The 55,026-nt window shown below is 37.8% G+C and carries 73 protein-coding genes, 1 rRNA gene and 2 other annotated features (1 of these 76 only partly in view); of the genes, 69 read left to right on the top strand and 5 right to left on the bottom strand.

Annotation, left to right across the window (positions count from 1 at the left end; genetic code table 11):
* The 63 genes from radA to rpsI all read left to right on the top strand — a co-directional run.
* Positions 1-39, top strand: the final stretch of a protein-coding gene (gene radA / locus LC095_RS22730; protein ID WP_226530317.1) for a DNA repair protein RadA. The gene continues 1,338 nt to the left of window position 1, outside the view; only the last 39 of its 1,377 coding nucleotides appear in the window; the start codon falls outside the window, past its left edge; its stop codon occupies positions 37-39.
* A complete protein-coding gene (gene disA / locus LC095_RS22725; protein ID WP_078433084.1) occupies positions 40-1,119 on the top strand; it encodes a DNA integrity scanning diadenylate cyclase DisA in 1,080 nt (359 codons plus the stop codon).
* Between the two features lie 190 nt (positions 1,120-1,309).
* Entirely contained in the window at positions 1,310-2,407 is a 1,098-nt protein-coding gene (locus tag LC095_RS22720) for a PIN/TRAM domain-containing protein (protein ID WP_226530316.1), read from the top strand.
* A gap of 172 nt (positions 2,408-2,579) precedes the next feature.
* Positions 2,580-3,269 carry a 2-C-methyl-D-erythritol 4-phosphate cytidylyltransferase gene (gene ispD, locus LC095_RS22715; RefSeq protein ID WP_226530315.1) on the top strand — a complete coding sequence of 230 codons (690 nt, stop codon included), beginning with the start codon at positions 2,580-2,582 and terminating at the stop codon, positions 3,267-3,269.
* Positions 3,266-3,745, top strand: a complete 480-nt coding sequence (gene ispF / locus LC095_RS22710) for a 2-C-methyl-D-erythritol 2,4-cyclodiphosphate synthase (RefSeq protein WP_226530314.1) — start codon at positions 3,266-3,268, stop codon at positions 3,743-3,745. The genes ispD and ispF overlap by 4 nt, the downstream gene beginning before the upstream one ends.
* A gap of 124 nt (positions 3,746-3,869) precedes the next feature.
* Complete coding sequence (gltX, locus tag LC095_RS22705) at positions 3,870-5,327, top strand: glutamate--tRNA ligase (RefSeq protein WP_226530313.1); 1,458 nt, start codon at positions 3,870-3,872, stop codon at positions 5,325-5,327.
* Positions 5,328-5,365: 38 nt separating this feature from the next.
* Positions 5,366-5,605, top strand: a binding site (T-box leader).
* A gap of 83 nt (positions 5,606-5,688) precedes the next feature.
* The gene (cysE, locus tag LC095_RS22700; RefSeq protein ID WP_169908268.1) at positions 5,689-6,375 is read left to right on the top strand and encodes a serine O-acetyltransferase; all 687 of its coding nucleotides are present in this window, start codon (positions 5,689-5,691) and stop codon (positions 6,373-6,375) included.
* Positions 6,326-7,723 (top strand): cysteine--tRNA ligase, encoded by a 1,398-nt coding sequence (gene cysS / locus LC095_RS22695; protein WP_226530312.1) that lies wholly within the window; start codon positions 6,326-6,328, stop codon positions 7,721-7,723. The genes cysE and cysS overlap by 50 nt, the downstream gene beginning before the upstream one ends.
* A 278-nt stretch (positions 7,724-8,001) precedes the next feature.
* Positions 8,002-8,427: a Mini-ribonuclease 3 gene (locus LC095_RS22690; RefSeq protein ID WP_078433090.1), complete on the top strand. Its 426-nt coding sequence runs from the start codon at positions 8,002-8,004 to the stop codon at positions 8,425-8,427.
* Complete coding sequence (rlmB, locus tag LC095_RS22685) at positions 8,424-9,167, top strand: 23S rRNA (guanosine(2251)-2'-O)-methyltransferase RlmB (protein ID WP_226530311.1); 744 nt, start codon at positions 8,424-8,426, stop codon at positions 9,165-9,167. Before LC095_RS22690 ends, rlmB begins: the two co-directional genes overlap by 4 nt.
* Before the next feature lie 6 nt (positions 9,168-9,173).
* The gene (locus LC095_RS22680) at positions 9,174-9,683 is read left to right on the top strand and encodes an NYN domain-containing protein (RefSeq protein WP_226530310.1); all 510 of its coding nucleotides are present in this window, start codon (positions 9,174-9,176) and stop codon (positions 9,681-9,683) included.
* 193 nt (positions 9,684-9,876) lie between these two features.
* Entirely contained in the window at positions 9,877-10,533 is a 657-nt protein-coding gene (sigH, locus tag LC095_RS22675; RefSeq protein WP_026561204.1) for an RNA polymerase sporulation sigma factor SigH, read from the top strand.
* Between the two features lie 90 nt (positions 10,534-10,623).
* Positions 10,624-10,773, top strand: coding sequence for a 50S ribosomal protein L33 (rpmG, locus tag LC095_RS22670; RefSeq protein ID WP_078433093.1), 150 nt, complete (start codon positions 10,624-10,626; stop codon positions 10,771-10,773).
* 53 nt (positions 10,774-10,826) lie between these two features.
* On the top strand, positions 10,827-11,009 hold the full coding sequence (gene secE / locus LC095_RS22665; RefSeq protein WP_026561205.1) for a preprotein translocase subunit SecE: 183 nt from the start codon (positions 10,827-10,829) through the stop codon (positions 11,007-11,009).
* 196 nt (positions 11,010-11,205) lie between these two features.
* A complete protein-coding gene (gene nusG, locus LC095_RS22660) occupies positions 11,206-11,739 on the top strand; it encodes a transcription termination/antitermination protein NusG (protein WP_226530309.1) in 534 nt (177 codons plus the stop codon).
* Between the two features lie 230 nt (positions 11,740-11,969).
* Positions 11,970-12,395 carry a 50S ribosomal protein L11 gene (gene rplK, locus LC095_RS22655; RefSeq protein ID WP_026561207.1) on the top strand — a complete coding sequence of 142 codons (426 nt, stop codon included), beginning with the start codon at positions 11,970-11,972 and terminating at the stop codon, positions 12,393-12,395.
* 111 nt (positions 12,396-12,506) lie between these two features.
* Complete coding sequence (rplA, locus tag LC095_RS22650; RefSeq protein WP_026561208.1) at positions 12,507-13,205, top strand: 50S ribosomal protein L1; 699 nt, start codon at positions 12,507-12,509, stop codon at positions 13,203-13,205.
* A 48-nt stretch (positions 13,206-13,253) separates the two neighbouring features.
* Positions 13,254-13,393: a sequence feature (ribosomal protein L10 leader region), on the top strand.
* A 45-nt stretch (positions 13,394-13,438) separates the two neighbouring features.
* Positions 13,439-13,939 (top strand): 50S ribosomal protein L10, encoded by a 501-nt coding sequence (gene rplJ / locus LC095_RS22645; protein ID WP_226530308.1) that lies wholly within the window; start codon positions 13,439-13,441, stop codon positions 13,937-13,939.
* Between the two features lie 66 nt (positions 13,940-14,005).
* On the top strand, positions 14,006-14,365 hold the full coding sequence (gene rplL / locus LC095_RS22640; protein WP_078433096.1) for a 50S ribosomal protein L7/L12: 360 nt from the start codon (positions 14,006-14,008) through the stop codon (positions 14,363-14,365).
* 118 nt (positions 14,366-14,483) lie between these two features.
* On the top strand, positions 14,484-15,086 hold the full coding sequence (locus tag LC095_RS22635; RefSeq protein WP_226530307.1) for a class I SAM-dependent methyltransferase: 603 nt from the start codon (positions 14,484-14,486) through the stop codon (positions 15,084-15,086).
* Between the two features lie 355 nt (positions 15,087-15,441).
* Positions 15,442-19,020 carry a DNA-directed RNA polymerase subunit beta gene (rpoB, locus tag LC095_RS22630; RefSeq protein ID WP_026561212.1) on the top strand — a complete coding sequence of 1,193 codons (3,579 nt, stop codon included), beginning with the start codon at positions 15,442-15,444 and terminating at the stop codon, positions 19,018-19,020.
* Between the two features lie 175 nt (positions 19,021-19,195).
* Entirely contained in the window at positions 19,196-22,795 is a 3,600-nt protein-coding gene (rpoC, locus tag LC095_RS22625; protein WP_226530306.1) for a DNA-directed RNA polymerase subunit beta', read from the top strand.
* A gap of 183 nt (positions 22,796-22,978) precedes the next feature.
* Positions 22,979-23,227, top strand: a complete 249-nt coding sequence (locus tag LC095_RS22620; protein ID WP_226530305.1) for a 50S ribosomal protein L7ae-like protein — start codon at positions 22,979-22,981, stop codon at positions 23,225-23,227.
* Between the two features lie 100 nt (positions 23,228-23,327).
* A complete protein-coding gene (gene rpsL, locus LC095_RS22615; protein WP_026561215.1) occupies positions 23,328-23,750 on the top strand; it encodes a 30S ribosomal protein S12 in 423 nt (140 codons plus the stop codon).
* A gap of 50 nt (positions 23,751-23,800) precedes the next feature.
* Positions 23,801-24,271: a 30S ribosomal protein S7 gene (rpsG, locus tag LC095_RS22610; RefSeq protein WP_026561216.1), complete on the top strand. Its 471-nt coding sequence runs from the start codon at positions 23,801-23,803 to the stop codon at positions 24,269-24,271.
* Positions 24,272-24,324: 53 nt separating this feature from the next.
* Positions 24,325-26,403 carry an elongation factor G gene (gene fusA / locus LC095_RS22605; protein WP_226530304.1) on the top strand — a complete coding sequence of 693 codons (2,079 nt, stop codon included), beginning with the start codon at positions 24,325-24,327 and terminating at the stop codon, positions 26,401-26,403.
* Between the two features lie 117 nt (positions 26,404-26,520).
* Positions 26,521-27,711 carry an elongation factor Tu gene (gene tuf, locus LC095_RS22600; protein WP_226530303.1) on the top strand — a complete coding sequence of 397 codons (1,191 nt, stop codon included), beginning with the start codon at positions 26,521-26,523 and terminating at the stop codon, positions 27,709-27,711.
* Between the two features lie 519 nt (positions 27,712-28,230).
* Positions 28,231-28,539, top strand: coding sequence for a 30S ribosomal protein S10 (gene rpsJ, locus LC095_RS22595; protein ID WP_026561219.1), 309 nt, complete (start codon positions 28,231-28,233; stop codon positions 28,537-28,539).
* 42 nt (positions 28,540-28,581) lie between these two features.
* Positions 28,582-29,211, top strand: coding sequence for a 50S ribosomal protein L3 (gene rplC, locus LC095_RS22590; protein WP_026561220.1), 630 nt, complete (start codon positions 28,582-28,584; stop codon positions 29,209-29,211).
* A 27-nt stretch (positions 29,212-29,238) separates the two neighbouring features.
* Positions 29,239-29,862 carry a 50S ribosomal protein L4 gene (gene rplD, locus LC095_RS22585; RefSeq protein WP_216774878.1) on the top strand — a complete coding sequence of 208 codons (624 nt, stop codon included), beginning with the start codon at positions 29,239-29,241 and terminating at the stop codon, positions 29,860-29,862.
* On the top strand, positions 29,862-30,149 hold the full coding sequence (gene rplW / locus LC095_RS22580) for a 50S ribosomal protein L23 (protein WP_026561222.1): 288 nt from the start codon (positions 29,862-29,864) through the stop codon (positions 30,147-30,149). Before rplD ends, rplW begins: the two co-directional genes overlap by 1 nt.
* Before the next feature lie 27 nt (positions 30,150-30,176).
* Entirely contained in the window at positions 30,177-31,007 is an 831-nt protein-coding gene (gene rplB, locus LC095_RS22575) for a 50S ribosomal protein L2 (protein WP_026561223.1), read from the top strand.
* A gap of 57 nt (positions 31,008-31,064) precedes the next feature.
* Positions 31,065-31,343, top strand: coding sequence for a 30S ribosomal protein S19 (gene rpsS / locus LC095_RS22570; protein WP_026561224.1), 279 nt, complete (start codon positions 31,065-31,067; stop codon positions 31,341-31,343).
* A 17-nt stretch (positions 31,344-31,360) separates the two neighbouring features.
* On the top strand, positions 31,361-31,705 hold the full coding sequence (gene rplV / locus LC095_RS22565) for a 50S ribosomal protein L22 (RefSeq protein ID WP_072581456.1): 345 nt from the start codon (positions 31,361-31,363) through the stop codon (positions 31,703-31,705).
* A 3-nt stretch (positions 31,706-31,708) separates the two neighbouring features.
* On the top strand, positions 31,709-32,365 hold the full coding sequence (gene rpsC / locus LC095_RS22560; protein WP_078433104.1) for a 30S ribosomal protein S3: 657 nt from the start codon (positions 31,709-31,711) through the stop codon (positions 32,363-32,365).
* 2 nt (positions 32,366-32,367) lie between these two features.
* Entirely contained in the window at positions 32,368-32,802 is a 435-nt protein-coding gene (rplP, locus tag LC095_RS22555; protein ID WP_026561227.1) for a 50S ribosomal protein L16, read from the top strand.
* On the top strand, positions 32,792-32,995 hold the full coding sequence (rpmC, locus tag LC095_RS22550; RefSeq protein ID WP_078433105.1) for a 50S ribosomal protein L29: 204 nt from the start codon (positions 32,792-32,794) through the stop codon (positions 32,993-32,995). Before rplP ends, rpmC begins: the two co-directional genes overlap by 11 nt.
* A 20-nt stretch (positions 32,996-33,015) precedes the next feature.
* A complete protein-coding gene (gene rpsQ, locus LC095_RS22545; RefSeq protein ID WP_226530302.1) occupies positions 33,016-33,279 on the top strand; it encodes a 30S ribosomal protein S17 in 264 nt (87 codons plus the stop codon).
* A 39-nt stretch (positions 33,280-33,318) separates the two neighbouring features.
* The gene (gene rplN / locus LC095_RS22540; RefSeq protein ID WP_026561230.1) at positions 33,319-33,687 is read left to right on the top strand and encodes a 50S ribosomal protein L14; all 369 of its coding nucleotides are present in this window, start codon (positions 33,319-33,321) and stop codon (positions 33,685-33,687) included.
* Positions 33,688-33,724: 37 nt separating this feature from the next.
* A complete protein-coding gene (gene rplX / locus LC095_RS22535) occupies positions 33,725-34,036 on the top strand; it encodes a 50S ribosomal protein L24 (RefSeq protein ID WP_226530301.1) in 312 nt (103 codons plus the stop codon).
* Positions 34,037-34,060: 24 nt separating this feature from the next.
* Complete coding sequence (rplE, locus tag LC095_RS22530) at positions 34,061-34,600, top strand: 50S ribosomal protein L5 (RefSeq protein WP_226530300.1); 540 nt, start codon at positions 34,061-34,063, stop codon at positions 34,598-34,600.
* 24 nt (positions 34,601-34,624) lie between these two features.
* A complete protein-coding gene (gene rpsN, locus LC095_RS22525) occupies positions 34,625-34,810 on the top strand; it encodes a 30S ribosomal protein S14 (protein WP_010285078.1) in 186 nt (61 codons plus the stop codon).
* Positions 34,811-34,841: 31 nt separating this feature from the next.
* Positions 34,842-35,240: a 30S ribosomal protein S8 gene (rpsH, locus tag LC095_RS22520; RefSeq protein ID WP_026561233.1), complete on the top strand. Its 399-nt coding sequence runs from the start codon at positions 34,842-34,844 to the stop codon at positions 35,238-35,240.
* 30 nt (positions 35,241-35,270) lie between these two features.
* Positions 35,271-35,810, top strand: coding sequence for a 50S ribosomal protein L6 (rplF, locus tag LC095_RS22515; protein WP_078433108.1), 540 nt, complete (start codon positions 35,271-35,273; stop codon positions 35,808-35,810).
* 33 nt (positions 35,811-35,843) lie between these two features.
* Positions 35,844-36,206, top strand: a complete 363-nt coding sequence (gene rplR / locus LC095_RS22510) for a 50S ribosomal protein L18 (protein ID WP_026561235.1) — start codon at positions 35,844-35,846, stop codon at positions 36,204-36,206.
* 23 nt (positions 36,207-36,229) lie between these two features.
* Positions 36,230-36,730, top strand: coding sequence for a 30S ribosomal protein S5 (gene rpsE / locus LC095_RS22505; protein WP_078433109.1), 501 nt, complete (start codon positions 36,230-36,232; stop codon positions 36,728-36,730).
* Positions 36,731-36,742: 12 nt separating this feature from the next.
* Complete coding sequence (gene rpmD, locus LC095_RS22500; RefSeq protein WP_026561237.1) at positions 36,743-36,925, top strand: 50S ribosomal protein L30; 183 nt, start codon at positions 36,743-36,745, stop codon at positions 36,923-36,925.
* A gap of 31 nt (positions 36,926-36,956) precedes the next feature.
* Positions 36,957-37,397: a 50S ribosomal protein L15 gene (rplO, locus tag LC095_RS22495; protein WP_078433110.1), complete on the top strand. Its 441-nt coding sequence runs from the start codon at positions 36,957-36,959 to the stop codon at positions 37,395-37,397.
* Positions 37,397-38,689 carry a preprotein translocase subunit SecY gene (gene secY / locus LC095_RS22490; protein ID WP_216774873.1) on the top strand — a complete coding sequence of 431 codons (1,293 nt, stop codon included), beginning with the start codon at positions 37,397-37,399 and terminating at the stop codon, positions 38,687-38,689. The genes rplO and secY overlap by 1 nt, the downstream gene beginning before the upstream one ends.
* A gap of 58 nt (positions 38,690-38,747) precedes the next feature.
* A complete protein-coding gene (locus LC095_RS22485; protein WP_226530299.1) occupies positions 38,748-39,401 on the top strand; it encodes an adenylate kinase in 654 nt (217 codons plus the stop codon).
* Positions 39,398-40,144 (top strand): type I methionyl aminopeptidase, encoded by a 747-nt coding sequence (gene map / locus LC095_RS22480; protein ID WP_216774872.1) that lies wholly within the window; start codon positions 39,398-39,400, stop codon positions 40,142-40,144. Before LC095_RS22485 ends, map begins: the two co-directional genes overlap by 4 nt.
* A gap of 286 nt (positions 40,145-40,430) precedes the next feature.
* Positions 40,431-40,649 (top strand): translation initiation factor IF-1, encoded by a 219-nt coding sequence (gene infA / locus LC095_RS22475; protein WP_003348578.1) that lies wholly within the window; start codon positions 40,431-40,433, stop codon positions 40,647-40,649.
* A 36-nt stretch (positions 40,650-40,685) separates the two neighbouring features.
* On the top strand, positions 40,686-40,799 hold the full coding sequence (gene rpmJ, locus LC095_RS22470) for a 50S ribosomal protein L36 (protein WP_003156543.1): 114 nt from the start codon (positions 40,686-40,688) through the stop codon (positions 40,797-40,799).
* Between the two features lie 22 nt (positions 40,800-40,821).
* Positions 40,822-41,187, top strand: a complete 366-nt coding sequence (gene rpsM / locus LC095_RS22465; RefSeq protein WP_026561242.1) for a 30S ribosomal protein S13 — start codon at positions 40,822-40,824, stop codon at positions 41,185-41,187.
* 22 nt (positions 41,188-41,209) lie between these two features.
* Positions 41,210-41,599 (top strand): 30S ribosomal protein S11, encoded by a 390-nt coding sequence (gene rpsK, locus LC095_RS22460; RefSeq protein ID WP_098798305.1) that lies wholly within the window; start codon positions 41,210-41,212, stop codon positions 41,597-41,599.
* A 180-nt stretch (positions 41,600-41,779) separates the two neighbouring features.
* Positions 41,780-42,724 carry a DNA-directed RNA polymerase subunit alpha gene (locus LC095_RS22455; RefSeq protein ID WP_026561244.1) on the top strand — a complete coding sequence of 315 codons (945 nt, stop codon included), beginning with the start codon at positions 41,780-41,782 and terminating at the stop codon, positions 42,722-42,724.
* A 110-nt stretch (positions 42,725-42,834) separates the two neighbouring features.
* A complete protein-coding gene (rplQ, locus tag LC095_RS22450; RefSeq protein ID WP_026561245.1) occupies positions 42,835-43,230 on the top strand; it encodes a 50S ribosomal protein L17 in 396 nt (131 codons plus the stop codon).
* Between the two features lie 373 nt (positions 43,231-43,603).
* Positions 43,604-44,443, top strand: a complete 840-nt coding sequence (locus tag LC095_RS22445; protein WP_226530298.1) for an energy-coupling factor ABC transporter ATP-binding protein — start codon at positions 43,604-43,606, stop codon at positions 44,441-44,443.
* Positions 44,419-45,285 carry an energy-coupling factor ABC transporter ATP-binding protein gene (locus tag LC095_RS22440; RefSeq protein ID WP_226530297.1) on the top strand — a complete coding sequence of 289 codons (867 nt, stop codon included), beginning with the start codon at positions 44,419-44,421 and terminating at the stop codon, positions 45,283-45,285. The genes LC095_RS22445 and LC095_RS22440 overlap by 25 nt, the downstream gene beginning before the upstream one ends.
* Positions 45,282-46,079, top strand: a complete 798-nt coding sequence (locus LC095_RS22435) for an energy-coupling factor transporter transmembrane component T family protein (RefSeq protein WP_226530296.1) — start codon at positions 45,282-45,284, stop codon at positions 46,077-46,079. Before LC095_RS22440 ends, LC095_RS22435 begins: the two co-directional genes overlap by 4 nt.
* A gap of 10 nt (positions 46,080-46,089) precedes the next feature.
* Positions 46,090-46,830 (top strand): tRNA pseudouridine(38-40) synthase TruA, encoded by a 741-nt coding sequence (gene truA, locus LC095_RS22430; protein ID WP_226530295.1) that lies wholly within the window; start codon positions 46,090-46,092, stop codon positions 46,828-46,830.
* Between the two features lie 153 nt (positions 46,831-46,983).
* Positions 46,984-47,421, top strand: coding sequence for a 50S ribosomal protein L13 (gene rplM / locus LC095_RS22425; RefSeq protein WP_078433119.1), 438 nt, complete (start codon positions 46,984-46,986; stop codon positions 47,419-47,421).
* Positions 47,422-47,442: 21 nt separating this feature from the next.
* Positions 47,443-47,835 (top strand): 30S ribosomal protein S9, encoded by a 393-nt coding sequence (gene rpsI, locus LC095_RS22420; protein ID WP_078433120.1) that lies wholly within the window; start codon positions 47,443-47,445, stop codon positions 47,833-47,835.
* Between the two features lie 169 nt (positions 47,836-48,004).
* Here the strand turns inward: rpsI and LC095_RS22415 are convergent, their stop codons facing one another.
* The 3 genes from LC095_RS22415 to LC095_RS22405 form a co-directional block, all read right to left on the bottom strand.
* Positions 48,005-48,307 carry a hypothetical protein gene (locus LC095_RS22415; RefSeq protein ID WP_226530294.1) on the bottom strand — a complete coding sequence of 101 codons (303 nt, stop codon included), beginning with the start codon at positions 48,305-48,307 and terminating at the stop codon, positions 48,005-48,007.
* A gap of 51 nt (positions 48,308-48,358) precedes the next feature.
* The gene (locus LC095_RS22410) at positions 48,359-48,661 is read right to left on the bottom strand and encodes a DUF5634 family protein (RefSeq protein ID WP_226530293.1); all 303 of its coding nucleotides are present in this window, start codon (positions 48,659-48,661) and stop codon (positions 48,359-48,361) included.
* Between the two features lie 87 nt (positions 48,662-48,748).
* Positions 48,749-49,501, bottom strand: a complete 753-nt coding sequence (locus LC095_RS22405) for a hypothetical protein (RefSeq protein WP_226530292.1) — start codon at positions 49,499-49,501, stop codon at positions 48,749-48,751.
* Positions 49,502-49,729: 228 nt separating this feature from the next.
* Here LC095_RS22405 and LC095_RS22400 point away from each other — a divergent pair, with 228 nt between their 5' ends.
* From LC095_RS22400 to LC095_RS22390, 3 genes are all read left to right on the top strand, one after another.
* Complete coding sequence (locus LC095_RS22400) at positions 49,730-50,167, top strand: DUF2521 family protein (protein ID WP_226530291.1); 438 nt, start codon at positions 49,730-49,732, stop codon at positions 50,165-50,167.
* Positions 50,168-50,250: 83 nt separating this feature from the next.
* Positions 50,251-50,964, top strand: a complete 714-nt coding sequence (gene cwlD / locus LC095_RS22395; protein ID WP_226530290.1) for an N-acetylmuramoyl-L-alanine amidase CwlD — start codon at positions 50,251-50,253, stop codon at positions 50,962-50,964.
* Positions 50,965-51,037: 73 nt separating this feature from the next.
* A complete protein-coding gene (locus LC095_RS22390) occupies positions 51,038-52,099 on the top strand; it encodes an Mrp/NBP35 family ATP-binding protein (protein WP_226530289.1) in 1,062 nt (353 codons plus the stop codon).
* A 43-nt stretch (positions 52,100-52,142) separates the two neighbouring features.
* Here LC095_RS22390 and gerD read toward each other — a convergent pair whose 3' ends face one another.
* Positions 52,143-52,775 (bottom strand): spore germination lipoprotein GerD, encoded by a 633-nt coding sequence (gene gerD / locus LC095_RS22385; RefSeq protein ID WP_226530288.1) that lies wholly within the window; start codon positions 52,773-52,775, stop codon positions 52,143-52,145.
* A gap of 147 nt (positions 52,776-52,922) precedes the next feature.
* Here gerD and LC095_RS22380 point away from each other — a divergent pair, with 147 nt between their 5' ends.
* Positions 52,923-53,528: a KinB-signaling pathway activation protein gene (locus tag LC095_RS22380; protein ID WP_226530287.1), complete on the top strand. Its 606-nt coding sequence runs from the start codon at positions 52,923-52,925 to the stop codon at positions 53,526-53,528.
* A 95-nt stretch (positions 53,529-53,623) separates the two neighbouring features.
* Here LC095_RS22380 and pdaB read toward each other — a convergent pair whose 3' ends face one another.
* Positions 53,624-54,388 (bottom strand): polysaccharide deacetylase family sporulation protein PdaB, encoded by a 765-nt coding sequence (pdaB, locus tag LC095_RS22375; protein ID WP_226530286.1) that lies wholly within the window; start codon positions 54,386-54,388, stop codon positions 53,624-53,626.
* Between the two features lie 110 nt (positions 54,389-54,498).
* Here pdaB and LC095_RS22370 point away from each other — a divergent pair, with 110 nt between their 5' ends.
* Both LC095_RS22370 and LC095_RS22365 read left to right on the top strand, forming a co-directional pair.
* Positions 54,499-54,678: a hypothetical protein gene (locus LC095_RS22370; protein WP_078433130.1), complete on the top strand. Its 180-nt coding sequence runs from the start codon at positions 54,499-54,501 to the stop codon at positions 54,676-54,678.
* 252 nt (positions 54,679-54,930) lie between these two features.
* Positions 54,931-55,026 (top strand): 16S ribosomal RNA (locus tag LC095_RS22365); the annotation flags it as partial.

The raw sequence follows: 55,026 nt of genomic DNA, 5'->3' as shown, positions 1-55,026 counted from the left end.
GTAGCAGAGGCTCTCCAAAAAACCTTAGGAGGATCGTAAATGACAGACATAGAGAGTAAGTCGGGTGAAAAGACATTAAACGAAATTCTACAGTTTGTTGCACCAGGGACACCTATAAGAGAAGGAATTGAAAATGTCCTTCGTGCAAAAACAGGTGGTTTAATTGTCGTTGGTCATAATGAAAAGGTAAAAAAGGTTATTGATGGCGGCTTTGCAATAGGATGTGCTTTTTCATCGGCTCATTTATATGAACTAGCAAAAATGGACGGAGCAATTATTTTAAGTGATTCGGGTAACAAAATTATGTATGCAAATGCACAACTGGTCCCCGACTCTTCAATTTATTCTTCGGAAACAGGAATGAGGCACAGAACCGCAGAACGTGTTGCGAAGCAGACTGGTAATTTAGTAATTGCGATCTCTCAAAGAAGGAATGTCATTACGTTGTACCATGGGGAGCTTAGATATGCACTGCGTGAAATAGGTGTCATTTTAACAAAGGCTAATCAGGCTATTCAAACATTGGAAAAATATAAAATAGTCCTTGACCAATCTATTTTAACATTAGGTGCTTTAGAGCTCGAAGAACTCGTTACCTTTAAAGAAGTCCTGCAAGTGCTTCACCGTTTTGAAATGGTCTTGAGAATTAAAGATGAAATTATTGACTATGTGAATGAGTTGGGAGCAGAGGGGCATTTGATTAGGTTGCAGTTAGCAGAACTTCTTACAGGTGTAGAAGAGGAAGCAGCACTGTTAATTAAAGATTATGCCCAAGACAAATCAGTTGATCCTTACCCTATTATCCAACAGCTTCAAGATCTATCCAGCTTTGAGCTTTTAGAAGATGCAGTTCTTTTCAAATTACTTGGTTATTCTTCTTTTACGAATGTAGATAGTCCTGTTATTTCAAGAGGTTATCGTATTTTAAATAAAATTCCGCGACTTCCCACAATAATTATTGAAAATTTAGTGACAACATATAAAAATTTGAAACTTATTATGGGCGCATCCGTAGAACAGTTAGATGAAGTGGAAGGGATAGGTGAGGTAAGGGCAAAGAAAATCAAAGAAGGTTTAAAAAGATTACAAGATCAGCTTCTCATTGATCGTCATATATAAGAAGATTTCATGAAACTTTTCATATTTTTGTTTTAATTACTGAAAAATAGGGTATATTAAAATTGTTTTTATTGTGTATATTTGGTTCAACATTACAAGCTTGTATCAATCTATTTACAAATTAAGATAATTTATATCACAAGCTCCAGAATTAGGATAAAGTAGTAATAACTCAGAGGGAGGTGAAGGTATGTTAATTAAACGCATAATCCAATTGCTTTTTCTAAGTATCGGTGGAATGCTGGGAATTCTTTTTATACCGGAACTACTTGAATTAATGAATATGCAGGACATACCTTTTATTAACACGCCTTATACATTAGCAGTAATAGGTGCAATTATATTTTTTATCGGAACGTTTTGGTTAGTTGATTATGTTGTAAACTGGATTAAAGTATTAGAAGAGGCTGTTGTTAAGGCACCTGTAACAGATGTATTGTTTGGTAGTTTAGGATTAATCTTTGGTCTTATAGTTGCTTTTCTTATTGTTATTCCTTTAAAAGATATCCAATACCAGGTATTTAACACCATCATTCCAATCTTTTTAACGCTATTATTAGGATATTTAGGGTTCCAGGTCGGTTTTAAGAAAAGAGACGAACTTATTAATTTATTCTCTGCTCCAAATCGTATTGGAAAGAAAAAAGGTGGGCCTGACGAAGAAGTAGAAAATGAGGATAAAAAGTTAAAAATTTTGGACACAAGTGTCATCATTGATGGAAGAATTGCTGATATTTGTCAAACAGGTTTTTTGGAAGGAACGATTGTTATTCCTCAATTTGTATTAGAGGAGCTTCAGCATATTGCCGATTCATCTGATGTATTAAAGAGAAATCGCGGTAGAAGAGGACTGGATATTCTGAATAGAATTCAAAAAGAACTTTCAATAAATGTAGAGATTTATGAAGGAGATTTTGAAGAAATTCAAGAGGTAGACAGTAAATTGGTTAAATTAGCTAAACTTACATCGGGTGTTGTCGTAACCAATGATTTTAATTTGAATAAAGTATGTGAACTTCAAAAAGTTGCAGTATTAAATATTAATGATTTAGCAAATGCTGTTAAGCCGGTTGTATTGCCTGGAGAGGAAATGAATGTTCAGGTTATCAAAGATGGTAAGGAACACAATCAGGGGATTGCTTATCTAGATGATGGCACGATGATCGTTGTTGAAGAAGGGCGTAATTATATCGGTAAACATATTGATGTATTAGTAACAAGTGTTCTTCAGACTTCAGCTGGAAGAATGATCTTTGCCAAGCCCAAGCTTTTAGAAAAAGCACTGTAATTGTATAAAAATGGGGTCAGGTTCCGGGCAAAAGGAACCTGGCCCTTTGTTATATATTTTATTATTCTATTAGAAAGTATAAAATGGAATGGGGACAGATAAAGATATTAGAGTTCCGAAAACCACAAATGTTCCAATAACGTAAAATTGAATTCGTTTAAGGAGTAACTTTATGAACTATCAAGTAATCATACCTGCTGCAGGACAAGGGAAGCGTATGAAAGCAGGAAAAAACAAACAATTTATCGAGTTGAATGAAACACCTATCATTATTCATACATTAAAAGTATTTGAAGAACATACCCAATGTTCAGGCATTATCTTGGTTATTAATGAAGCGGAAAAAGCTGATTTTCAATATCTTATTGAAAAGTATCGAATACAAAAGGTTCATCAATTTATCCAAGGTGGTACTGAGAGGCAGTATAGTGTTTATAATGGGTTAAAGGCAGTGAAAGATGATGAACTTGTACTTGTTCATGATGGTGCAAGACCATTTGTTACTCAAAAAAGAATTGAGAATTTAGTAGAAAAGGCAGTAGATACAGGAGCAGCCATTCTTGCTGTCCCTGTAAAGGACACCATTAAAAAAGTCGAAGAAGGAATTGTTTCTGAAACTGTTGAAAGATCAACTCTATGGTCTGTACAAACACCACAGGCCTTTCAAATAAAATTGCTTTTAGAGGCACATGATAAAGCTAGAAATGAAGGATATCTAGGTACAGATGATGCAAGTTTGTTAGAAAGAGTGGGACAACCTGTATCAATTGTTACAGGGGATTATACAAATATAAAAATCACAACACCAGAAGACCTCTATATTGCTGAGGCTATCTTAAAGAGAAATGAGGAGAAAAAATGATAAGAGTAGGACAAGGATTTGATGTACACCAATTAGTGGAAGGGCGTCCTTTAATTATCGGCGGCATTGAAATCCCTTATGAACAAGGACTATTAGGTCATTCAGATGCTGATGTTTTATTACATACAGTTGCAGATGCCTGTTTAGGTGCGATTGCAGAAGGAGATATAGGAAAACATTTTCCTGATACAGATCCGGCTTTTAAAGATGCTGATTCAGCTAAATTGTTGGCTCATGTTTGGGACCTGGTGAAAAGTCGAGGGTTTGAATTAGGAAATATTGATTGTACGATTATCGCACAAAAACCAAAGATGGCTCCATATATTGATCAAATGAGAACACGTATTGCGGAACTCTTGGAAGCAGATATTTCACAGGTAAATGTTAAAGCAACAACGACAGAGAAGTTGGGTTTCACTGGCAGACAAGAGGGAATTGCCTCACAAGCAACAGTGTTAATACAGAAGAGCCTGTAAACAGTCTAATTATTTTTGTGTCTTCTCATCTTTGGTGATAAAATGAATTCTGACCAAACTATGATGTGAACATAAAAGGTATTTTACATATAGGATTTATTGAGAAATAACGGAGGTAGAAAAAATGACAAATGAAGTTAGAGTACGTTATGCCCCAAGTCCAACGGGACATTTGCATATTGGTAATGCAAGAACAGCATTATTTAATTATTTATTTGCAAAAAATCAAGGCGGTAAGTTCATCATCCGAATTGAAGATACAGATAAGAAACGAAATATCGCTGGTGGAGAGGAAAGCCAGCTAAAGTATTTGAGATGGCTTGGAATTGATTGGGATGAAAGTGTTGATGTTGGTGGAGAGTACGGTCCATATCGCCAATCAGAAAGAAATGACCTTTATAAAAAATATTATGAAGAACTGCTAGAAAAAGGATTGGCTTATAAATGCTATTGCACGGAAGAAGAATTAGAAAAAGAGCGTGAAGAACAAATTTCACGTGGTGAAACGCCTATGTATTCCGGTAAGCATGCAAACTTAACAGTTGAAGAGCAAAAGGAATTGGAAGCAAAAGGCTTAAAGGCAAGTATACGTTTTAGAGTCCCGGCTAATAAGGAATACCGATTTTATGATATGGTCAAAGGGGACATTTCTTTTGAATCTGAAGGCATGGGTGATTTTGTTATTGTCAAGAAAGATGGAACACCAACTTATAACTTTGCTGTTGCTGTTGATGACCATCTTATGAAAATCTCCCATGTTCTTAGAGGAGAAGATCATATTTCAAATACTCCAAAGCAAATGATGATTTATGAAGCTTTTGGATGGGAAATCCCTGTTTTTGGCCATATGACATTAATTGTGAATGAAAGCCGTAAGAAGTTAAGTAAGCGTGATGAATCGATTATTCAGTTCATTGAGCAGTATGAAGAACTGGGCTACTTGCCAGATGCGTTATTTAATTTTATTTCTTTACTTGGATGGTCACCAGTAGGAGAAGAAGAAGTTTTTACAAAGGATCAGCTCATTGAAATATTTGATGCAAATCGTTTGTCAAAATCACCGGCTGTATTTGATACACAAAAACTAGCATGGATGAATAATCAATATATTAAACAACTTGAGGTAGAAAAACTTATTCCACTTGCATTACCGCATTTAGTGAAGGCAGGTAAAGTTCCTGAAGATATGAGCAGTGAAGAAAAAGAAAGAACAAACCAGTTAATTGCTTTGTATCAAGATCAACTAAACTACGGAGCAGAAATAGTTCAATTAACTGAACTATTCTTCAAAGAAGAGATTAGCTATGATGAAGAAGCTAAACAAGTTCTTGAAGGGGAACAAGTTCCTGAAGTGCTAAAAGCTTTTCAGCATGAAATTAAGCATGCAGATGATTTTACAGCTGAGACAATTAAAGGTTTAATTAAGGCAGTACAAAAAACATCAGGTCAGAAAGGCAAAAATTTGTTTATGCCAATTCGTGTTGCAACAACAGGGCAAACACATGGACCTGATTTGCCAAAATCTATCGCAGTATTAGGAAAAGATACTGTCTTAACAAGAATAAAAAATATTATTAGTTAACATTTAGATAAAAATGTAATATAGTAGGGTTAACTATATTTAAAGCGTTGATAAGGAGAGTAGAGTTTTATTTCCTTCTTAGAGAGAACCCTCAGAGGCTGGAAGGGGTTTAAGAGAAATAATTCTTGAAATGCACCTTTGAGTCTTTTACTAAACGTCTTTTAAAGTGACTAGTAAGTAAAAGCGTGTCGCTCTACGTTACAGAGCTAAAGTTGAGGCGAGAGGAAATATGTCTTTTGCCTAAACAGAGTGGAACCGCGCATCAAAGCGTCTCTGTCATTGTACAGAGGCGCTTTTTTATATTTTAAAAGGGCAAATCCGTTAAACAAGTTGGGGATTGGGGGTAAAACCAGTGTTAAAAATGATGAAGGAAGACGTTGATATTGTTTTCGAGCAAGATCCTGCAGCAAGAAGTTATTTTGAAGTTATCTTAACTTATTCAGGGCTACATGCCATTTGGAGTCATCGTATTGCACATGCATTGTATAAAAGGAAGCTCTTCTTCTTAGCGAGAGCTGTCTCTCAAATAAGTAGATTTTTTACAGGAGTAGAAATTCATCCTGCAGCAAGAATTGGACGTCGTTTCTTTATCGACCATGGAATGGGAGTTGTTATCGGAGAAACATGTGAAATAGGAGATAATGTTACTGTTTTTCAGGGAGTTACCTTAGGTGGAACCGGCAAGGAAAAGGGAAAGCGGCACCCAACCATTAAAGATCATGCCTTAATAGCCACGGGAGCAAAAGTGTTAGGGTCTATCACTGTCGGGGCATACTCTAAAATAGGAGCAGGTTCTGTTGTACTAAAAGATGTTCCTGATCATTCGACTGTTGTAGGTATACCTGGAAAAGTAGTGATTCAGAATGGAAGAAGAGTAGGTCAGGATTTAAACCATTGTGATCTTCCAGATCCAGTAGCAGACCGATTTAAAGAACTAGAAACGGAATTGGCTAATTTGAGATATGAAGTACAACAATTTAAGAAAGGAACGAGTGAACATGACAATAAAGTTGTACAATACGCTAACGAGACAAAAAGAAACATTTGAGCCCCTTGAAGCAGGGAAAGTGAAAATGTATGTTTGCGGTCCGACTGTCTATAACTATATTCATATAGGAAACGCTAGACCGGCGATTGTTTATGATACCGTTAGAAGATATTTAGAGTACCGAGGATATGAAGTAACATTTATTTCAAACTTTACAGATGTCGATGATAAATTAATAAAAGCAGCAAATGAGCTTGGAGAAGATGTGCCAACCATAGCAGACCGATTTATTGATGCTTATTACGAGGATGTTTCAGCACTTGGATGCAAACGCGCTACGATTCATCCACGTGTGACAGAAAACATTGATATTATTATTGACTTTATTCAAGCACTCATTGATAAAGGATATGCATACGAAGCGGGTGGAGATGTTTATTATAAAACTCGTGAATTCAAGGAGTATGGTAAGCTTTCTCATCAATCAATTGAGGAGTTGCGTCTTGGAAATCGAATTGAGGTTGGCGATAAAAAACAAGATGCATTGGATTTTGTACTCTGGAAAGCGGCGAAAGAAGGAGAAATTTCCTGGGAAAGTCCTTGGGGACATGGGAGACCTGGTTGGCATATTGAGTGCTCTGCTATGGCGAAGAAATATTTGGGCGATACTATAGACATTCATGCTGGCGGTCAAGACCTAACATTTCCACACCATGAGAACGAAATAGCTCAGTCAGAAGCAGTAACAGGAAAACTATTTTCAAAGTACTGGATGCATAACGGCTACATTAATATCAATAACGAAAAAATGTCTAAATCACTGGGTAACTTTGTATTAGTGCACGACATCATTAAGGAAATTGATCCACAGATTGTTCGATTCTTTATGCTATCTGTACACTACAGACACCCAATTAATTTTTCTCAGGAGTTACTTGAAAGCACAGAAAATGCTTTTGAAAGATTAACAACGTCTTATGGTAATCTTAAACATCGCAAAAATAGCAGCAATAATCTAACAGAGAATGACCAAGAGTGGCTTGATAAAATCAACTCTTATAAAGAACAATTTATTAAAGAAATGGATGATGATTTTAATACAGCAAATGCGATTTCTGTTTTATTCGATTTATCCAAACAAGCTAATTATTACATGCAGGAACTAAATACATCAGAAGAAGTTATCCAAGCTTTTCTTGATCAATTCGACATGCTCGGAAAAGTTTTAGGTGTAACATTTAGTTCAACTGACCTGCTGGATGAAGAAATTGAACTAATGATCGAACAGCGCATTCAAGCTAGAAAAGATCGCAATTTTGCATTAGCAGATGAAATACGCGATAAATTAAAAGATTTAAACATCATATTAGAGGACACTCCTCAAGGAACAAGATGGAAGCGTAATTGATTACACGATGAAATATTAGGGAATAAAGATATTAGCAAGGAAGTGGCAGAGGCATTGTTTTAACCAAGGCGCTTGCGCTTTAGTTAACAGATAAGAAAGTATAAAGTTTTGTACTTAGTGTAAGTGTCTAGCTCCAGCGCCTAGCCCCTCTAGGGTCTAGTCATTTTGGAATTGAAGGCAAAGAACGCCTTCTATTCCAAATCGCCTTATTTGCCCTTGGCTGGTCAAGGCGCTTGCGCTTTTCTTATACTCTGCTATTTTAAGAAAAGAGGACCAACATGTTTTTAGATGTTAAGACAATTAAAGACTCTAAGCATTTAAATAGCTTGGCTTTGGCGTATATTGGTGATGCTGTTTTTGAAATTTATGTGAGGCATTATCTCTTATCAAAAGGAACGATTCGCCCAAACCAGCTGCATAATCAAGCGAAAAGGTTTGTGTCGGCAAAGGCACAGGCTAGTGTTTTGCACCATTTCTATTCACAGGAAATTTTCTCTGAAGAGGAACAAGGTGTTTTAAGACGTGGAAGAAATGCAAAATCGGGGACAATTCCTAAAAATACTAATGTTCAAACATATCGATACAGTACTTCCTTTGAAGCACTAATCGGATACTTATATTTAGAAAAAAAACATGAACGTCTTGAGGAATTGATTCAGCAATCCTTTGAATTTGTTGATGGTGAAAAGGAGGGGTTATCATGAGTGAAGATTTCATTATAGGTCGAAACCCTGTTATTGAAGTGCTAAAATCCACACGGGATATTAATAAGATTTGGGTGGCTGAAAACTCATTAAAAGGACAGGCGCAGCAAATTACAAAGCTGGCGAAAGAAAGAGGAATCACGATTAATTTTGTTCCAAAAAAGAAAATTGATCAGATGGTAGAGGGAAATCATCAGGGGGTTATTGCACAAGTTGCCGCTTATGAATATGTTCATGTGGATGATATATTGAATGTTGCCGAACAGCGGGGAGAATTACCGTTTCTATTGCTCCTAGATGAAATAGAAGATCCTCATAACTTAGGGTCTATTATGAGAACCGCAGATGCTGTTGGTGCACATGGAATTGTCATTCCAAAGCGTAGAGCCGTCGGACTCACAGCAACAGTTGCGAAATCATCAACAGGGGCAATCGAACATATACCTGTAGCAAGAGTAACCAATATGGCAAGAACGATCGATGAGTTAAAGGAAAAGGGAGTATGGATTGTAGGGACAGATGCAAAAGGTGCAGATGATTATCGAAACCTTGATGGTAAGATGTCCTTAGCTCTTATAATTGGGAGTGAAGGTAAAGGGATTGGCCGGTTAATCAAGGAGAAATGTGACTTTCTTATCAAAATGCCGATGGTTGGCCATGTTACTTCACTGAATGCATCCGTTGCAGCCAGTCTTTTAATGTATGAGGTATACAGAAAGCGATTCCCTTTAGGGGAGTAGTGTAAAATGGATATCCTTTTAGTGGATGGATATAACATTATTGGTGCTTGGCCAGACTTACAAAAGCTTAAGAAAAATGGTTTGGCAGAAGCACGGGATCTTTTAATTGAAAAAATGGCTGAATACCAGGCATATACGGGATTTAGGGTGATTATCGTTTTTGATGCCCATATGGTAAAAGGAATTGAGAAAAAACAAAAAAATCACCGTGTAGAAGTGATTTTTACACGTGAAAATGAAACAGCGGATGAAAGAATTGAAAAGCTGGCTATTTCATTAAGCAATATAAAAACACAGGTTCATGTGGCAACTTCAGATTTCACTGAACAATGGGCTATATTCGGACAGGGAGCATTGAGGAAATCTGCTAGGGAACTTTTAAATGAAATGAATTCAATTGAAAATAGAATTCAACATAAAGTGAAAAAAATTGAGCAAAAGCGGCCTGCATCAAAAATCGCCATTCCGGAAGATGTAATGGAAAAACTGGAGAAGTGGCGTAGGGGTGATGAATAGGCGAAAATAAAATGATGAATTTTATTTTTGGGACACGCTAAACGCAGATGTATAAGTCTATTTTAGTATATAATGTTGCAAGTCAGTCTATTATGCCAGCTCCATGAAATGCTTGCACTTTCGAACTTGGTTGACGCTTACAAAATGAATACTGTATACTATTGTTATCTTGCGTGCGGTCGGGGGGATCGGCTTGAATTCACCAATCAACAAAGATAATGTCAGCAGGGAAGAATTAGATTTATTGGAAGATGAAAAATTGGTTGAACTTGTTCACGATGGGGACAGTGAGGCACTCGACTTCTTGATTACAAAGTACCGTAACTTTGTTCGGGCGAAGGCAAGATCATATTTTCTTATTGGTGCGGATCGTGAGGATATTATCCAGGAAGGAATGATTGGTTTATACAAAGCAATCCGGGACTTCAAGGAGGACAAGCTTACTTCATTTAAAGCATTTGCTGAGTTATGCATTACAAGGCAAATCATTACCGCAATTAAAACGGCAACTCGCCAAAAGCACATTCCACTAAATTCCTATGTTTCTTTGGACAAGCCTATATATGATGAAGAATCCGATCGGACACTTATGGATGTTATTACCGGTGCTAAGGTAATGGATCCTGAAGAACTCATTATTAACCAAGAAGAGTTTGATGACATTGAGGTGAAAATGGGAGAATTATTAAGTGATCTCGAGCGCAAAGTTTTGGCTCTGTACTTGGATGGCAGATCATATCATGAAATTTCTGAAGAATTGAATCGTCATGTGAAATCAATTGATAATGCGCTGCAACGAGTAAAAAGAAAGCTGGAGCGCTACTTAGAATTAAGAGAGATTAGTTTATAACTAGAAGATAGGTCGATTTTATCGTTTATTGACGAAAAAAATTTACTATGATACAGTTTTAAAGAATATAAAGTTGCGGTAGGTGACGACATGCGAAAAAAGATTATTATGGCATGCACATCTTGTGGAAGTCGAAATTATACTACAATGAAAAACACAACTAGTTCAAACGACCGATTAGACGTCAAAAAGTTTTGCAAAGTATGTAATTCGCATACAAACCACCGTGAAACAAAATAGCCCTTATTTTATTTCTTACACGAAGTTTCCCTATTATTCCTGGAGGTAGCTCAATGCAACGTTTAATTAGTTTTTTCCGAGATGTTACTCGTGAAATGAAAAAGGTTAGTTGGCCTAAAGGTAAAGAGCTAACAAAGTATACAATTACGGTTGTTTCAACTGTGACGTTTGTTGCAGTGTTCTTTGCGGTTATTGACCTAGGTATTTCTTCTTTAATTCGTTTGTTTTTTGAATAACAAATGGAAAATCGTGCTATAATAGAAAATATTAATCTTTGTCTGCAAAACCCGTTAAACGGGTTTTTTCATTGTATAAAAAAGTAATAACATTTGTTTAACTTTGACCAAGGCGCTAGCGCTTTTGGACTAAACAAGAGTGAAATAGATTATTTTAACCTATTGTGGGGAGGGAAGGACAAGTTGTCCTGATGCTATGGAAAAGAATTGGTATGTAGTGCACACTTATTCAGGCTATGAAAATAAGGTGAAAGCGAATCTTGAAAAGCGTGTAGAATCGATGGGTATGGAAGATAAAATTTTCCGTGTTGTTGTGCCTGAAGAGGAAGAAACAGATATTAAGGACGGTAAGAAAAAAGTTGTGAAGAAAAAGGTATTCCCTGGTTATGTGTTAGTTGAAATTGTTATGACTGACGACTCCTGGTATGTTGTTAGAAACACACCGGGTGTAACAGGATTTGTAGGTTCTGCCGGTCACGGATCAAAACCAACACCACTATTACCTGATGAAGTAAGTTTTATTTTAAAACGCATGGGTATGGATGAGCGTCGAGTGGAATTTGATTTTGAGTTAAAGGAAACAGTTAAAGTAACAGAAGGACCGTTTGCTAACTTTACAGGATCAATTGAAGAAATTGACCATGACAAGAATAAACTAAAAGTTCTTGTTAATATGTTTGGACGTGAAACACCGGTAGAATTAGATTTCGCGCAGGTTGATAAATTATAATCTGAAAAAACTTGAAATCATTTACGAAAAGTGGTAATATTTCATAGGTCAGTATGTCTCAAAGGTTTGGGATATAATTTTGATCAGAAATATTCATTTCTGTATGTATAAGGGTAGGTAAACTCAATGTGAGTTGCCCTAATTTTACCATTTAATTGAGATTGGATGGTTAGATGAGTGGGAGGGTTTTAACCCATTTACCACATCACGGACTTAAGGAGGTGTGTCTCGTGGCTAAAAAAGTAATTAAAATTGTAAAATTGCAAATTCCTGCAGCGAAAGCTAATCCAGCACCACCAGTTGGTCCTGCGTTAGGTCAAGCTGGTGTTAATATCATGGGATTCTGTAAAGAGTTTAACGCTCGTACAGCTGATCAAGCTGGTTTAATCATTCCAGTTGAAATCACGGTATTCGAGGACCGTTCATTTACATTTATTACGAAAACTCCACCTGCTGCTGTATTACTTAAGAAAGCAGCTGGAATTGAGTCTGGTTCTGGTGAGCCAAACCGTAATAAAGTAGCGACTGTTAAACGTGACAAAGTACGTGAAATCGCTGAAACAAAAATGCCTGATTTAAACGCAGCAAGCGTTGAATCAGCAATGCGTATGGTTGAAGGTACTGCACGTAGTATGGGTATCGTTATCGAAGACTAATAATGAATTAGTCTGGTATGTTTTAGGGGGTTGCGAGTTTGCTTAAAAACAAGTTCGCAACCTTTATTCGTGGGAGGTTATTCCGCTAAAACCACTAAGGAGGAAATAAAAATGGCTAAAAAAGGTAAAAAGTTTTTAGAAGCTGCTAAACTTGTAGACCGTGCTAAATTTTACCCGGTACAAGAAGCAGTTGAACTAGTGAAAAAGACTAGTGTAGCAAAATTTGATGCGACTGTAGAAGTTGCTTTTCGTTTAGGAGTAGACCCTAAGAAAGCTGACCAACAAATCCGTGGAGCAGTAGTACTTCCAAATGGTACTGGTAAAACTCAACGTGTGTTAGTTTTTGCTAAAGGTGAAAAAGCGAAAGAAGCTGAAGCGGCTGGTGCTGATTATGTAGGAGATGCTGATTACATCAACAAAATCCAACAAGGTTGGTTTGAATTTGACGTAATCGTAGCTACACCTGACATGATGGGTGAAGTTGGTAAATTAGGTCGTGTATTAGGACCAAAAGGTTTAATGCCAAACCCTAAAACTGGTACAGTTACATTTGATGTAACAAAAGCTGTTAACGAAATCAAAGCTGGTAAAGTTGAATACCGTCTTGATAAAGCTGGTATCATCCATGTACCTATCGGAAAAGTTTCTTTTGAAGATAGCAAACTTGTTGAGAACTTCACAACAGTTTATGAAACTTTACTAAAAGCTAAGCCATCTGCTGCTAAAGGTACTTACATGAAGAGCGTAAATGCTACTTCTACTATGGGACCTGGTGTGAAAGTAGATTCTTCAAGCTTCGCTGTAAAATAATAACTATTGACTTCGTAAAGAAGTTTATATATAATAATCAATGTTGTTTAAACGAATATCGCTATACCGTAGACAGTAGGTGCAATTAGCTTAAATATCCTACCGAGGTGTATTTACGAATAAAGCATGTTTTGCTTATTGTATATACAAAACCTCCATGTCTATCGTGGAGGTTTTTCAATGACCAACACCGAACGGTACTAGTGTTACATGAATCTACAGGAGGTGTAACAATGAGCGCAATTATCGAACAAAAGAAACAGATCGTAGATGAGATTTCTACTAAGTTCCGTGATAGTAAGTCTACAATCGTTGTAGATTACCGCGGACTAACTGTTAGTGAAGTAACTGAATTACGTAAGCAATTACGTGAAGCAGGAATTGACTTCAAAGTTTACAAAAACACAATGACTCGCCGTGCTGTTGAGCAAGCTGAGCTTTCTGGTCTTAACGATGTGTTAACTGGACCTAACGCAATTGCTTTCAGTAATGACGACGTTGTTGCTCCAGCAAAAATCATTAACGATTTTGCTAAAAAGCACGAAGCTCTTGAAATTAAAGCTGGTGTTATCGAAGGTAATGTTGCGTCTGTTGAAGAAGTGAAAGCTCTTGCTGAACTTCCATCACGCGAAGGCTTACTTTCTATGTTGCTTAGCGTTCTTCAAGCTCCTATTCGTAACTTTGCTCTTGCTACTAAAGCAGTTGCAGATCAAAAAGAAGAACAAGGTGCTTAATCTGAACGAAGTTGTATGTGCATGACAATAAAAACTACGAATTGAAAAATCAAGGAGGAAATTATAATGACTCAAGAACAAATCATTGAAGCAGTTAAAAATATGACTGTTTTAGAATTAAACGACTTAGTTAAAGCAATCGAAGAAGAGTTTGGTGTAACTGCTGCAGCTCCTGTAGCTGTTGCTGCTGCTGGTGGCGAAGCTGCTGCAGAACAAACTGAATTTGACGTAGTACTTGCAAGTGCTGGCGGACAAAAAATCAAAGTTATCAAAGTTGTACGTGAAGCTACTGGCTTAGGCTTAAAAGAAGCTAAAGAATTAGTAGACAACGCTCCAAAAGCTCTTAAAGAAGGCGTTTCTAAAGAAGAAGCTGAAGAATTAAAAGCTAAACTTGAAGAAGTTGGAGCTTCTGTAGAAGTTAAGTAATTATGATAAATAAAAAGCTCGCCGTCAGGCGGGCTTTTTATTTATTAAAAAATATATCTTCTGGTATATTTTAGCATTAGTATGTAAATCCTATACTTCTGAAAGAGGAGGAACGATCATGAGTGATCATTATTATTCAGAAAAGCCTACTGTACAAAGTGAGCGAAAGACTTGGTCTTTTTTATTAAAAGGCCACCTCTTTACATTTCAAAGTGATCGTGGGGTTTTTTCAAAAAATGAAGTGGATTTTGGTTCCCGTCTTTTAATAGAAGCATTTGACCTTCCCGAAATTGAAGGGGCTTTTTTGGATGTTGGATGCGGGTACGGACCGATCGGTCTCTCGATTGCGAAATATTTTAACAGACACGTAGATATGATAGATATTAATGAGCGTGCTGTAGAATTAGCTAAAGATAATGCGAAATTAAACAAGGTTGAGAATGTGGAAATCTTCCAAAGTAATCTGTTTGAAAACATTCAGGAAGATCAAGTATATGCAGCTATTCTGACAAATCCGCCTATACGAGCCGGGAAAAAGGTTGTTCATCAGATTTTTGAAAGAAGTTTTGATCATTTATCTGATGGTGGAGAGCTTTGGGTTGTAATCCAGAAGAAACAGGGAGCACCTTCTGCAATTGATAAATTAAATGAGATGTTTTCAGAAGTTGATGTTGTAGAGAAGAAAAAAGGCTATTATATCATTAAAGCTAAAAAATGTTGACTCCAAATTTCTGTTGTGTTAGTATTATAAAATGCCAATATATAATTTCCATAACTATCTATTTTTTGAGGAAAATGATGTATAAAAGGTAGCTTTTTGGAGATACTTATAAAATCAAAAGTACGTTTAAATTGTGGTTTTCTTACTAGAAACCCTTTTTATTTTTTGTTTTTTCCTTGCGTCTGTACTAGAATTTCCTATGTTTTTATTTCAGATATTTTATTGGTAGTATATTAAGATATTATGTTTAAAGAGAATGATCTTATGTGAGTTCTCTTATTCGTCTGTCTAAAAAAAAGGTATACATAATGGTACGACGCAAAACCTATTACGCTTGATTTGAGGGGTGAATGAGTTGACAGGTCAACTAGTTCAGTATGGACGACACCGCCAACGCAGAAGTTATGCACGCATTAGTGAAGTGTTAGAATTACCAAATCTTATTGAGATTCAAACCTCTTCCTATCAGTGGTTTCTTGATGAGGGCTTGAGAGAAATGTTCCAGGATATTTCTCCTATTGAGGATTTCACTGGTAACCTCTCGCTAGAGTTCATTGATTATAGCTTGGGAGATCCTAAGTATCCTGTAGAGGAATCAAAAGAACGCGATGTTACCTATTCAGCGCCATTACGTGTGAAGGTGCGTTTGATTAACAAGGAAACTGGTGAAGTAAAAGATCAGGATGTCTTTATGGGAGATTTTCCTCTCATGACAGAAACAGGCACATTTGTGATTAATGGAGCAGAGCGCGTTATCGTGTCTCAATTGGTCCGTTCACCAAGTGTTTATTACAGTGGTAAAGTAGACAAAAATGGTAAAAAAGGCTTTACTGCGACTGTTATCCCAAACCGTGGAGCATGGTTAGAATACGAAACAGATGCGAAAGATGTTGTTTATGTACGAATAGATCGTACACGTAAATTACCAGTGACTGTCTTGTTACGTGCTCTTGGGTTTGGCTCTGATCAAGAAATCACCGACTTACTGGGTGAAAATGAGTACTTACGTAATACGCTTGATAAGGATAATACGGAAAGTACAGAGAAGGCTCTGCTTGAAATCTATGAGCGTCTTCGTCCAGGTGAGCCACCAACTGTGGATAATGCCAAGAGTTTGTTAGATTCAAGATTTTTTGATCCAAAGCGCTATGATCTAGCAAATGTAGGTCGCTATAAAATTAATAAAAAGCTTCACATTAAGAATCGTCTTTTTAACCAAAGATTAGCTGAAACGCTTGTAGACCCTGAAACAGGTGAGATTATTGCAGAAAAAGGCGCAATGATTGACAGAAGAACGCTTGATCGTATTCTTCCAAACCTGGAGAGTGGTGTAGGGTTTAAAAAAGAACAACCATCAGGTGGCGTTGTTGAAGAAGAAGTAACGATTCAGTCTATCAAGATTTATGCGCCAAATGACCCGGATGGTGAAAAGGTCATTAATGTATTAGGTAATGCATATGTAGAAGAGGCAGTTAAAAACATTACTGTTGCTGATATTTTAGCTTCTATCAGCTACTTCTTTAACCTTTTACATGGTGTAGGTGATACAGATGATATCGACCATCTTGGAAATCGCCGATTACGTTCTGTTGGTGAGTTATTACAAAACCAATTCAGAATTGGTTTATCCAGAATGGAACGTGTAGTTCGTGAGAGAATGTCTATTCAGGATACGAACACAATAACGCCACAACAATTAATTAATATTCGCCCGGTTATAGCGTCTATTAAGGAATTCTTTGGTAGCTCTCAATTATCTCAGTTCATGGATCAAACAAATCCTTTAGCTGAGTTAACTCATAAACGTCGTTTATCAGCACTTGGACCGGGTGGTTTAACTCGTGAACGTGCAGGCTTCGAAGTTCGAGACGTTCACTACTCTCACTATGGTCGTATGTGTCCAATTGAGACACCTGAGGGTCCGAACATCGGATTAATCAACTCACTTTCTTCATATGCAAAAGTTAATCGTTTCGGTTTCATTGAAACTCCATATCGTAGAGTTGACCCTGAAACAGGAAAAGTAACATCAAGAATTGATTACTTAACAGCTGATGAAGAGGATAACTATGTTGTTGCCCAAGCAAACGCAAGATTAGCTGATGATGGATCATTTATCGATGATGATATTGTTGCTCGTTTCCGTGGGGAGAATACGGTTGTTAATAAAGATCGTATCGACTACATGGATGTTTCTCCTAAGCAGGTCGTCTCTGCTGCAACAGCTTGTATTCCGTTCTTGGAAAATGACGACTCAAACCGTGCATTAATGGGTGCGAACATGCAACGTCAAGCAGTACCATTAATGAATCCTGAAGCTCCAATCGTTGGAACAGGTATGGAATATGTTTCTGGTAAAGATTCAGGAGCAGCTGTTATCTGTAAATATCCTGGTATTGTAGAGCGTGTGGAAGCGAAAAATGTTTGGGTTCGTCGTTATGAAGAAGTGGACGGTCAAAAGGTAAAAGGTAATTTAGATAAATATAGCATGTTGAAATTTATCCGTTCGAACCAAGGTACTTGTTACAACCAACGCCCGATCGTTAGTGAAGGTGATGAAGTAGTAAAAGGTGAAATTCTTGCGGATGGACCTTCTATGGAAAAAGGTGAACTTGCATTAGGAAGAAACGTAATGGTTGCCTTCATGACATGGGATGGTTATAACTATGAGGATGCTATCATCATGAGTGAAAGACTTGTAAAAGATGATGTATACACTTCTATACACATTGAAGAATATGAGTCTGAGTCTCGTGATACAAAACTAGGACCTGAAGAAATTACACGTGATATCCCGAACGTTGGGGAAGATGCTCTAAGAAACTTAGATGAGCGTGGGATTATTCGTATCGGTGCAGAAGTAAAAGACGGAGATCTACTAGTAGGGAAAGTTACTCCTAAAGGTGTAACTGAACTAACAGCAGAAGAAAGACTTTTACATGCAATCTTCGGAGAAAAAGCTCGTGAAGTACGTGATACTTCATTACGTGTACCACATGGTGGAGAGGGAATCATCTTAGATGTTAAAGTATTTAACCGTGAAGATGGAGATGAATTACCGCCAGGTGTTAACCAATTAGTCCGTGTATATATTGTCCAAAAGCGTAAGATCTCTGAAGGAGATAAGATGGCGGGACGACATGGTAACAAAGGGGTTATTTCACGTATTCTTCCTGAAGAAGATATGCCATACTTACCGGACGGCACACCTGTGGATATCATGTTAAATCCATTAGGGGTACCTTCTCGTATGAATATCGGTCAGGTATTAGAGTTGCATTTAGGGATGGCTGCTCGCAGATTAGGCATCCATGTTGCATCACCAGTATTTGATGGTGCTCGTGAGGAAGATGTATGGTCAACATTAGAAGAAGCTGGGATGGCACGAGATGCAAAAACAGTTCTTTATGATGGACGTACAGGTGAACCATTCGATAACCGTGTATCTGTAGGGATCATGTATATGATCAAACTTGCACACATGGTTGATGACAAGTTACATGCTCGTTCAACTGGACCATACTCACTAGTTACACAACAACCACTAGGTGGTAAAGCACAGTTTGGTGGTCAGCGTTTCGGTGAGATGGAGGTATGGGCACTTGAAGCATACGGTGCTGCATATACTTTACAAGAGATCTTAACTGTGAAATCGGATGATGTTGTTGGTCGTGTAAAAACATATGAAGCGATCGTAAAAGGTGAGAATGTACCAGAACCGGGTGTTCCTGAGTCATTTAAAGTATTAATTAAAGAACTTCAAAGCTTAGGTATGGATGTTAAAATGCTCTCAAGTGATGAGCAGGAAATTGAAATGAGAGACCTTGATGATGATGAAGATACACAACAAGCAGAAGGTCTTTCCGTTAATGAAACAGTAGAACCCGAGCCGGAAGTTGAAGAATTGGAAAAAGATACTGTAGCGAAAGAATAATTTTGTGAAAGTTGCCTAACATGATGTGATAAACAAACGGGGAGAATTCATCTCTCCGTTCATAAAATTTCACCTCTAGGTACATACAATTTTCCGTTTGTGATAGATCTTAAAAATTCAATAAATAGCACTTAAATTAGGGTATAACCTGAAGACGAAAAGGGAGGTAGGCCCCTTGATAGATGTAAATAATTTTGAATATATGAGCATCGGCTTGGCTTCACCTGACAAGATTCGCTCTTGGTCCTTTGGTGAAGTTAAGAAACCAGAAACAATCAATTACCGTACATTGAAGCCAGAGAAGGATGGTCTATTTTGTGAACGCATATTTGGACCAACAAAAGACTGGGAATGTCATTGTGGTAAATATAAAAGAGTTCGTTACAAAGGTGTAGTTTGTGATCGCTGTGGTGTAGAAGTAACCCGCGCAAAAGTTCGTCGTGAAAGAATGGGACACATTGAGCTTGCTGCTCCTGTATCTCATATCTGGTATTTTAAAGGTATTCCTAGCCGTATGGGATTAGTATTAGATATGTCTCCACGTGCGCTAGAGGAAGTTATTTATTTTGCTTCTTACGTGACGACTGACACAGGGGATACTCCACTAGAGAAGAAACAACTTCTATCTGAAAAAGAATATAGAGCTTACCGTGAAAAGTACGGTAACACTTTCCAAGCAGCAATGGGTGCTGAAGCTATTAAAAAACTTTTATCAGATATTGATCTTGATAAAGAAGTTGATACATTAAAAGAAGAACTAAAAACAGCACAAGGGCAACGGAGAACACGTGCAATTAAGCGATTGGAAGTTCTTGAAGCTTTCCGTAACTCCGGTAATGATCCATCTTGGATGATCCTTGATGTGCTACCTGTTATCCCACCTGAACTACGTCCAATGGTACAGCTTGATGGCGGACGTTTTGCAACATCCGACCTTAACGATCTATATAGACGTGTTATTAACCGTAATAACCGTTTGAAACGATTATTAGATCTTGGCGCACCTAGCATTATTGTTCAAAATGAAAAACGTATGCTTCAGGAAGCAGTAGATGCGTTGATTGATAATGGTCGTCGTGGCCGTCCTGTAACAGGACCGGGTAATCGTCCGTTAAAATCACTTTCGCATATGCTTAAAGGAAAACAAGGGCGTTTCCGTCAAAACCTATTGGGAAAACGTGTTGACTATTCAGGACGTTCAGTTATCGTCGTTGGTCCTAACCTAAAAATGTATCAATGCGGATTACCAAAAGAGATGGCTCTTGAGCTTTTCAAGCCGTTTGTTATGAAAGAGCTAGTAGAAAAAGGATTAGCTCATAACATAAAGAGTGCGAAACGGAAAATCGAGAGAGTACAACCGGAAGTATGGGATGTATTAGAATCAGTTATTAAAGAACATCCAGTATTACTTAACCGCGCCCCTACTCTTCATAGATTAGGAATTCAAGCTTTTGAGCCTACACTAGTAGAAGGTCGTGCAATTCGTCTTCACCCTCTTGTTTGTACTGCATATAATGCTGACTTTGATGGTGACCAAATGGCTGTTCACGTTCCGCTTTCTGCAGAAGCTCAAGCTGAAGCACGTATTCTAATGCTAGCTGCACAAAACATCCTTAATCCTAAGGATGGAAAACCGGTAGTTACACCTTCTCAGGATATGGTACTAGGTAACTATTACTTAACTCTTGAGCGTGCGGGTGCAATTGGTGAAGGAATGATCTTTAAAGATACAGATGAAGCATTGCTTGCTTATCAAAACGGATATGTACACTTACATACACGTGTTGCTGTTCAGGCATCTTCATTAAACAAACAAGCGTTTACTGAAGAACAAAATAAAATGCTTCTTGTCACAACAGTTGGTAAGTTGATTTTTAATGAAATCTTACCTGAATCATTCCCTTACATGAATGAGCCAACTAAGCAAAACATCGAGGAGAAAACTCCTGAAAAGTATTTTATTGATCCTACAGTGAATGTAAAAGAGCATGTCTCCACTCTTGAGGAAATAGCCCCATTCAAAAAGGGTATCCTCGGTAAGATTATTGCTGAAATCTTTAAGAAATTCCATATTACTGAGACATCTAAAATGCTTGATCGCATGAAAAATCTCGGTTTTAGATATTCAACAAAAGCAGGTATTACTGTTGGTGTATCTGATATCATAGTTTTAAAAGAAAAACAAGAAATCATCAGTGAAGCACAGACAAAGGTTGATAATGTATTAAAGCAGTTCCGAAGAGGTTTAATTACTGAAGACGAACGATATGAACGTGTTATTTCCATTTGGAGTGCGGCTAAAGATAATATCCAAGGCAAGCTGATGGCATCTCTTAATAAGCGTAACCCAATCTTCATGATGAGTGATTCAGGTGCCCGTGGTAACGCATCTAACTTTACTCAACTAGCTGGTATGCGTGGTCTTATGGCCAACCCGGCTGGACGTATTATTGAGTTACCAATTAAGTCGAGTTTCCGTGAAGGATTAACTGTATTAGAGTACTTCATCTCTACACACGGTGCCCGTAAAGGTCTTGCAGATACAGCCCTTAAAACAGCTGACTCAGGTTACTTAACTCGTCGACTTGTTGACGTTGCGCAAGATGTTATCATACGTGATGATGATTGCGGAACAGATCGTGGTATCTTGGCTGAGGCAATTAGAGAAGGTACTGAAATTATCGAGAAGTTAGACGAACGTTTAATTGGACGTTATTGCCGTAAGGCTGTAAAGCATCCTGAAACAGGTGCAGTTCTTGTAGACGAAAATGAGCTAATTACTGAGGATATTGCAGTTGAAATTATCAACGCTGGCATTGATAAGGTTTGGATTCGTTCTGCATTTACATGTAACACCAGACATGGGGTATGTAAAAAATGTTACGGAAGAAACCTTGCAACTGGTAGTGAAGTAGAAGTTGGGGAAGCAGTGGGTATTATCGCTGCTCAATCTATCGGTGAACCTGGTACGCAGTTAACAATGCGTACATTCCATACAGGTGGGGTTGCCGGAGATGATATCACTCAAGGTTTACCTCGTATTCAGGAGTTATTTGAAGCTAGAAATCCTAAAGGTCAAGCGATTATTTCTGAAATTAGTGGTGTTGTAGCTGAAATTAATGAAGTACGTGATAAACAACAAGAGATTGTAATCCAGGGTGAAGTAGAATCCCGTTCTTATACAGCACCTTATAATGCAAGACTAAAAGTTACTCAAGGTGATAAAATCGAGAGTGGTCAGGTCTTAACAGAAGGTTCAATTGATCCTAAAGAACTATTAAAAGTGAAGGATTTACAAGCAGTTCAACAATATCTATTACGTGAAGTTCAAAAAGTATACCGTATGCAAGGGGTAGAAATTGGTGATAAACACGTAGAGGTTATGGTACGACAAATGCTTCGTAAAGTCCGTGTTATGGATGCAGGTGATACAGACGTATTACCAGGTACTTTATTGGATGTTCATCAGTTCACTGATGCAAATAAACAAGTACTGTTAGACGGTAAACGTCCTGCAACAGGTCGCCCTGTATTACTTGGTATTACAAAAGCATCTCTAGAGACAGATTCCTTCTTATCTGCAGCATCATTCCAAGAAACAACTCGAGTTCTTACAGATGCAGCAATTAAAGGAAAACGCGATGAATTACTTGGTCTTAAAGAGAATGTTATCATTGGTAAACTTGTTCCTGCGGGCACTGGTATGCCGAGATATCGTCAAGCAGAGCCAATTGCAAAGGTTGAACAAACTGAGGAAGTTGTATCTGTTGATTAAGATCTAAACTTACTACTGTAGCTCATTGGGGGAATTTCCCTCAATGAGTGATTTAAATAATTAGTTGAACATGCAGAAAAAGGTAATAAAGTTTTTTTAATGCGTGTTGACATCTATCATGTTCAATGTTACTATATTCAAGGTGCTCAATCTTAAACCTGTTGCTTTGGAGGATATTTGATTGTGTCTTATGATAAAGTATCACAGGCAAATGAAATCATTGTTGGTACTAAGCAATCAGTTAAAGCTCTCTTAAACAATGATGTTAAGGAAATAGTCATTGCTGAAGATGCTGATGAACGAGTTGTACAAAAAGTCGTTCAAACAGCAGAACAAAAGCAAGTGCCCTTAATTAAAGTTGAATCTATGAAAAAGCTTGGAAAAGCTTGTGGAATAGAAGTTGGAGCTGCAGCTGTAGCTATAATCCGGTAAAAAGATGTTTTTGCAAGTTTAATATTGCAGAAACTTTGTTTTTGCCTAAATATGAACCACCTGGATGTGTGGTATTAATGATGAAGGGAGGAAAACTAAAATGCCTACTATTAATCAATTAGTGCGTAAAGGTCGCGTAAGCAAAATTGAGAAATCAAAATCACCTGCATTAAACAAAGGTTACAACAGCTTCAAAAAAGAGCAAACAAACGTATCTTCACCTCAAAAACGTGGTGTATGTACTCGTGTAGGTACGATGACGCCGAAGAAACCAAACTCAGCGCTTCGTAAATACGCTCGTGTTCGTTTAACAAACGGAATTGAAGTTACAGCATACATTCCTGGTATTGGCCACAACCTACAAGAGCACAGTGTTGTTCTTATCCGTGGTGGACGTGTAAAAGATTTACCGGGGGTACGTTATCACATCGTTCGTGGTGCGTTAGATACTGCTGGTGTTGATGGTCGTATGCAAGGCCGTTCTAAATACGGTACAAAACGTCCAAAAGCAGCTAAAAAATAATAATCATTTTAAAATAAAAATAAAAACCCAAAATGAAAGGAGGACATAACATGCCACGTAAAGGTCCTGTAACAAAAAGAGACGTATTACCAGATCCACTTTACAATTCAAAGCTTGTTACACGTTTAGTAAACAGAATTATGATCGACGGAAAAAGAGGTAAAGCACAATCTGTACTTTACAATGCTTTCGATTTAATTAAAGAACGTTCAGGTAATGATGCAATGGAAGTGTTTGAACAAGCACTTAAAAACATCATGCCGGTTCTTGAAGTTAAAGCACGTCGTGTAGGTGGTGCTAACTACCAAGTACCTGTTGAAGTACGTCCAGATCGTCGTACTACATTAGGTTTACGTTGGTTAGTAAACTACGCTCGTCTTCGTGGAGAAAAAACAATGGAAGAGCGTTTAGCTAACGAAATTCTAGATGCTGCTAACAACACAGGCGCAGCAGTTAAGAAACGTGAAGATACACACAAAATGGCTGAAGCAAATAAAGCATTTGCTCACTATCGCTGGTAATCAATATACTTTAAATACACTAAATTTTCCTATAAGGAAGGAGAAATTACCCAATGGCAAGAGAGTTCTCCTTAGCAAATACTCGTAATATCGGAATCATGGCTCACATTGATGCTGGTAAAACCACAACTACTGAGCGTGTTCTTTATTACACTGGTCGTATTCATAAAATTGGTGAAACTCACGAAGGTGCATCACAGATGGACTGGATGGAGCAAGAACAAGAACGTGGAATCACGATCACATCTGCTGCAACAACTGCACAGTGGAAAGGCCACCGTGTAAACATCATCGACACTCCAGGACACGTAGACTTCACAGTTGAGGTTGAACGTTCCCTGCGTGTACTTGATGGTGCTGTAGCAGTACTTGATGCTCAATCAGGTGTTGAACCTCAAACAGAAACTGTTTGGCGTCAAGCTACAACTTATGGAGTACCACGTGTTGTGTTCGTTAATAAAATGGACAAAATCGGTGCGGACTTCCTATATTCTGTAAAAACATTACATGAACGCCTTCAAGCTAATGCTCACCCAATCCAATTACCAATTGGTGCGGAAGATCAATTCGAAGGTATCATTGACTTAGTTGAAATGAATGCTACGTTCTATGGTAATGACTTAGGAACTGATATCCAAGTGGGAGAAATTCCTGAAGAATACCAAGATCAAGCGAATGAATACCGAGAAAGCTTAGTAGAAGCAGTAGCTGAACTTGATGAAGAATTAATGGAGAAATACCTTGGTGGTGAAGAAATCACTAACGAAGAGCTAAAAGCAGCAATTCGTAAAGGTACTTGTAGCGTTGATTTCTATCCAGTTATCTGTGGATCTGCTTTCAAAAACAAAGGTGTTCAAAAAATGCTAGATGCTGTTATCGATTACCTTCCATCTCCACTAGATGTACCGGCAATCAAAGGTACTCTACCTGATACAGATGAAGAAGTTACTCGTGAATCTAGCGATGAGGGTCCGTTTGCTGCTTTAGCGTTTAAAGTAATGACAGATCCTTATGTTGGTAAACTTACATTCTTCCGTGTTTACTCTGGTACATTAAGTTCTGGATCTTATATCCAAAACTCTACTAAAGGTAAACGTGAGCGTGTAGGTCGTATCCTTCAAATGCATGCAAACAGCCGTGAAGAAATCTCTGAAGTTTATGCTGGAGATATCGCAGCTGCTGTTGGTTTGAAAGATACTACAACTGGTGATACTCTATGTGACGACAAAAACCTTGTTATCCTTGAGTCTATGGAATTCCCAGAACCAGTTATTCAACTTTCTGTTGAACCAAAATCTAAAGCAGACCAAGACAAAATGACAACTGCTTTACAAAAACTTCAAGAGGAAGATCCAACTTTCAGAGCACATACTGATGCAGAAACTGGTCAAACAATTATTGCTGGTATGGGTGAGCTTCACTTAGATATTTTAGTTGATCGTATGAAACGTGAATTCAAAGTAGAAGCTAACGTTGGTGCTCCACAGGTTGCATATCGTGAAACATTCCGCCAAGGTGCTAAAGTCGAAGGTAAATTCGCTCGTCAATCTGGTGGACGTGGACAATTCGGACACGTGTGGATCGAATTTGAACCGAATGAAGAAGGTAAAGGTTTTGAGTTCGAAAACAAAATCGTTGGTGGGGTAGTACCTCGTGAATACGTACCTGCTGTTCAAGCTGGTCTTGAAGATGCAATGCAAAACGGTGTCTTAGCTGGTTATCCATTAGTTGATGTTAAAGCTGCATTAGTTGATGGTTCTTACCATGATGTTGACTCAAGTGAAATGGCGTTTAAAGTTGCTGCTTCATTAGCACTTAAAAATGCTGTATCAAAATGTAGCCCTGTAATTCTAGAGCCTGTTATGAAAGTTGAAGTAGTAGTGCCTGAAGAATACATGGGAGATATCATGGGCCAAGTTACAGCACGTCGTGGACGCGTTGAAGGTATGGAAGCTCGTGGGAATGCACAAGTTGTTCGCGCAATGATTCCACTTTCTGAAATGTTTGGTTATGCTACAGCATTACGTTCAAGTACTCAAGGTCGTGGTGTCTTCACTATGCACTTTGATCACTATGAAGAAGTACCAAAATCAGTTTCAGAAGAAATTATCAAAAAAAATAAAGGTGAGTAATTGATTTTTACCCCTTTTATGAAGTATAACTACTTATGTGAGAACAGAAAGTGAGAATCTCGCTTTCTGTTACATATATTATCCTAAAAAATACAATCTCTAAGGAGGATTTTTAGAATGGCTAAAGAAAAATTCGACCGTTCCAAAACGCATGCTAATATCGGTACTATCGGACACGTTGACCATGGTAAAACAACTTTAACAGCTGCAATCACAACTGTACTAGCTAAACGTAGTGGTAAAGGTGCTGCTATGGCTTATGATATGATCGACGCTGCTCCAGAAGAGCGTGAGCGTGGAATCACAATCTCAACTGCACACGTTGAGTATGAAACTGAAACTCGTCACTATGCACACGTTGACTGCCCAGGACATGCTGACTATGTTAAAAACATGATCACTGGTGCTGCACAAATGGATGGCGGTATCTTAGTAGTATCTGCTGCTGACGGCCCAATGCCACAAACTCGTGAGCACATCCTTTTATCTCGTCAAGTAGGTGTACCTTACCTTGTTGTATTCTTAAACAAATGTGACATGGTAGATGACGAAGAATTATTAGAATTAGTAGAAATGGAAGTTCGTGATTTACTATCTGAGTACGAATTCCCTGGTGATGATGTACCTGTAGTTAAAGGTTCTGCTCTTAAAGCTCTTGAAGGAGAAGCTGAGTGGGAAGAAAAAATCGTTGAATTAATGAACGCTGTTGATGAGTATATCCCAACTCCAACACGTGACACTGACAAGCCATTCATGATGCCAGTTGAGGATGTATTCTCTATCACTGGTCGTGGAACAGTTGCTACTGGTCGTGTTGAGCGTGGACAAGTTAAAGTTGGTGACGTAATCGACATCATCGGTTTAACTGAAGAGCCAAAATCAACAACTGTAACAGGTGTTGAAATGTTCCGTAAACTTCTTGACTATGCTGAAGCTGGTGACAACATCGGTGCACTACTTCGTGGTGTTGCACGTGATGATGTACAACGTGGACAAGTACTTGCTAAACCAGGTACAATCACTCCACACACAAAATTCAAAGCAGAAGTTTACGTTTTATCAAAAGAAGAAGGTGGACGTCACACTCCATTCTTCACTAACTACCGTCCTCAGTTCTACTTCCGTACAACTGATGTAACTGGTATCTGCCAACTTCCTGAAGGCGTAGAAATGGTTATGCCTGGAGATAACGTTGAAATGACTGTTGAGCTTATTGCTCCAATCGCGATTGAAGAAGGTACTAAATTCTCAATCCGTGAAGGTGGACGTACTGTAGGCGCAGGCGTTGTTGCAACTATCCAAGAATAATTAGATAAAGTTTAAAAAAGGACGAGCAAATGTGCTCGTCCTTTTTTGTTTTTTTTCTTCTATATATATATTCGATTTATTTGGAGCTGACAATTAAATCGTTGCTTCTATTTAAATATAAATATTATACACATAATATGTTGAACTGATAGATCCATTCTCTACTATTGAAATAATCTGTCTTAATAAAGAAGTAAACTAGATGAAATAGTAGTTAACTTTTAATTGGCCAGTACCATTTATATCTACAGGAAAAAGTTACAGATTAAACCATTACTGATATTCTTGATATTCGTAGATATTCTATGTATAATATGAAAAGTGCGTAAGAGTACTAGGTTTTTTATAAATTACTCTTGCATCTATTATAGGTTTTATGTATAATAGACAATGTTGGTCTTTGACTGCGATGAAGCAGGAGGTTGCCGATACACACGGCCGCTTTGCCATGGCGTGTGTAGGGAAAATTCTTGCGGAGAAAATGTCTATTTTAAAAGTAGGCGAAAAGGAGGGAAAATAATGGCAAAACAAAAGATTCGTATTCGTTTAAAAGCATATGATCACAGAATTCTTGATCAATCTGCAGAGAAAATTGTTGAAACTGCAAAACGTTCTGGTGCAAATGTATCTGGTCCGATTCCATTACCAACTGAAAGATCAGTTTACACGATCCTACGTGCGGTTCATAAATACAAAGATTCTCGTGAGCAATTCGAAATGCGTACGCATAAGCGTTTAATTGATATCATCAGCCCAACACCACAAACTGTTGATGCTTTAATGCGTTTAGACTTACCGTCTGGTGTTGACATTGAAATCAAATTATAATTCTTAAAATAAATAAGAAAAGACTATTAGGAGGTGTGACTCATGACCAAAGGAATCTTAGGAAGAAAAATTGGTATGACGCAAGTATTTGCAGAAAACGGTGATCTAATTCCGGTAACTGTTATCGAAGCTGCTCCAAACGTTGTTCTTCAAAAGAAAACTGTTGAAACTGATGGATATAATGCAGTTCAATTAGGTTTTGAAGACAAACGCGAAAAGTTATCGAACAAACCAGAAAAAGGCCACGTTGCGAAAGCTGATACTGCACCTAAGCGCTTCGTTAAAGAACTTCGTGAAGCAAGCTTAGAGCAAATCGAAGTTGGTCAAGAAGTCAAAGTTGATATTTTCACAGCAGGTGAAACTGTAGATGTAACAGGAATTTCTAAAGGGAAAGGTTTCCAAGGTGCTATTAAACGCCACGGACAATCTCGTGGACCTATGTCCCACGGTTCTCGTTACCATCGTCGCCCAGGTTCTATGGGACCTGTAGCACCTAACCGTGTATTCAAAAACAAATTATTACCTGGCCGTATGGGTGGAGAACGTATCACAGTTCAAAACTTAGAGATTGTTAAAGTGGATGCAGAACGCAACCTACTATTAATCAAAGGTAACGTTCCAGGACCTAAAAAAGCCCTAATCACTGTGAAAAGCGCAGTTAAATCTAAATAATTTCACTAGGAAAGGAGGAATTGGGTAATGCCGAAAGTAGCATTATTAAACCAAGCTGGATCAAACGTTGGAGAAATCGAACTAAATGATTCTGTGTTTGGTATTGAACCTAATCAGCATGTATTATTTGAAGCGGTTATCATGCAAAGAGCTTCCTTACGTCAAGGAACTCACAAAGTAAAAAATCGTTCTGAAGTAGCAGGCGGAGGTCGTAAACCTTGGCGCCAAAAGGGTACTGGTCGTGCTCGTCAAGGATCTATCCGTTCTCCACAATGGCGCGGCGGTGGTATCGTATTCGGACCAACACCACGTTCATATGCATATAAATTACCTAAAAAAGTACGCCGTTTAGCTATCAAATCAGCTTTATCATCTAAAGTAGTTGACAACAGCATCGTTGTATTAGAAGACTTAGCTCTTAACGCTCCAAAAACAAAAGAAATGGCTTCAGTATTAAAAGGTCTTTCTGTTGAGAAAAAAGCGTTAATCGTTACAGCTGACAACAACGAAAATGTTGCATTATCAGCACGTAATATCCCTGGAGTAACTGTAGTTACTGCAAATGGTGTTAACGTACTTGATGTACTAAACCATGATAAATTGATTATGACGAAAGCAGCGGTGCAAAAAGTAGAGGAGGTGCTTGCATAATGAAAGATCCTCGTGATATTATTAAGCGCCCCGTAATCACTGAACGTTCAACTGATTTAATGTCAGAGAAAAAATACACGTTTGAAGTTGATGTTAAGGCTAATAAAACTGAAGTTAAAGATGCGATCGAATCAATCTTTGGTGTAAAAGTTGAAAAAGTAAACATCATGAATTACAAAGGTAAATTCAAACGCGTTGGTCGTTACAGCGGTTTAACTAACCGTCGTCGTAAAGCGATCATTAAGCTTACAACTGATAGCAAAGAAATCGAATTATTCGAAGTATAATTTTAATAGAAAAGGAGGGATATCGATATGGCGATTAAAAAATATAAACCAACCTCAAACGGTCGTCGTGGTATGACAGTATCTGATTTTGCTGAAATTACGACAGACCAACCTGAAAAGTCGTTACTTGCTCCACTTCACAGAAAAGGTGGACGTAATAACCAAGGTAAATTAACAGTTCGTCACCAAGGGGGCGGACACAAGCGCCAATATCGTGTGATCGATTTTAAACGCGACAAAGATGGTATACCAGGACGCGTTGCTACAATCGAATACGATCCAAATCGTTCTGCAAACATCGCACTTATCAACTATGTTGATGGTGAAAAAAGATACATTCTTGCACCTAAAAACCTTCAAGTAGGTTTAGAAGTTATGTCTGGTCCTGAAGCGGATATTAAAGTAGGGAATGCACTTCCACTACAAAACATCCCAGTAGGTACTGTAGTACACAACATCGAATTAAAACCTGGTAAAGGCGGACAATTAGTTCGTTCAGCAGGTACATCTGCTCAAGTATTAGGTAAAGAAGGTAAATATGTACTTGTACGTTTAAACTCTGGTGAAGTTCGTATGATTCTTGCTACTTGCCGCGCGACTGTAGGTCAAGTTGGTAACGAGCAACATGAACTTATCAACATTGGTAAAGCAGGTCGTTCTCGTTGGTTAGGTAAACGCCCAACTGTTCGTGGATCTGTAATGAACCCTAACGATCACCCACACGGTGGTGGTGAAGGACGCGCTCCTATCGGACGTAAATCACCAATGTCTCCATGGGGTAAACCAACTCTTGGAGCTAAAACACGTAAGAAGAAAAACAAATCAGATAAGTTTATCGTGCGTCGTCGTAAAAAATAACGTGATTGAACTACGGTTCATTCGAACCGTAGCACGATCGCGAAGGGAGGTACAATCATGGGCCGTAGCTTAAAAAAAGGACCATTCGTTGATGATCATTTAATGAACAAAGTTGAAAAGTTAAATGAAACTGAGAAAAAGCAAGTTATTAAAACTTGGTCTCGTCGTTCTACAATTTTCCCACAATTCATTGGTCACACTATCGCTGTTTATGATGGACGTAAACATGTTCCTGTATATGTAACTGAAGACATGGTAGGTCATAAACTAGGTGAATTCGCACCTACTCGTACTTACAAAGGTCATGCTAGTGATGACAAAAAAACAAGACGTTAATGAGAGGAGGCATTTAAATGCAACAATCTAAAGCTGTCGCAAGAACAGTTCGTATTGCTCCTCGTAAAGCTCGTTTAGTTCTAGATCTTATTCGAGGTAAGCAAGTAGGTGAAGCAGTGGCGATTTTAAATCACACACCAAAGGCTGCTTCTCCAATCATAGAGAAAGTATTAAAATCAGCAGTGGCAAACGCTGAGCATAACTATGAAATGGACATTAATAGCTTAGTTGTATCTGAAGCTTATGCAAACGAAGGTCCAACTCTTAAACGTTTCCGTCCACGCGCTATGGGTCGTGCAAGTGCTATTAACAAGCGCACAAGCCACATCACAATCATCTTAACAGAAAAGAAGGAGGGATAATCCGTGGGTCAAAAGGTAAATCCAGTCGGTCTTCGTATTGGAGTTATTCGTGATTGGGAGTCAAAATGGTTCGCTGGAAAAGACTACTCAACTCTTTTACATGAAGATATCAAAATTCGTGAATATGTTACTAAACGTCTTAGTGATGCATCTGTTTCTAAAATCGAAATCGAGCGTGCAGCTAACCGTGTAAATATTACAATCCACACTGCTAAACCTGGAATGGTAATCGGTAAAGGTGGTACGGAAGTTGAAGCTCTACGTAAAGCTCTTAACCAATTAACTGGTAAAAGAGTTCACATCAACATTTTAGAAATCAAAAAAGCTGATTTAGATGCTAAATTAGTTGCTGAAAATATTGCACGTCAATTGGAAAACCGTATCTCTTTCCGTCGTGCTCAAAAACAAACAATTCAACGTGCTATGCGTGCTGGTGCACAGGGTATCAAAACTCAAGTTTCTGGTCGTCTAGGCGGAGCAGATATCGCACGTGCTGAGCATTATAGCGAAGGAACAGTTCCACTACACACACTTCGTGCTGATATCGATTATGGAACAGCTGAAGCTGATACAACTTACGGTAAATTAGGCGTAAAAGTTTGGATCTATCGTGGAGAGGTTCTTCCTACTAAGAAGAAAAAAGAGGAAGGAGGAAATTAATTATGTTATTGCCAAAACGCGTAAAATATCGTAGAGAGCACCGTGGAAAAATGCGCGGTCGCGCTAAAGGCGGTACTGAAGTACATTTCGGTGAGTTCGGAATTCAAGCTCTAGAAGCTTCTTGGATTACAAACCGCCAAATCGAGGCAGCTCGTATCGCGATGACTCGTTACATGAAACGTGGCGGAAAAGTTTGGATTAAAATCTTCCCTTCTAAGCCTTATACAGCTAAACCTTTAGAGGTTCGTATGGGATCTGGTAAAGGTGCTCCAGAAGGTTGGGTAGCAGTTGTAAAACCAGGTAAAGTAATGTTTGAAATCTCAGGTGTATCTGAAGAAGTAGCACGTGAAGCATTACGTTTAGCTTCTCATAAATTACCGATCAAAACGAAGTTCGTAAAACGTGAAGAAATTGGTGGTGAATCAAATGAAAGCTAATGATATTCGTGACCTAACCACTGCTGAAATTGAACAAAAAGTAAAATCTCTTAAAGAAGAGTTATTTAACCTTCGCTTTCAATTAGCGACAGGACAATTAGAAAATACTGCTCGCATCCGTGAAGTTCGTAAATCGATCGCTCGTATGAAAACTGTTATCCGTGAAAGAGAGCTCGCTGCTAATAATCGTTAATAAGAGAGGAGGTTTACCGAATGAGTGAACGTAACCAACGTAAAGTGTATACTGGTCGTGTTGTTTCTGACAAAATGGATAAAACTATCACTGTACTTGTTGAAACATACAAAACACATCCACTATACGGTAAACGTGTAAAATACTCTAAGAAATTCAAAGCTCATGATGAAAACAACCAAGCTAAAATCGGTGACATCGTAAAGATTATGGAAACTCGTCCATTATCAGCTACAAAACGTTTCCGTTTAGTAGAAGTTGTACAAGAAGCTATCATTATTTAATATTGTTCGGATAGTTAATTCCGAAGGGAGGTAACATAAGTGATCCAACAAGAATCTCGTTTAAAAGTTGCTGACAACTCTGGTGCTCGTGAAGTATTAACAATCAAAGTATTAGGTGGTTCTGGTCGTAAAACTGCTAATATCGGTGATGTAATTGTTTGTACGGTAAAACAAGCAACACCAGGTGGCGTTGTCAAAAAAGGTGATGTTGTTAAAGCTGTAATCGTTCGTACGAAGAGTGGTGCTCGTCGTTCAGATGGTTCTTACATCAAATTTGACGAAAATGCATGTGTTATCATTCGTGATGACAAAGGCCCTCGTGGTACTCGTATTTTCGGACCAGTTGCTCGTGAACTACGCGAAAACAACTTCATGAAAATCGTTTCTTTAGCTCCAGAAGTTCTATAATAAATTTCGATTGCCTTACTAAGGAGGTGCAACGAGGATGCATGTTAAAAAAGGTGATAAAGTAATGGTTATCTCTGGTAAGGATAAAGGTAAACAAGGCGTTGTTCTTGCTTCTTATCCTAAAAAAGATCGTGTACTTGTAGAAGGTATTAACATCGTGAAAAAACACGCTAAGCCATCTCAAGCTAACCCACAAGGTGGAATCTTAAACCAAGAGGCACCTATCCATGTATCAAATGTTATGCCACTTGATCCAAAATCTGGTGAACCGACTCGTGTTGGTTATAAAGTGGTAGACGGTAAAAAGGTACGTGTAGCAAAAAAATCTGGTGAAACTTTAGATAAATAGTAAATCAGGAAGGGAGGTATATAGATGAACCGCCTTAAAGAAAAGTATCAAAGTGAAATCACTCCTTCATTAATGAAGAAGTTCTCATATAAATCAGTAATGCAAGCTCCAAAATTAGAAAAAATCGTTATCAACATGGGTGTTGGTGATGCAGTTTCAAACTCAAAAGCTTTAGATGTAGCTGTTGAAGAGTTAACTCAAATCACTGGTCAAAAACCTGTTGTAACTAAAGCAAAAAAATCAATCGCGGGCTTCCGTCTTCGTGAAGGTATGCCAATCGGTGCAAAAGTTACACTTCGCGGTGAGCGTATGTACCAATTCTTAGATAAATTAATCTCTGTTTCATTACCACGTGTACGTGACTTCCGTGGGGTATCAAAGAAATCTTTTGATGGCCGTGGAAACTACACTTTAGGTGTGAAAGAGCAATTAATCTTCCCTGAGATTGATTATGATAAAGTAAACAAAGTTCGCGGTATGGATATCGTTATCGTTACTACTGCGAATACTGATGAAGAAGCACGCGAACTATTAACACAGTTCGGCATGCCGTTCCAAAAATAATCGCTAGTAAAGGGAGGCGAAATTGTGGCTAAAAAATCAATGATTGCTAAGCAAAAACGCACGCAAAAGTTTAAAGTACAAGAGTACACTCGCTGCGAACGTTGCGGACGTCCACACTCAGTACTACGCAAATTTAAGCTTTGCCGTATTTGTTTCCGTGAACTTGCTTATAAAGGTCAAATTCCAGGCGTGAAAAAAGCTAGCTGGTAAAACCGTAAAACGGGAAGGAGGTTATTTAGTAATGGTTATGACAGATCCTATTGCAGATATGCTTACTCGCATTCGTAATGCGAATATGGTACGTCACGAAAAACTTGAGTTTCCTGCATCTACAATTAAGAAGGAAATTGCAGAAATTCTTAAACGTGAAGGTTTCGTACGTGATGTTGAATATGTAGAAGATAACAAACAAGGTATCATTCGTATTTTCTTGAAATACGGTGCAAACAATGAGCGTGTAATCACTGGTCTAAAAAGAATCAGTAAACCAGGTTTACGTGTATATGCTAAAACTGGAGAAGTACCACGTGTACTTAACGGATTAGGTATTGCGATCGTTTCAACTTCTCAAGGTGTTTTGACTGACAAAGAGGCTCGTGCAAAACAAACTGGTGGAGAAGTATTAGCATACGTTTGGTAAAAAGTTTAAAAAAGAATGGAGGTGTAATGAATGTCTCGTATTGGTAAGAAAATACTTGAAATCCCTGCTGGTGTTACGATTAACATCGCTGAGGATAATACTGTAACAGTTAAAGGACCTAAAGGTGAATTAACTCGTACATTCAGCCCTGATATGAAAATCGTTATTGAAGATAATGTATTAACAGTTGCTCGCCCATCAGATGTAAAGGAGCACCGTGCTTTACACGGTACTACTCGTAGTCTATTAGGTAACATGGTTGAAGGTGTTTCTAAAGGATTTGAAAGAGGTTTAGAACTTATCGGTGTCGGTTACCGTGCTACAAAATCAGGTAACAAATTAGTCCTAAACGTAGGTTACTCTCACCCTGTTGAAATCACACCTGAATCCGGTATTGAAATTGAAGTACCATCACAAACAAAAGTTCTTGTAAAAGGAACTGATAAAGAGCGTGTTGGTGCTATTGCAGCTAACATTCGTGACGTTCGTCCACCAGAGCCTTATAAAGGTAAAGGTATCCGCTATGAAGGCGAACATGTACGTCGTAAAGAAGGTAAAACTGCGAAGTAATATCGCCTAGATGATAAGAAAGGAGTGACCTAAATGATTACTAAAGCTGATAAAAATGTTGTACGTAAAAAAAGACATGCTCGTGTTCGTGCTAAATTAGAAGGCACTGCAGTTCGTCCTCGTCTAAACGTATATCGTTCTAACCAACACATTTATGCTCAAGTAATTGATGATTCAAATTCTGTTACTTTAGTAAGTGCATCTACTTTAGATAAAGATCTTAATTTAGATTCTAAAAGCAATGTTGATGCTGCTCAAAAGGTTGGAGAATTAGTAGCTAAACGTGCTATCGAAAAAGGCGTTAAAACAGTTGTATTTGATCGCGGGGGTTATTTATACCATGGTCGTGTTAAAGCTCTAGCTGAAGCTGCTCGCGAGGCTGGACTTGAATTTTAATCGCAAAAGGAGGGACATAAAGAATGCGTCGTATTGATCCAAACAAATTAGAGCTTGAAGAACGCGTAGTTACGGTAAACCGCGTTGCTAAAGTTGTTAAAGGTGGTCGTCGTTTCCGCTTTGCAGCACTTGTTGTTGTAGGTGATAAAAACGGTCATGTAGGTTTCGGTACTGGTAAAGCTCAAGAGGTACCAGAAGCGATTCGTAAAGCAATTGAGGATGCTAAGAAAAACTTAATCGAGGTACCTATGGTAGGTACAACGATTCCTCACCAAATTATCGGACAGTTTGGTGCTGGTAACATCCTTTTAAAACCTGCATCTGAAGGTACTGGAGTTATCGCAGGAGGACCTGTTCGTGCGGTACTTGAGTTAGCTGGTGTAGCTGATATTCTTTCAAAATCTTTAGGTTCAAACACTCCAATCAACATGATTCGTGCAACAATCTCTGGATTAAATGAACTTAAGAGTGCCGAAGAAGTTGCGAAGTTACGTGGAAAAACGGTAGAAGAACTGTTAGGATAAGGAGGGAAAACAATGGCGAATAAGTTAGAAATTACCCTCACTCGCAGTGTGATTGGTCGTCCTGAAGACCAACGTATTACTGTTAAAACACTTGGTCTTAAAAAGTTACATCAAACTGTAGTCCAAGAAGATAATCCTGCGATTCGCGGTATGATTAATAAAGTTGCTCACTTAGTTACAGTTAAAGAACAATAATAGAAATATAAATAAATAAGGAGGTGTCCCGATGAAACTTCATGAGTTGAAACCAGCAGAAGGTTCACGTAAAACACGTAATCGTGTTGGTCGTGGTATCGGTTCTGGTAACGGTAAAACAGCTGGTAAAGGTCATAAAGGACAAAATGCTCGTTCTGGTGGTGGAGTTCGTCCAGGATTCGAAGGTGGTCAAACTCCTTTGTTCCAACGCTTACCTAAACGTGGATTTACGAACATTAACCGCAAGGACTTTGCAATTGTTAACCTTGATGTCCTGAATCGTTTTGAAGATGGCACAGAGGTTACTCCAGAATTCTTACTTGAAACAGGTGTTCTAAGTAATGTTAAGTCTGGTGTTAAAATCCTTGGTAACGGTCAGTTAGAGAAAAAACTTACTGTAAAAGCTAACAAGTTCTCTGCTTCTGCTAAAGAAGCAATTGAATCTGCTGGCGGTACAGCTGAGGTGATCTAATGTTTAAAACAATCTCCAATTTTATGCGCGTGGGTGATATTAGAAGTAAGATCATATTCACCCTTTTAATGTTAGTTGTATTTCGTATTGGAACGTTCATTCCTGTGCCCAATGTTAATGCTGATGTATTAAGAGCTCAGGATGAACTAAATGTATTCGGAATTCTTAATACCTTCGGTGGTGGTGCACTTTTTAATTTCTCTATTCTCGCAATGGGAATTATGCCGTACATCACAGCTTCGATTATCGTTCAACTTTTACAGATGGATGTTGTACCGAAGTTTACTGAATGGTCTAAACAAGGTGATGTTGGGCGACGTAAGCTTGCTCAATTTACAAGATACTTTACGATAATATTAGGTTTCATCCAGGCGTTAGGTATGTCCTATGGATTTAACACCCAGTCAGGTGGGATGTTAATTGAAAATCCAGGTATAGGAACATACTTATTAATTGCGATTGTCTTAACTGCTGGTACAGCATTCTTGATGTGGTTAGGAGAACAAATCACCTCTAAGGGTGTTGGTAATGGGATTTCCATTATCATTTTTGCTGGGATTGCAGCTGGAATCCCCTCAACTGTTAACCAAATTTATGCACAACAATTTGAAGATGCAGGTGACCAATTATTTATTAAAATAGTGACGGTTGCCATTCTATTATTAGCAATTTTAGCTGTTGTGGTAGGAGTTATCTTTATCCAACAAGCACTTCGTAAAATACCAATTCAATATGCAAAAGGATCCAGTAATAAAAATATGGGTGGAGGACATACAACTCACCTGCCTTTAAAAGTGAATCCTGCCGGTGTAATCCCTGTTATCTTTGCAGTGTCTTTTATTATTACACCACCAACAATTGCAGCATTCTTTGGTCCAAACGATGTCACAGATTGGATTCAGAAAACCTTTGACTACACTCAGCCTGTAGGTATGATTATCTACATCGCTTTAATACTTGCTTTCACATACTTTTATACATTTGTTCAAGTTAACCCTGAGCAAATGGCTGAAAACTTGAAGAAACAAGGCGGTTATATTCCTGGAATCCGTCCGGGAAAAAGCACGCAGGAATATGTTACAAAGGTATTATATCGTTTAACTTTTGTTGGTTCTCTTTTCTTAGCAGCTATAGCTGTTCTTCCTGTTTTCTTTATAAAATTTGCTGACCTGCCTCAATCCGCTCAGATTGGTGGAACAAGTTTACTTATCGTTGTCGGCGTTGCCTTAGAGACGATGAAGCAGCTTGAAAGTCAGTTAGTGAAACGTCATTATAAAGGCTTTATTAAATAATGAGGATATGGGAAATCCTTCCCATTCCCTCTAAATAGAGACTGAGGGGGGAATACAAATGAATCTAGTATTGATGGGCCTTCCAGGTGCTGGTAAAGGTACTCAAGCTGAACGTATTGTAGAAAAATACAATATCCCTCATATCTCGACAGGAGATATGTTCAGAGCTGCTATGAAAGAAGAAACAGAACTAGGACTTCAAGCAAAATCTTTTATCGACAAGGGTGAATTAGTACCAGATGAAGTAACAATTGGTATTGTTCGCGAGAGATTAGGCAAGAATGATTGCCAAAAAGGTTTTTTGTTAGACGGTTTTCCTAGAACAGTAGCTCAGGCAGATGCGCTTGAGGGAATTCTATCAGAGCTTAACAAACAGATTGATTACGTTATTAACATTGAAGTGAACAAAGATATCTTAATGGAACGTTTAACTGGTCGTCGAATCTGTAAACAGTGTGGCGCAACTTACCATTTAGTATTTAACCCACCTGCTCATGAAGGCAAGTGTGATAAATGTGGTGGAGAGCTCTATCAACGTGCAGATGATAACGAAGAAACGGTTGCAAATCGTTTGGAAGTTAACCTCCAACAAACTCAACCTCTATTAGACTTCTATAACGAAAAAGGTTATTTACGAAACATAGATGGTGAGCAGGATATTGACATGGTATTTAATGATGTTGATCAGCTGGTTGGAGGACTAGGTGCATGATCATTTGTAAGACTCAGCGTGAACTTGATATTATGCGAGAAGCCGGCCGCATTGTGGCTTTAACTCATAAAGAGTTAAAAAAACATGTTAAACCTGGTATTACTACAAAAGAATTGGATGCAATTGCCGAAAAGTTTATTCGTGCAAATGATGCAATTCCTTCTTTTAAAGGGTATAATGGTTTCCGCGGAAGTATATGTGCTTCAGTAAATGAAGAACTTGTTCACGGGATACCGGGTGACCGCGTATTAAATGAAGGGGATATCATTAGTATCGACATTGGTGCGAAATATAATGGATATCATGGTGATTCTGCTTGGACATACGCTGTTGGCAAAATTTCCGATGAAGCCCAAAAACTGTTAGATGTAACAGAACAATCTTTATTTAAGGGCTTGGAGGAAGCAAAAGCTGGAGTTCGATTGTCCAATATCTCTCATGCAATTCAAACTTTTGTCGAACAACACGGTTTTTCGGTTGTTAGAGAATATGTTGGTCATGGAGTAGGGCAGGAATTACATGAAGATCCACAAATTCCACATTATGGTCCACCTAATAAAGGACCAAGATTAAAGCCAGGTATGGTACTAGCGATCGAACCTATGGTTAATGCAGGTACCCGATATGTTAAAACGTTGGCAGATGATTGGACTGTTGTTACAGTAGACGGTAAGTATTGTGCTCATTTCGAGCATACAATCGCCATTACTGAAGATGGCTTTGAGATTCTGACAATAGAGTAAATGAAGGTGACATTGCTTATTTTAGATCGGGATTTCCATTCCTGGTGTGTATGTGCTTGTCTAGCACCGACTGGATGAGCTATAATATACGCCAATTGAAAAGGAATTCGTTTTTTTGACGGAGAAAAGCGAAAGTTTCTCTCTCTGATTGAAGGGATGTTCATCATCAAGAATTACTAATTAGCGTATCTCCAGAAGTTCAGACAGTATAATGGAAACATGTCGTATGACAAATGGAAGTTTGTCGATGAGCAAGTTACTGATTTGAAGAAGGGAGAACAGTTCAATGGCAAAAGACGATGTAATTGAAGTTGAAGGAACTGTTGTTGAAACATTACCAAATGCAATGTTTAAGGTAGAACTAGAGAACGGTCATACGGTTTTAGCGCATGTATCCGGAAAGATTCGCATGCATTTCATTCGTATTTTACCAGGAGACAAAGTTACGGTAGAATTATCTCCATATGATTTAACTCGTGGCAGAATTACGTACCGTTTTAAATAATTTAGCACTCCGTACTACTAAGGAGGTATTAAAATCATGAAGGTCAGACCATCTGTTAAACCGATTTGTGAAAAATGTAAAGTCATTCGCAGAAAAGGCAAAGTCATGGTTATTTGTGAGAATCCTAAACATAAGCAAAAACAAGGTTAATCTATAAGGAGGTGCAAGCATAATGGCTCGTATTGCAGGTGTTGATATTCCTCGCGACAAACGTGTTGTGATTTCTTTAACATATATTTTTGGGATCGGACGCTCTACTGCTCAGAAAGTTTTAGCTGAAGCTGGTGTTTCTGAAGATACACGTGTACGTGATTTAACGGAAGAAGAATTAGGGAAAATCCGTGATGTAATCGATAAGTTAAAGGTTGAGGGTGACCTTCGTCGTGAAGTTTCACTTAATATTAAACGTCTAATCGAAATCGGTTCATTCCGTGGTATCCGTCACCGTCGTGGCTTACCAGTCCGCGGTCAAAACACGAAAAACAATGCTCGTACACGTAAAGGACCACGTCGTACTGTAGCAAACAAGAAGAAATAAGGTAAAAGGAGGTTAACCAATAATGGCACGTAAAACGAATACTCGTAAACGTCGTGTGAAAAAGAATATTGAAAGTGGAATTGCTCATATCCGTTCAACATTCAATAACACGATCGTGACAATTACTGACACTCATGGTAATGCAATTTCATGGTCAAGTGCTGGTGCGTTAGGTTTTAGAGGTTCACGTAAATCTACTCCTTTCGCTGCACAAATGGCTGCGGAAACTGCTGCAAAAGCATCTATGGATCATGGATTAAAAACTCTAGAAGTTACTGTTAAAGGACCGGGTGCAGGACGTGAAGCTGCAATCCGTTCACTACAAGCTGCAGGTCTTGAAGTAACTGCAATTAGAGACGTAACTCCTGTTCCACATAATGGATGCCGTCCACCAAAACGTCGTCGTGTGTAAATTTTCTGTATAGATTTTGTATCCCTGTCAATAATGGGTTATGATACAGTATATAAGTTCTAGCAGAATTCACTCTGTTGTTGTGCACATTCGGGAACTTTTGAATGGGGAATTTCGGTTAGACGCTAGTTTAATGATTTGTCTAGCCGGGGTTTCGACGTTTTGAAGGAGGGTTTATAGATGATAGAAATTGAAAAACCAAAAATCGAAACGGTTGAAATCAGCGATGATGCCAAGTATGGTAAATTCGTCGTCGAGCCACTTGAGCGTGGATATGGTACAACTTTGGGTAACTCCTTACGTCGTATCCTTTTATCCTCACTCCCTGGTGCCGCTGTAACATCGATCCAAATAGATGGCGTACTTCATGAGTTTTCAACGATCGAAGGTGTTGTTGAAGATGTTACTTCGATTATCTTAAACATTAAAAAGCTTGCTCTTAAAATCTATTCAGATGAAGAAAAGACGCTAGAAATTGATGTTCAAGGCGAAGGTAGTGTTACTGCATCAGATATTACTCATGATAGTGATGTAGAAATTCTGAATCCAGATCTTCATATCGCTACTCTTGCTTCAGATGCAAGCTTCAGAATGAGGCTTACAGCTAAGCGTGGACGTGGTTACACTCCAGCTGATTCAAATAAAAGAGAGGACCAACCTATTGGTGTTATTCCGATCGATTCGATCTTTACGCCGGTTTCACGTGTCTCCTACCAAGTAGAAAAAACTCGTGTTGGTCAAGTTGCTAACTATGATAAGCTGACTCTTGATGTTTGGACAGATGGAAGTACTGGCCCTAAAGAGGCGATTGCTCTTGGTTCAAAGATCCTAACTGAACACTTAAATATTTTTGTAGGGCTTACTGATGAAGCTCAGAATGCAGAAATTATGGTGGAAAAAGAAGAGGATCAGAAAGAAAAAGTTCTAGAGATGACGATTGAAGAATTAGATCTATCTGTTCGTTCTTACAACTGTTTAAAACGTGCCGGTATTAATACCGTGCAAGAGCTTGCTCATAAAACAGAAGAAGACATGATGAAAGTTCGTAATCTTGGTCGTAAATCTTTAGAAGAAGTTAAGGCGAAATTAGAAGAACTAGGTTTAGGTCTTCGAAAAGACGACTGATGACTAGTTTGTAATAAACTAGCGTTTTCGTATGCTATCATTAGAGAATAGCTTTCAGCCTATAAATCCATGAAATAACATTCATTATTTAATGAAGGAGGGGACATCTCATGTCATACAGAAAATTAGGCCGTACTAGTGCGGGTCGTAAAGCAATGCTTCGTGACCTAACTACTGATCTAATCATCAGTGAGCGTATCGAAACTACAGAAGCTCGTGCGAAAGAATTACGTTCAACTGTTGAAAAGATGATTACACTAGGTAAGCGCGGTGACCTTCATGCACGTCGTTTGGCTGCATCATATGTACGTAACGAAGTTGCTGAAGTTGTATCTGTTACAACTGAAGAAGGTAAAACTAAGGATAAACCTAAATATGCTTTAGAAAAACTTTTCAGTGATATCGCTCCACGTTACGAAGACCGCCAAGGTGGTTACACTCGTATTATGAAACTTGGACCACGTCGCGGAGACGGTGCTCCAATGGTCATCATTGAATTAGTTTAATATATGTATCACAAGGGCGTGACAGTTTCATAACTGGATCAATGCCCTTTTTTTATATGATCATATAGATTGAAAATCTTTTATTAGAGTCAGATCAAGTCGCTTGCGCTTTTGTTATAGTTTCGGAATTTCTTAAATTTTTAAACTTTGGCTATGCGCACGACATCCAGCTGCGAAGCACAGGATGTGCAAGTGCAGCTAGTGCGGCAGGACGTCGCATGTTTCGGCTGCAAGCGACTAGCCCCTCTAGGGTCTAGTCACAAATGAATTGAAGACTAAGAACGTCTTCTATACATCTGCGCCTTATTTGCCCAAGGCTGTTCAAGGCGCTTGCACTTTAGTTATTAGCAAGAAAGATTAGGAGAGACGAGAAATGAGTGAGACAATCATCAGTGTGGAAAACATTACTTTTCATTATGATCAAACAGCTCCTCCTGCATTAGATGATGTTTCTATACAAGTTAAAAAGGGAGAATGGCTTGCGATCGTTGGACATAATGGTTCAGGTAAATCTACATTAGCAAGAATTTTAAATGGACTTTATCTACCTGACAAAGGAAAAATCCAAGTGTGTGGAATTGAATTAACGCAAGATACTGTGTGGGATGTTCGTAAACACGTAGGAATGGTCTTTCAGAATCCAGATAACCAATTTGTTGGAACTACTGTAAAAGATGATGTTGCATTCGGTTTAGAGAATAATGGTGTTAAAAGAGATGAAATGGTAAATAAAATTGAGTGGGCGACAAAAAAGGTAAGAATGGATCAGTTTCTAGAACATGAGCCACATCACCTTTCTGGAGGGCAAAAGCAACGTGTGGCGATAGCTAGTGTAATCGCTGTTCAGCCTGATATTATTATCCTTGATGAAGCTACATCAATGTTAGATCCTATCGGTAGAGAAGAAGTTATCCAAACGGTTCGTGAGCTGAAAGAACAAAGTGATTTGACTGTTATATCGATTACCCATGATTTAGAAGAGGCCTCAAAGGCTGATAGAATAATTGTCATGAATGGTGGAAAAAAATTCACAGAAGGTACTCCTGATGAAATTTTCCAATTAGATGATCAGTTGGTGAAAATTGGTTTGGATTTACCATTTCCACTACAATTAAGCAAACGACTAAGAGAAGCCGGTATTCCGATTAAGGATCATCATTTAACTGAGGAAGGGTTGGTGGAAGAGCTATGGACATTACATTTAAAAATGTAGAGCATCGATATCAAGCTCGGACACCATTTGAAAAATTAGCGTTATATGATGTGAATTTTTCCGTTAAAAAAGGGTCTTATGTATCTATTATTGGGCACACTGGTTCTGGTAAGTCAACAATACTTCAACATTTAAATGGATTGTTAAAGCCAACAGAAGGATCTATTCAAATTGGAGACCACGTTATTGAGGCAGGTAAAAAACAAAAGAATTTAAAAGAAGTGAGAAGACTAGTAGGGATTGTCTTTCAATTTCCGGAGCATCAACTGTTTGAAGAAACGGTTGAGAAGGATATTGCGTTTGGACCTATGAACTTTGGTGTTAATGAGAAGGATGCATATGAAAGAGCAAGAGAGTCTTTACAACTTGTTGGTTTACCAGAATCAATACTTCAGAAATCACCGTTTGACTTAAGTGGTGGCCAAATGAGAAGAGTAGCCATTGCGGGTGTTTTAGCAATGGGTCCTGAAGTGCTTGTATTGGATGAACCAACAGCAGGATTGGATCCTAAAGGTCGAAAAGAAATGATGGATTTATTTTATCGTCTTAAAGAAGAGAGAAATCTTACAATTATCCTGGTCACTCATAGTATGGAGGATGCTGCAAAATATGCTGATGAAATGATAGTTATGCATAAAGGCACGATTGCTATGCGAGGTACCCCTAGAGAAATCTTTAGCCAAGGTGAACAGTTAGCTTCTTACGGATTGGATTTGCCTGAAACTGTTAAACTTCAACAAAAGCTAAAGGATAAAGGGTTGGCTTTTGAGGAAATCCCACTTACTCTAGATGAGGCTGTTATGCAAATAAAAGCTCTTATGAAAGAGGAGGATCATCTATGATGAATAGTATGATAATTGGGAAATATGTACCAGGTGATTCTCCTGTTCATAGAATGGATCCCAGAGCGAAGTTATTAATGATATTCGCTTTTGTCTTTATCGTTTTTTTAGCTAATAATTTATTTACGTATATTCTTTTAGGTATCTACACATTAATGATCATACTTATGACAAAGTTACCTATTCAATTTTTAATTAGAGGGCTAAAGCCTGTTTTGTGGGTTATTCTCTTTACTTTCCTTTTACATCTGTTTGTAACGAAGGAAGGGAATGTTTTACTTGATCTGGGTTTTTTGAAAATTTATGAAGAGGGATTGATCCAGGGAATTTATATATCTCTTCGTTTCTTTTATCTCATATTAATTACTACGATCTTAACGTTAACCACAACACCTATTGAAATTACAGATGGGATGGAGAGCTTATTAGGACCTTTGAAAAAAGTGAGATTACCTGTACATGAGCTTGCTTTAATGATGTCCATCTCGTTAAGATTTATCCCGACCTTAATGGAAGAAACAGATAAAATCCTAAAAGCACAAATGGCTAGAGGTGTAGACTTCACTGGAGGTCCTATAAAGGATCGATTTAAGGCCATAGTACCTTTACTTGTTCCACTCTTTATCAGTGCGTTTAAGCGTGCAGAAGAGCTTGCAACCGCTATGGAGGCACGGGGATACAGAGGGGGAGAAGGAAGAACGAAGCTTAGACAATTACACTGGGGTATAAAAGACACAGTATTTCTTATTTTATTAGTCGTTTTAGGGCTGGCTTTACTATATTTGCGTACGTAGGAGTAAAAGAATGAGGGTTAAATGTATTGTTTCTTATGATGGCACACACTTTAGCGGCTATCAAGTTCAACCGAATAAAAGGACAGTACAAAGTGAAATAGAGGCTGTTCTTACGAAGCTTCATAAAGGCCAATCAGTGAAAGTACATGCTTCTGGTAGAACAGATGCAAATGTACATGCACTAGGGCAGGTTATTCACTTTGACACAACATTAACAATTCCTCCTGAAAAGTGGCCATATGCCCTGAATAGTCTATTACCAAATGATATTGTCATTTTGGAAGTTGAGTATGTTGCAGATCACTTTCATTCGCGATTTAATGCTAGAAAAAAAGAATATCGTTATAAAATCTCAACACAAAAAATACCCAATGTATTTAAACGAAATTATGCCTACCATTTTCCTTATGTTTTAGATATAGAATCAATGAAAAAAGCTTGTCATCACCTCTGTGGTACACATGATTTTACTAGTTTTTGTGTTGCGAAAACCGAAGTAGAGGACAAAGTTAGAACAATTTATTCAATAGATGTAATTGAAGAGGGAACAGACCTTACTTTTTGTTTTACAGGGAATGGTTTCCTTTATAATATGGTCCGAATATTAACGGGAACTTTATTAGAAGTAGGACAAGGTAAAAAAACACCTGATCAAATCCCTTTTATACTTGAAGGGAAGGATCGGTCCCTAAGTGGGAAAACAGTACCGGGTCATGGATTATATTTATGGAAAGTTTATTATGACAACTAAACCAGGTGTAACATTCCCTTGACATTAGGTTCTATACAGTATATCATATCTAATGGTATGTATTTCAACCCCACGAATAAGCCCCGGAAACTTATCGTGTTATGAAATAGAATAGGAACCATCTTTATTTTAATCATTAGGAGGAAAACACATATGCGTACAACGTTTATGGCAAACGCTGCAAATATCGAACGTAAATGGTACGTAGTAGATGCTGAAGGCAAAACTTTAGGTCGCCTTGCAAGTGAAGTTGCATCTATTCTACGTGGTAAGCACAAACCAACTTACACACCACACGTTGACACTGGAGATCATGTAATTCTAATCAACGCTGAGAAAATTGAATTAACTGGTAAAAAATTAACTGATAAAATTTATTACCGTCATAGCCAATTCCCTGGCGGATTAAAATCAAGAACTGCATTAGAAATGCGCACGAACTATCCTGAGAAAATGCTTGAATTAGCAATCAAAGGTATGCTTCCAAAAGGTTCTTTAGGTCGTCAAATGGCTAAAAAATTACATGTATATGCTGGTAGCGAACATCCACACCAAGCACAACAACCAGAAGTTTACGAACTTCGCGGATAATTATAAGAGGAGGTTATTAATTTGGCACAGGTTCAATATTACGGTACAGGCCGTCGTAAAAGCTCAGTAGCACGTGTACGTTTAGTACCAGGCGAAGGTCGTATTGTTGTAAATAGTCGTGATATTAAAGAATATATCCCATCAGCAGCACTAATCGAAGATATTAAACAACCATTAAACTTAACTGAAACTGCAGGTAGCTATGATGTACTTGTTAATGTTTCAGGTGGTGGATATGCAGGTCAAGCAGGCGCTATCCGTCATGGTATCTCTCGTGCTTTATTAGAAGCAGATCCAGAATACCGTGCATCACTTAAGCGCGCTGGTCTATTAACTCGTGACGCTCGTATGAAAGAACGTAAAAAATACGGTCTTAAAGGCGCTCGTCGTGCACCTCAGTTCTCAAAACGTTAATTTTACGGTTCAAAGGCTCTCAAGTTATTTGCTTGGGGCCTTTTTTATATATTAAGAAATTTCTCCAGCACCTAACATGGCATAAAAATGTTAGGGGGGAATATTCCCTTGATATGAATAAAAGTTGATATTTTAGAATGTAAAAAAGACATCGGAAAGAGATGTCCTTTTAATTTTTTCTACCACTAGTTGCTTCATTATACGGTTCCTCTGTTTCTTTGCTTTTTTCATCGTGAGTTGGATGTGCTCCAGGATCCTGTCTAGGTAAGTCTTCATGAAAATTACGATCTTCATACACAAAATTGCTATAGAATTGTTGTCCATGTTTCCATGGAGTTTCCTTATTCTTTACAGGTTCTGTTTTTCCTTCAGGTGATCCGTAAGGACCTTCCGGATGCTCCTCTGCAGTTAAAAAGGTTCTTTGGGTCTCGACGTTTGAAAAGTCAGTATAAAATTCATCTTCATTTCTCAAGGTTATTTCCTCCTTTTAAAGTAGTGTGTCATCTCCTTAATTTGTTCAATTCTAAAGTGAACGCAAAGCTTCATCCAATCCTTTATACCCATTGATATCTTTTGAGTTAGGCTCATCTGTTTCCACTGTCCATTCATTATTAGCAGCTGACAGCTGACCACTCTCATTTTTTAAATATGGGGTATGTACCATAAAGGTTTTTCCATCTTTTCTTATTGTATATCCCATATGGTATTGCTCCTTTTGGCCTTGCTCTTCAAAAACACCGATATCTTCAATATCATATTTACTTATTAATGGTTGAAAAGCCTTTTGAAGATCATTTATTACTTCATCACGATTACTAAATTTCATTTTTTAAAACGTCCTTTCCATTGTTTATTCTTAATATGCCTATCATGTTGTTTTTTCATCATGAAAAAGTAAGAAAAAAGCATCTCGTTAAGAATTTCTTTCCCATTTATGAATGATCGATGAAAATAGGGTTTTATTCTGATTGAATTGTCTTATTCGATGGCCGTTTGCTCCAGATGGGTGTGGAAATCCGAACAGGTATACATGCTTGGTAAGGTTTCCGCTTTTGAGAATATGTTGTAAAATCTCTTCAACCATTCTTCCTAAAGGAATAACCAGTGCGCTACTTTTTATTTGATTTAACTCATCAACAAAATTCCCATAGGCATATGTTGTTAAAAGAGGAGACTGCTTTACTTTTGGTTTATGTCCTGTATAGTTTTTATTTTGAAAAAACACAGGGTACTTTATAACAGATGTTGTATGGATAAGATCTCTATTTACACCAAACAAAGAAGCTGCGTCTGGTATATGAAGGACTTGAGAGATCCTAATTTGGTCAAGCATATCAATCAAATTTTTCCTCATAGTTCCTGAAAAACTAGCGGCCTTTTTTGTTTGTTCTAAGATGTGATCGAGCGAAAGATTTTGTTTTAAAGCTAAGTATTGTTTTATTTTTTCAAAGGCTACCTTCATTTGGTACCAGCCTGGAGTAATTCCAACTATGATGAGTTTTGCTTGATCATTTATAAATTCATTATGTGGTGAGTAATACATGGATAATTCATTTTCATTTTCAATTAAAAATGCATCTGTTAATAAATCTTGTTTTGTCAATGGTTTTGTTATATCAAGTAATTGTATAGCAGGTAAAAAAGTTTGAAGTTTTGTTTCTTTCATCAATATCCGCTCCTATATTAAATAATGTGTGTTTAATTTTTATTACGTTTTATTTTTGGGGATTGTGATTTTTAATTTAACCAATAACTTTTAATACTGTTCATTTCTTGGGAAATATTTTTATTTCTCAACTAGACCAACCCTCCCTTATCTAGATGAAATTGGAAGACATTTAACGAATGATAAAAAAGGTCTGATAAACAATAGATAGAAAGGGAGGTATTGACATTGACTGAGATCATTTCTTTAAAGCAAAAGAGACATCAAAAAGAATTAAAATATGAAAGGAAAATGCTCAAAGATTTAAACTTAACAGAGATTAAGGCCAAAATTGATCATTGTTTTAAAAGCTTTGAAGGAAAGTTCAAAAAGACGATAATAGAAGACGGGTGTATTGACTTTGCGATAGAAGCATTTTTGTTAGGTGCAAAATATAGTCGCTTTGGCTATTATGGAGAATCGATGCAGTCTGCAAATAAACGATGTCAGTTTGAAGAAAAAAGGTTAATTGATGATTTTTTTGACTATTTAATGAGTTGGGGAAAAATAAAAGAAGGCGAATTGTCCATTGAAGAACTTTTTTTAGCGTGTGAGTATTTTATCCATTCGTGGTGGGAACAGGGCTTTACAAAGGGTGAGAAACGATATAAATTGAGACTTCATTAAAGTAATGAAAACCCATGGAACTTTATCATATTCCTTCCGGTTGTCCCATATATTTAACCTGAGGACGAGCAGGAGGGAATGAGATGAAGAAGAAAATAAAATGGGTGGCTTTTATAAGTGGCTTTATTGTGTTATTAATTTTATTTCAATGGCAATTTACGAACAATAATTCATGGGATTCTTGGAACTTACCATTAACAGGGAAAGTTATTTACATCGATCCAGGTCATGGAGGCCCGGATGGTGGAGCTGTTGGTCGTAATTCTTTAGAAAAGGATATCTCATTAAGTATTTCGTTAATCATAAGAGATTATCTTCAAGAACAAGGGGCACTTGTGTTACTAACTCGAGAAGAGGATGTAGATCTTGCAGATGAGGATACAAAAGGATACAGCAGACGAAAAGGAGAAGATTTAAAAAAACGGGTGAATATTATTAACGAGTCTCAGGCTGATTTATTTTTAAGTATCCACCTTAATGCTATTCCCTCATCAAGATGGAGTGGCGCACAAACGTTTTATAGCGGGAGATATATTGAAAATGAACATGTTGCAAAGTATATTCAAGATGAGTTAAGGAGAAATCTTGAGAATACAACGAGAGTTGCAAAACCTATAGATGGTGTTTACCTACTTAAAAATGTTGAAAAGCCGGGCGCATTAGTTGAAGTTGGCTTTTTGTCTAATCCAAATGAAGAAGAGCTGCTTTCTACAAAGGTATATCAAGAGAAGGTTGCTGCATCCATCTATAATGGAGTGTTAAGATATTTTTCAAATGAGAAGAATCCGCCCGAGTAATCACTGATATTCTATCTTCAAGTTAAGATATGGTATACTTATGGAAACGACTTCATGATAAGGGTGGAATAGTATGCTAAAAGAAGAAGCACTGCGCACAGTAATTGGACAACTCAAAGATCCTTTCTTACATATATCATTAGAAGAGTTACATGCTATAGAAGAAATTAAAATTAAGCAAGAAAAAAAACACGTTAGTTTAAGAATAAGTATCTCAAAAATAAATACACCAGAACAACTACAGTTACAACAGCAAATCGTTGCATTAGTAAAAGAAGAAGGTGCTGAATCTGTAGGTCTACGCTTTCAGGAGCTGCCGCAGGAGACAATTTCATCCTATCAAGATACAAACGAAGGTGAATCAAATTCCTTATTATCACCTGGGAACAAAACAACATTTGTTGCAATTGCCAGTGGAAAAGGTGGCGTTGGTAAATCAACAGTATCTGTAAATTTAGCTGTAGCTTTAGCACGCCTTGGTAAAAAAGTTGGTCTGATTGATGCAGATATATACGGATTTAGTGTTCCTGATATGATGGGGATTACGAAACGTCCGGAAGTTATAGGAGAAAAAATCATTCCCGTTGAACGTTTTGGCGTCAAAGTTATATCAATGGGGTTCTTTGTCGAAGATAATGCCCCAGTCATTTGGAGAGGCCCAATGTTAGGGAAGATGTTAAATAACTTCTTTTCTGAAGTTGAATGGGGAGATCTTGACTATCTTCTTTTAGATTTACCTCCGGGAACTGGTGATGTTGCTTTAGATGTGCACGCTATGCTGCCTGCTTGTAAAGAGATTATTGTCTCCACGCCACATCCAACTGCTGCTTTTGTAGCGGCAAGAGCTGGGGCTATGGCACTTCAAACAGACCATGAAATCATTGGAGTTGTAGAAAACATGGCATATTTTGAAAGTGCAAAAACCGGGGAGAAGGAATATGTATTTGGTCGAGGCGGCGGAGAAAAGCTAGCTGAAGAACTAAGAGTACCTTTACTAGGAAAAATTCCTTTACAACAGCCTGATTGGAATGATGACGATTTTGCACCTTCTGTATATACTGCAGATCATCCGATTGGAAAAATCTATACGGATATCGGACAGGAAGTAACAAAGTTATTACCTGTAAAAGCATAAAAAGCGCCCAAGGCGCTTTTTATATTTTGCAAGGATGCAGGTGTTAACTTCCTCCACCTGCACCCTGTTCTTGACCGCCCCCACTGCCTTGTTCTTGTTCTTGGCCTTGTTGGCTGCCACCTGATTGTTGCCCAGCTTCTTCTGCTGCTTTTAAAAGAGTCTCCTGGATCTTCACTTTGTAAAGTGGACTTGATAATGTCTCCATTACAATGTCTTGTAAATGTTTTCTGAATTCCTGGCTTTTTGCAGCCTCGAGCATACTCTTTTCCATTTCAGGATCTTTCATCACATCTATTAGCATCTTTTGATACTCAGGATCAGTCATTAATCCTTTAATTACTTTTTCATGTTCATCTTTAATGCTTGTTGCGAAACTTTCGACAAACTTAGGATCCTCGAAAACCTTCTTCCAAAATTCTGCACCCTTGTCTGAGGTCATCGTTGTTTCAATTGTTTCTTTGACAACATTTTGATCCATGATTAAGACTTGCTTCATTTCTTCGTCTTTCATAACTTCCTGTAATGCTTTTTTACCATCATCTGTTTTAAGTATATCGACAACCATTTTCTTTGTTTCTTCATAGTCCATTTGTGTTCCGGATTCTTCCCTTGGAGCACAGGCGGATAATGCCAAAATACAAACAATGAGAGTCATGAGGAGCGAGTATCTCTTCATGGTAATCCTAGCTCCTTTCAATATTTACTTACTAGTTATATTTTGATTTAGAAAAGAGAATTTATACGAGGAAAATAGCATTCATATGGCTTTTTTTAAAAAGGATTGGTAAAATCAAAATGGAGTAATGTGATGGAGGATGTAAACGTGAACAGTAGAAATTGGGTACGGTTGTTTTTAAGCACGCTGCTTGTTGGAGGATTAACAACAAGTGTAATTGGATTTCTTCTAAAGTGGACAGAATATAAAGATTTATTTTTGAACTTTGAAATCATTGAGATTCTCTCAGTTTTATTTTGGCTATTTGGTGTAGGACTTATATTTAGTGTAATTAGTCAGATGGGCTTTTTTGCTTACTTAACAGTTCATCGATTTGGACTTGGGATATTTAAGTCAGCTTCGCTATGGAATTTTGCTCAAATCATCCTTATCCTCTTCGTCTTATTTGATTTGGCCTATTTCCGTTTTCAATTATTCGCTAATGAAGGAGACACCTATATTTCGTACATACTCTTGGCCCTTTATGTGCTTATAGTTGGATTGATGGTGGCATTTATTAAAAGAAAAGATACAAATAAAGGGGCATTTATTCCAGCTCTATTCTTTATGATTGTTGTCACAGTTATTGAATGGTTCCCTGCTCTGCGAGTTAATCAGGAAGACTGGTTATTGTTAATGCTGATTCCTTTGCAAGTATGTAATGCCTATCAATTAATCATGCTGCCAAGATTCACTCAAACAAAAAAGAGCTAGCGCTAGCTGCTCTTTTTTACAGTAAGGGAGTTTTAGTTTTATGAGTTAGTTCCATATAGCATCGGCAGTCTATGGCTATCTGTTCTTATGCTATTTTATTTCACCTCAGAAGACTTTGTTTCAGCATTTGCAATCAGTTCATCGACTGTCACATTTTGAAGCCCTTTACTTCTAATTTCTTTAATAATTGTTGGTAATGCTTGAGCTGTTTGTTTTGCTGAGTCTGATGCATGTAGGAGTACGATGTCTCCACCTTTAATAGTAGATGTCGTATTTTTTATTATTTCTTCTACACCGGGATTTTGCCAATCGTCAGAGTCTACGCTGTAATGAACAACTGTCAACCCTTGTTGATCTGCAATCTTGAGTACATCTTTATTAAATCCTCCACTAGGTGGTCGAAGTAAAGTGATGTCCTTCAAACCTAATTGTGTAAAAACTTCCTTAGCTAATGCAAGGTCTTTCCTAACTTCGTTCGGTTCTAAATCCCGATAATCTTCATAATTGTATCCCATGCTTCCAATTTGATGACCATCTTCTTGGATCTGTTTTACAACATCCGGATGTCTTTCAGCCCAAGAAGCAGATAAAAAGAATGTAGCATTATTTATGTTTTGCTTTTTTAATGTGTTCAAAACAGTTGCAGCTTTTGCATCTCCCCAACTAATATCAAAAGTTAAAGCAATCTCTTTATTCTTCGTTTCTCCTCTATAAACTGCTTTCGGCCCTTCAGATGTTGAAAACACAGGATAGTTCAAAGTATTCTCCACAAATAAGATACCTGCTGTAAAAAAAGCAGCTAGCATAATGAGTGCAAGTTGTTTAATTTTCTTCATATGAATGACATGAAATTGATTCATTAGGATCCCCCTTAAAACAGCATACTCTTGAGACAAGTCTATGCTTGGACTTCAAATAAAATGATTAAAAACCCAAATAATTAGAAAGAATGTAAGGGGAGGTTTACACAATGATCTATTACTTGTTACATGAAAAAGAGAAAATAGAACTTGAAAGCATAATTAGTCGTGAGATTAGGGAAGCTCATGAACTTATAGGCACGATTGATAGTTCCAATTGGGTAAAAAGAAGAGCCCTTCAAGAAAGAATAAATGTTTTATTTAGTATTAAAAAAAAGTTTGAAAATTAGGTTGACCTTAGAAATTAAAGATGTTATATTAATAAACGTCGCTGCTGAGCGATCCAGAAAAACTTCTTTTAAAAACAATAAAAAAAGAAGTTGACACACGATTTACTAAGTGTTATATTAATAAAGTCGCTTCTGAGAGAACGACAAACAAATGATCTTTGAAAACTAAACAAAACCAAGCGTGCCAACGTTAATTTTGATTAACAAAAACGTACTATATAGTACAAACTTTTATGAGCTATATCAAACACTTTATTGGAGAGTTTGATCCTGGCTCAGGACGAACGCTGGCGGCGTGCCTAATACATGCAAGTCGAGCGAATCTGAGGGAGCTTGCTCCCAAAGATT

It is taken from the genome of Metabacillus niabensis (assembly GCF_020524345.1).
GTDB lineage: Bacteria > Bacillota > Bacilli > Bacillales > Bacillaceae > Metabacillus > Metabacillus niabensis_B.
This window is presented reverse-complemented; position numbering and strand designations above follow the sequence as displayed.

What these genes read in the sequence shown, in the direction of transcription:
- LC095_RS22435 (WP_226530296.1), top strand. Translation starts at nt 45,282, where the DNA reads ATGATGAATAGTATGATAATTGGGAAATATGTACCAGGTGATTCTCCT.
- rplB (WP_026561223.1), top strand. Translation starts at nt 30,177, where the DNA reads ATGGCGATTAAAAAATATAAACCAACCTCAAACGGTCGTCGTGGTATG.
- fusA (WP_226530304.1), top strand. Translation starts at nt 24,325, where the DNA reads ATGGCAAGAGAGTTCTCCTTAGCAAATACTCGTAATATCGGAATCATG.
- LC095_RS22455 (WP_026561244.1), top strand. Translation starts at nt 41,780, where the DNA reads ATGATAGAAATTGAAAAACCAAAAATCGAAACGGTTGAAATCAGCGAT.
- rpmG (WP_078433093.1), top strand. Translation starts at nt 10,624, where the DNA reads ATGCGAAAAAAGATTATTATGGCATGCACATCTTGTGGAAGTCGAAAT.
- map (WP_216774872.1), top strand. Translation starts at nt 39,398, where the DNA reads ATGATCATTTGTAAGACTCAGCGTGAACTTGATATTATGCGAGAAGCC.
- gerD (WP_226530288.1), bottom strand. Translation starts at nt 52,775, where the DNA reads ATGAAGAGATACTCGCTCCTCATGACTCTCATTGTTTGTATTTTGGCA.
- rplM (WP_078433119.1), top strand. Translation starts at nt 46,984, where the DNA reads ATGCGTACAACGTTTATGGCAAACGCTGCAAATATCGAACGTAAATGG.
- rplQ (WP_026561245.1), top strand. Translation starts at nt 42,835, where the DNA reads ATGTCATACAGAAAATTAGGCCGTACTAGTGCGGGTCGTAAAGCAATG.
- rpsJ (WP_026561219.1), top strand. Translation starts at nt 28,231, where the DNA reads ATGGCAAAACAAAAGATTCGTATTCGTTTAAAAGCATATGATCACAGA.
- rpsS (WP_026561224.1), top strand. Translation starts at nt 31,065, where the DNA reads ATGGGCCGTAGCTTAAAAAAAGGACCATTCGTTGATGATCATTTAATG.
- rpsL (WP_026561215.1), top strand. Translation starts at nt 23,328, where the DNA reads ATGCCTACTATTAATCAATTAGTGCGTAAAGGTCGCGTAAGCAAAATT.
- LC095_RS22485 (WP_226530299.1), top strand. Translation starts at nt 38,748, where the DNA reads ATGAATCTAGTATTGATGGGCCTTCCAGGTGCTGGTAAAGGTACTCAA.
- rpsH (WP_026561233.1), top strand. Translation starts at nt 34,842, where the DNA reads ATGGTTATGACAGATCCTATTGCAGATATGCTTACTCGCATTCGTAAT.
- cysE (WP_169908268.1), top strand. Translation starts at nt 5,689, where the DNA reads ATGATGAAGGAAGACGTTGATATTGTTTTCGAGCAAGATCCTGCAGCA.
- rplV (WP_072581456.1), top strand. Translation starts at nt 31,361, where the DNA reads ATGCAACAATCTAAAGCTGTCGCAAGAACAGTTCGTATTGCTCCTCGT.
- gltX (WP_226530313.1), top strand. Translation starts at nt 3,870, where the DNA reads ATGACAAATGAAGTTAGAGTACGTTATGCCCCAAGTCCAACGGGACAT.
- LC095_RS22690 (WP_078433090.1), top strand. Translation starts at nt 8,002, where the DNA reads ATGTTTTTAGATGTTAAGACAATTAAAGACTCTAAGCATTTAAATAGC.
- LC095_RS22440 (WP_226530297.1), top strand. Translation starts at nt 44,419, where the DNA reads ATGGACATTACATTTAAAAATGTAGAGCATCGATATCAAGCTCGGACA.
- truA (WP_226530295.1), top strand. Translation starts at nt 46,090, where the DNA reads ATGAGGGTTAAATGTATTGTTTCTTATGATGGCACACACTTTAGCGGC.
- rpmD (WP_026561237.1), top strand. Translation starts at nt 36,743, where the DNA reads ATGGCGAATAAGTTAGAAATTACCCTCACTCGCAGTGTGATTGGTCGT.
- rpsM (WP_026561242.1), top strand. Translation starts at nt 40,822, where the DNA reads ATGGCTCGTATTGCAGGTGTTGATATTCCTCGCGACAAACGTGTTGTG.
- rlmB (WP_226530311.1), top strand. Translation starts at nt 8,424, where the DNA reads ATGAGTGAAGATTTCATTATAGGTCGAAACCCTGTTATTGAAGTGCTA.
- rpsK (WP_098798305.1), top strand. Translation starts at nt 41,210, where the DNA reads ATGGCACGTAAAACGAATACTCGTAAACGTCGTGTGAAAAAGAATATT.
- pdaB (WP_226530286.1), bottom strand. Translation starts at nt 54,388, where the DNA reads ATGAATCAATTTCATGTCATTCATATGAAGAAAATTAAACAACTTGCA.
- rplF (WP_078433108.1), top strand. Translation starts at nt 35,271, where the DNA reads ATGTCTCGTATTGGTAAGAAAATACTTGAAATCCCTGCTGGTGTTACG.
- cysS (WP_226530312.1), top strand. Translation starts at nt 6,326, where the DNA reads ATGACAATAAAGTTGTACAATACGCTAACGAGACAAAAAGAAACATTT.
- rplE (WP_226530300.1), top strand. Translation starts at nt 34,061, where the DNA reads ATGAACCGCCTTAAAGAAAAGTATCAAAGTGAAATCACTCCTTCATTA.
- rpsQ (WP_226530302.1), top strand. Translation starts at nt 33,016, where the DNA reads ATGAGTGAACGTAACCAACGTAAAGTGTATACTGGTCGTGTTGTTTCT.
- rpsE (WP_078433109.1), top strand. Translation starts at nt 36,230, where the DNA reads ATGCGTCGTATTGATCCAAACAAATTAGAGCTTGAAGAACGCGTAGTT.
- rplA (WP_026561208.1), top strand. Translation starts at nt 12,507, where the DNA reads ATGGCTAAAAAAGGTAAAAAGTTTTTAGAAGCTGCTAAACTTGTAGAC.
- LC095_RS22680 (WP_226530310.1), top strand. Translation starts at nt 9,174, where the DNA reads ATGGATATCCTTTTAGTGGATGGATATAACATTATTGGTGCTTGGCCA.
- rpsG (WP_026561216.1), top strand. Translation starts at nt 23,801, where the DNA reads ATGCCACGTAAAGGTCCTGTAACAAAAAGAGACGTATTACCAGATCCA.
- LC095_RS22635 (WP_226530307.1), top strand. Translation starts at nt 14,484, where the DNA reads ATGAGTGATCATTATTATTCAGAAAAGCCTACTGTACAAAGTGAGCGA.
- secY (WP_216774873.1), top strand. Translation starts at nt 37,397, where the DNA reads ATGTTTAAAACAATCTCCAATTTTATGCGCGTGGGTGATATTAGAAGT.
- LC095_RS22405 (WP_226530292.1), bottom strand. Translation starts at nt 49,501, where the DNA reads ATGAAAGAAACAAAACTTCAAACTTTTTTACCTGCTATACAATTACTT.
- ispF (WP_226530314.1), top strand. Translation starts at nt 3,266, where the DNA reads ATGATAAGAGTAGGACAAGGATTTGATGTACACCAATTAGTGGAAGGG.
- rplP (WP_026561227.1), top strand. Translation starts at nt 32,368, where the DNA reads ATGTTATTGCCAAAACGCGTAAAATATCGTAGAGAGCACCGTGGAAAA.
- rplR (WP_026561235.1), top strand. Translation starts at nt 35,844, where the DNA reads ATGATTACTAAAGCTGATAAAAATGTTGTACGTAAAAAAAGACATGCT.
- disA (WP_078433084.1), top strand. Translation starts at nt 40, where the DNA reads ATGACAGACATAGAGAGTAAGTCGGGTGAAAAGACATTAAACGAAATT.
- tuf (WP_226530303.1), top strand. Translation starts at nt 26,521, where the DNA reads ATGGCTAAAGAAAAATTCGACCGTTCCAAAACGCATGCTAATATCGGT.
- nusG (WP_226530309.1), top strand. Translation starts at nt 11,206, where the DNA reads ATGGAAAAGAATTGGTATGTAGTGCACACTTATTCAGGCTATGAAAAT.
- rplO (WP_078433110.1), top strand. Translation starts at nt 36,957, where the DNA reads ATGAAACTTCATGAGTTGAAACCAGCAGAAGGTTCACGTAAAACACGT.
- rplD (WP_216774878.1), top strand. Translation starts at nt 29,239, where the DNA reads ATGCCGAAAGTAGCATTATTAAACCAAGCTGGATCAAACGTTGGAGAA.
- rplL (WP_078433096.1), top strand. Translation starts at nt 14,006, where the DNA reads ATGACTCAAGAACAAATCATTGAAGCAGTTAAAAATATGACTGTTTTA.
- LC095_RS22410 (WP_226530293.1), bottom strand. Translation starts at nt 48,661, where the DNA reads ATGAAATTTAGTAATCGTGATGAAGTAATAAATGATCTTCAAAAGGCT.
- rplX (WP_226530301.1), top strand. Translation starts at nt 33,725, where the DNA reads ATGCATGTTAAAAAAGGTGATAAAGTAATGGTTATCTCTGGTAAGGAT.
- ispD (WP_226530315.1), top strand. Translation starts at nt 2,580, where the DNA reads ATGAACTATCAAGTAATCATACCTGCTGCAGGACAAGGGAAGCGTATG.
- rplC (WP_026561220.1), top strand. Translation starts at nt 28,582, where the DNA reads ATGACCAAAGGAATCTTAGGAAGAAAAATTGGTATGACGCAAGTATTT.
- secE (WP_026561205.1), top strand. Translation starts at nt 10,827, where the DNA reads ATGCAACGTTTAATTAGTTTTTTCCGAGATGTTACTCGTGAAATGAAA.
- rpmC (WP_078433105.1), top strand. Translation starts at nt 32,792, where the DNA reads ATGAAAGCTAATGATATTCGTGACCTAACCACTGCTGAAATTGAACAA.
- infA (WP_003348578.1), top strand. Translation starts at nt 40,431, where the DNA reads ATGGCAAAAGACGATGTAATTGAAGTTGAAGGAACTGTTGTTGAAACA.
- cwlD (WP_226530290.1), top strand. Translation starts at nt 50,251, where the DNA reads ATGAAGAAGAAAATAAAATGGGTGGCTTTTATAAGTGGCTTTATTGTG.
- LC095_RS22720 (WP_226530316.1), top strand. Translation starts at nt 1,310, where the DNA reads ATGTTAATTAAACGCATAATCCAATTGCTTTTTCTAAGTATCGGTGGA.
- rplJ (WP_226530308.1), top strand. Translation starts at nt 13,439, where the DNA reads ATGAGCGCAATTATCGAACAAAAGAAACAGATCGTAGATGAGATTTCT.
- rpmJ (WP_003156543.1), top strand. Translation starts at nt 40,686, where the DNA reads ATGAAGGTCAGACCATCTGTTAAACCGATTTGTGAAAAATGTAAAGTC.
- LC095_RS22370 (WP_078433130.1), top strand. Translation starts at nt 54,499, where the DNA reads ATGATCTATTACTTGTTACATGAAAAAGAGAAAATAGAACTTGAAAGC.
- LC095_RS22390 (WP_226530289.1), top strand. Translation starts at nt 51,038, where the DNA reads ATGCTAAAAGAAGAAGCACTGCGCACAGTAATTGGACAACTCAAAGAT.
- LC095_RS22445 (WP_226530298.1), top strand. Translation starts at nt 43,604, where the DNA reads ATGAGTGAGACAATCATCAGTGTGGAAAACATTACTTTTCATTATGAT.
- rplW (WP_026561222.1), top strand. Translation starts at nt 29,862, where the DNA reads ATGAAAGATCCTCGTGATATTATTAAGCGCCCCGTAATCACTGAACGT.